General features: G+C 65.9%; 50 protein-coding genes and 1 pseudogene (1 of these 51 cut by a window edge). 24 read left to right on the forward strand and 27 right to left on the reverse strand.

Annotated elements, in window-relative coordinates; genetic code table 11:
- From ACIP1U_RS25690 to ACIP1U_RS25710, 5 genes and pseudogenes are all read left to right on the forward strand, one after another.
- Window positions 1–901: the 3' portion of a 2-hydroxymuconic semialdehyde dehydrogenase gene (locus ACIP1U_RS25690; RefSeq protein WP_400321117.1), read on the forward strand. 554 nt of this gene lie to the left of the window's left edge; the window shows 901 of its 1,455 coding nt (coding positions 555–1,455); its start codon lies off the left edge, out of view; the stop codon is at window positions 899–901.
- Between the two features lie 8 nt (window positions 902–909).
- A complete protein-coding gene (dmpE, locus tag ACIP1U_RS25695; RefSeq protein ID WP_400321119.1) occupies window positions 910–1,692 on the forward strand; it encodes a 2-oxopent-4-enoate hydratase in 783 nt (260 codons plus the stop codon).
- A 28-nt stretch (window positions 1,693–1,720) separates the two neighbouring features.
- Window positions 1,721–2,509: a 2-oxo-3-hexenedioate decarboxylase gene (dmpH, locus tag ACIP1U_RS25700; RefSeq protein WP_400321121.1), complete on the forward strand. Its 789-nt coding sequence runs from the start codon at window positions 1,721–1,723 to the stop codon at window positions 2,507–2,509.
- A gap of 17 nt (window positions 2,510–2,526) precedes the next feature.
- On the forward strand, window positions 2,527–2,736 hold the full coding sequence (locus tag ACIP1U_RS25705; RefSeq protein WP_400321241.1) for a 2-hydroxymuconate tautomerase: 210 nt from the start codon (window positions 2,527–2,529) through the stop codon (window positions 2,734–2,736).
- Window positions 2,737–2,803: 67 nt separating this feature from the next.
- A pseudogene (locus ACIP1U_RS25710) lies at window positions 2,804–2,920 on the forward strand (hypothetical protein); the annotation flags it as partial.
- Between the two features lie 37 nt (window positions 2,921–2,957).
- On the opposite strand, the gene ACIP1U_RS25715 reads toward ACIP1U_RS25710, so the two are convergent.
- Complete coding sequence (locus tag ACIP1U_RS25715; protein ID WP_400321124.1) at window positions 2,958–4,670, reverse strand: serine hydrolase; 1,713 nt, start codon at window positions 4,668–4,670, stop codon at window positions 2,958–2,960.
- Window positions 4,671–5,046: 376 nt separating this feature from the next.
- Between ACIP1U_RS25715 and ACIP1U_RS25720 the strand changes: the two genes are divergently transcribed.
- From ACIP1U_RS25720 to ACIP1U_RS25730, 3 genes are all read left to right on the forward strand, one after another.
- Window positions 5,047–6,678 carry a methyl-accepting chemotaxis protein gene (locus ACIP1U_RS25720; protein WP_400321127.1) on the forward strand — a complete coding sequence of 544 codons (1,632 nt, stop codon included), beginning with the start codon at window positions 5,047–5,049 and terminating at the stop codon, window positions 6,676–6,678.
- Window positions 6,679–6,881: 203 nt separating this feature from the next.
- A complete protein-coding gene (locus ACIP1U_RS25725) occupies window positions 6,882–7,847 on the forward strand; it encodes a threo-3-hydroxy-L-aspartate ammonia-lyase (RefSeq protein ID WP_400321129.1) in 966 nt (321 codons plus the stop codon).
- Between the two features lie 75 nt (window positions 7,848–7,922).
- Complete coding sequence (locus ACIP1U_RS25730; protein WP_400321132.1) at window positions 7,923–9,152, forward strand: RtcB family protein; 1,230 nt, start codon at window positions 7,923–7,925, stop codon at window positions 9,150–9,152.
- Between the two features lie 63 nt (window positions 9,153–9,215).
- Here the strand turns inward: ACIP1U_RS25730 and ACIP1U_RS25735 are convergent, their stop codons facing one another.
- The 11 genes from ACIP1U_RS25735 to ACIP1U_RS25785 all read right to left on the reverse strand — a co-directional run bounded on the left by ACIP1U_RS25735 (window position 9,216) and on the right by ACIP1U_RS25785 (window position 19,168).
- On the reverse strand, window positions 9,216–10,235 hold the full coding sequence (locus ACIP1U_RS25735) for an acyl-CoA dehydrogenase family protein (RefSeq protein WP_400321135.1): 1,020 nt from the start codon (window positions 10,233–10,235) through the stop codon (window positions 9,216–9,218).
- Complete coding sequence (locus ACIP1U_RS25740) at window positions 10,225–11,412, reverse strand: acyl-CoA dehydrogenase family protein (protein WP_400321138.1); 1,188 nt, start codon at window positions 11,410–11,412, stop codon at window positions 10,225–10,227. Before ACIP1U_RS25740 ends, ACIP1U_RS25735 begins: the two co-directional genes overlap by 11 nt.
- 118 nt (window positions 11,413–11,530) lie before the next feature.
- Complete coding sequence (locus tag ACIP1U_RS25745; protein ID WP_400321140.1) at window positions 11,531–11,728, reverse strand: CoA-transferase; 198 nt, start codon at window positions 11,726–11,728, stop codon at window positions 11,531–11,533.
- Window positions 11,718–12,614, reverse strand: coding sequence for a MaoC/PaaZ C-terminal domain-containing protein (locus ACIP1U_RS25750; protein WP_400321143.1), 897 nt, complete (start codon window positions 12,612–12,614; stop codon window positions 11,718–11,720). Before ACIP1U_RS25750 ends, ACIP1U_RS25745 begins: the two co-directional genes overlap by 11 nt.
- Before the next feature lie 9 nt (window positions 12,615–12,623).
- Entirely contained in the window at window positions 12,624–13,529 is a 906-nt protein-coding gene (locus tag ACIP1U_RS25755) for an SDR family NAD(P)-dependent oxidoreductase (RefSeq protein ID WP_400321146.1), read from the reverse strand.
- A gap of 4 nt (window positions 13,530–13,533) precedes the next feature.
- The gene (locus tag ACIP1U_RS25760; protein WP_400321148.1) at window positions 13,534–14,703 is read right to left on the reverse strand and encodes a thiolase; all 1,170 of its coding nucleotides are present in this window, start codon (window positions 14,701–14,703) and stop codon (window positions 13,534–13,536) included.
- Complete coding sequence (locus ACIP1U_RS25765) at window positions 14,700–15,098, reverse strand: Zn-ribbon domain-containing OB-fold protein (protein ID WP_400321151.1); 399 nt, start codon at window positions 15,096–15,098, stop codon at window positions 14,700–14,702. Before ACIP1U_RS25765 ends, ACIP1U_RS25760 begins: the two co-directional genes overlap by 4 nt.
- Window positions 15,091–16,041 (reverse strand): tripartite tricarboxylate transporter substrate binding protein, encoded by a 951-nt coding sequence (locus ACIP1U_RS25770; RefSeq protein WP_400321154.1) that lies wholly within the window; start codon window positions 16,039–16,041, stop codon window positions 15,091–15,093. Before ACIP1U_RS25770 ends, ACIP1U_RS25765 begins: the two co-directional genes overlap by 8 nt.
- A 116-nt stretch (window positions 16,042–16,157) precedes the next feature.
- Window positions 16,158–17,318 (reverse strand): CaiB/BaiF CoA transferase family protein, encoded by a 1,161-nt coding sequence (locus ACIP1U_RS25775; RefSeq protein ID WP_400321156.1) that lies wholly within the window; start codon window positions 17,316–17,318, stop codon window positions 16,158–16,160.
- Between the two features lie 11 nt (window positions 17,319–17,329).
- Window positions 17,330–18,301 carry a Bug family tripartite tricarboxylate transporter substrate binding protein gene (locus ACIP1U_RS25780; protein ID WP_400321158.1) on the reverse strand — a complete coding sequence of 324 codons (972 nt, stop codon included), beginning with the start codon at window positions 18,299–18,301 and terminating at the stop codon, window positions 17,330–17,332.
- Window positions 18,302–18,340: 39 nt separating this feature from the next.
- Window positions 18,341–19,168: an enoyl-CoA hydratase-related protein gene (locus tag ACIP1U_RS25785; RefSeq protein ID WP_400321160.1), complete on the reverse strand. Its 828-nt coding sequence runs from the start codon at window positions 19,166–19,168 to the stop codon at window positions 18,341–18,343.
- A gap of 41 nt (window positions 19,169–19,209) precedes the next feature.
- On the opposite strand from ACIP1U_RS25785, the gene ACIP1U_RS25790 reads away from it, so the two are divergent.
- From ACIP1U_RS25790 to ACIP1U_RS25810, 5 genes are all read left to right on the forward strand, one after another.
- Window positions 19,210–20,133 carry a LysR family transcriptional regulator gene (locus tag ACIP1U_RS25790; RefSeq protein WP_400321162.1) on the forward strand — a complete coding sequence of 308 codons (924 nt, stop codon included), beginning with the start codon at window positions 19,210–19,212 and terminating at the stop codon, window positions 20,131–20,133.
- Between the two features lie 105 nt (window positions 20,134–20,238).
- The gene (locus ACIP1U_RS25795; protein ID WP_400321164.1) at window positions 20,239–21,189 is read left to right on the forward strand and encodes a Bug family tripartite tricarboxylate transporter substrate binding protein; all 951 of its coding nucleotides are present in this window, start codon (window positions 20,239–20,241) and stop codon (window positions 21,187–21,189) included.
- Window positions 21,186–22,349, forward strand: a complete 1,164-nt coding sequence (locus ACIP1U_RS25800) for a CaiB/BaiF CoA transferase family protein (protein ID WP_400321167.1) — start codon at window positions 21,186–21,188, stop codon at window positions 22,347–22,349. The genes ACIP1U_RS25795 and ACIP1U_RS25800 overlap by 4 nt, the downstream gene beginning before the upstream one ends.
- Window position 22,350: 1 nt before the next feature.
- Window positions 22,351–23,124, forward strand: a complete 774-nt coding sequence (locus ACIP1U_RS25805) for an enoyl-CoA hydratase (RefSeq protein WP_400321169.1) — start codon at window positions 22,351–22,353, stop codon at window positions 23,122–23,124.
- A gap of 56 nt (window positions 23,125–23,180) precedes the next feature.
- Entirely contained in the window at window positions 23,181–24,080 is a 900-nt protein-coding gene (locus tag ACIP1U_RS25810) for a LysR family transcriptional regulator (RefSeq protein WP_400321171.1), read from the forward strand.
- A gap of 332 nt (window positions 24,081–24,412) precedes the next feature.
- On the opposite strand, the gene ACIP1U_RS25815 is transcribed toward ACIP1U_RS25810, so the two are convergent.
- The 3 genes from ACIP1U_RS25815 to phnN form a co-directional block, all read right to left on the reverse strand.
- Window positions 24,413–25,495: a porin gene (locus ACIP1U_RS25815; RefSeq protein WP_400321174.1), complete on the reverse strand. Its 1,083-nt coding sequence runs from the start codon at window positions 25,493–25,495 to the stop codon at window positions 24,413–24,415.
- 225 nt (window positions 25,496–25,720) lie between these two features.
- Window positions 25,721–26,713: a tripartite tricarboxylate transporter substrate binding protein gene (locus ACIP1U_RS25820; RefSeq protein ID WP_400321177.1), complete on the reverse strand. Its 993-nt coding sequence runs from the start codon at window positions 26,711–26,713 to the stop codon at window positions 25,721–25,723.
- A 43-nt stretch (window positions 26,714–26,756) separates the two neighbouring features.
- Window positions 26,757–28,562 (reverse strand): phosphonate metabolism protein/1,5-bisphosphokinase (PRPP-forming) PhnN, encoded by a 1,806-nt coding sequence (phnN, locus tag ACIP1U_RS25825; protein ID WP_400321179.1) that lies wholly within the window; start codon window positions 28,560–28,562, stop codon window positions 26,757–26,759.
- 352 nt (window positions 28,563–28,914) lie between these two features.
- On the opposite strand from phnN, the gene ACIP1U_RS25830 reads away from it, so the two are divergent.
- The gene (locus ACIP1U_RS25830; RefSeq protein ID WP_400321182.1) at window positions 28,915–29,460 is read left to right on the forward strand and encodes a MarR family winged helix-turn-helix transcriptional regulator; all 546 of its coding nucleotides are present in this window, start codon (window positions 28,915–28,917) and stop codon (window positions 29,458–29,460) included.
- 110 nt (window positions 29,461–29,570) lie between these two features.
- On the opposite strand, the gene nadC is transcribed toward ACIP1U_RS25830, so the two are convergent.
- The 5 genes from nadC to ACIP1U_RS25855 all read right to left on the reverse strand — a co-directional run bounded on the left by nadC (window position 29,571) and on the right by ACIP1U_RS25855 (window position 34,993).
- The gene (gene nadC, locus ACIP1U_RS25835; RefSeq protein ID WP_400321185.1) at window positions 29,571–30,404 is read right to left on the reverse strand and encodes a carboxylating nicotinate-nucleotide diphosphorylase; all 834 of its coding nucleotides are present in this window, start codon (window positions 30,402–30,404) and stop codon (window positions 29,571–29,573) included.
- A 205-nt stretch (window positions 30,405–30,609) separates the two neighbouring features.
- Entirely contained in the window at window positions 30,610–31,383 is a 774-nt protein-coding gene (locus tag ACIP1U_RS25840) for a crotonase/enoyl-CoA hydratase family protein (protein WP_400321187.1), read from the reverse strand.
- Window positions 31,384–31,399: 16 nt separating this feature from the next.
- Complete coding sequence (locus tag ACIP1U_RS25845; protein WP_400321190.1) at window positions 31,400–32,191, reverse strand: SDR family NAD(P)-dependent oxidoreductase; 792 nt, start codon at window positions 32,189–32,191, stop codon at window positions 31,400–31,402.
- Window positions 32,188–33,786 (reverse strand): class I adenylate-forming enzyme family protein, encoded by a 1,599-nt coding sequence (locus ACIP1U_RS25850; protein WP_400321193.1) that lies wholly within the window; start codon window positions 33,784–33,786, stop codon window positions 32,188–32,190. The genes ACIP1U_RS25845 and ACIP1U_RS25850 overlap by 4 nt, the downstream gene beginning before the upstream one ends.
- Before the next feature lie 79 nt (window positions 33,787–33,865).
- The gene (locus ACIP1U_RS25855) at window positions 33,866–34,993 is read right to left on the reverse strand and encodes an acyl-CoA dehydrogenase family protein (RefSeq protein ID WP_400321196.1); all 1,128 of its coding nucleotides are present in this window, start codon (window positions 34,991–34,993) and stop codon (window positions 33,866–33,868) included.
- Between the two features lie 249 nt (window positions 34,994–35,242).
- Between ACIP1U_RS25855 and ACIP1U_RS25860 the strand changes: the two genes are divergently transcribed.
- The 10 genes from ACIP1U_RS25860 (at window position 35,243) to ACIP1U_RS25905 (ending at window position 45,099) form a co-directional block, all read left to right on the forward strand.
- Window positions 35,243–35,644, forward strand: a complete 402-nt coding sequence (locus ACIP1U_RS25860; protein WP_400321199.1) for a Zn-ribbon domain-containing OB-fold protein — start codon at window positions 35,243–35,245, stop codon at window positions 35,642–35,644.
- A 23-nt stretch (window positions 35,645–35,667) separates the two neighbouring features.
- Window positions 35,668–36,822 (forward strand): thiolase family protein, encoded by a 1,155-nt coding sequence (locus tag ACIP1U_RS25865; RefSeq protein WP_400321202.1) that lies wholly within the window; start codon window positions 35,668–35,670, stop codon window positions 36,820–36,822.
- A gap of 74 nt (window positions 36,823–36,896) precedes the next feature.
- Complete coding sequence (locus ACIP1U_RS25870; RefSeq protein ID WP_400321205.1) at window positions 36,897–38,459, forward strand: ABC transporter substrate-binding protein; 1,563 nt, start codon at window positions 36,897–36,899, stop codon at window positions 38,457–38,459.
- A 4-nt stretch (window positions 38,460–38,463) separates the two neighbouring features.
- Entirely contained in the window at window positions 38,464–39,420 is a 957-nt protein-coding gene (locus ACIP1U_RS25875; protein WP_400321207.1) for an ABC transporter permease, read from the forward strand.
- 1 nt (window position 39,421) lies between these two features.
- Window positions 39,422–40,249 carry an ABC transporter permease gene (locus ACIP1U_RS25880; protein WP_400321210.1) on the forward strand — a complete coding sequence of 276 codons (828 nt, stop codon included), beginning with the start codon at window positions 39,422–39,424 and terminating at the stop codon, window positions 40,247–40,249.
- Window positions 40,246–41,232 (forward strand): ABC transporter ATP-binding protein, encoded by a 987-nt coding sequence (locus ACIP1U_RS25885; RefSeq protein WP_400321213.1) that lies wholly within the window; start codon window positions 40,246–40,248, stop codon window positions 41,230–41,232. Before ACIP1U_RS25880 ends, ACIP1U_RS25885 begins: the two co-directional genes overlap by 4 nt.
- The gene (locus tag ACIP1U_RS25890) at window positions 41,229–42,308 is read left to right on the forward strand and encodes an ABC transporter ATP-binding protein (protein WP_400321215.1); all 1,080 of its coding nucleotides are present in this window, start codon (window positions 41,229–41,231) and stop codon (window positions 42,306–42,308) included. The genes ACIP1U_RS25885 and ACIP1U_RS25890 overlap by 4 nt, the downstream gene beginning before the upstream one ends.
- Before the next feature lie 28 nt (window positions 42,309–42,336).
- Complete coding sequence (locus ACIP1U_RS25895) at window positions 42,337–43,020, forward strand: TetR/AcrR family transcriptional regulator (protein WP_400321218.1); 684 nt, start codon at window positions 42,337–42,339, stop codon at window positions 43,018–43,020.
- 52 nt (window positions 43,021–43,072) lie between these two features.
- Window positions 43,073–44,080 carry an NAD(P)H-dependent flavin oxidoreductase gene (locus tag ACIP1U_RS25900; RefSeq protein ID WP_400321221.1) on the forward strand — a complete coding sequence of 336 codons (1,008 nt, stop codon included), beginning with the start codon at window positions 43,073–43,075 and terminating at the stop codon, window positions 44,078–44,080.
- A gap of 8 nt (window positions 44,081–44,088) precedes the next feature.
- Entirely contained in the window at window positions 44,089–45,099 is a 1,011-nt protein-coding gene (locus ACIP1U_RS25905; RefSeq protein ID WP_400321224.1) for an NAD(P)H-dependent flavin oxidoreductase, read from the forward strand.
- Here the strand turns inward: ACIP1U_RS25905 and fliR are convergent.
- The 7 genes from fliR to fliL form a co-directional block, all read right to left on the reverse strand.
- Window positions 45,096–45,881 carry a flagellar biosynthetic protein FliR gene (gene fliR / locus ACIP1U_RS25910; RefSeq protein ID WP_400321227.1) on the reverse strand — a complete coding sequence of 262 codons (786 nt, stop codon included), beginning with the start codon at window positions 45,879–45,881 and terminating at the stop codon, window positions 45,096–45,098. The two genes, ACIP1U_RS25905 and fliR, sit on opposite strands and share 4 nt — an antisense overlap.
- A gap of 33 nt (window positions 45,882–45,914) precedes the next feature.
- Window positions 45,915–46,184: a flagellar biosynthesis protein FliQ gene (gene fliQ, locus ACIP1U_RS25915; protein ID WP_029047088.1), complete on the reverse strand. Its 270-nt coding sequence runs from the start codon at window positions 46,182–46,184 to the stop codon at window positions 45,915–45,917.
- Between the two features lie 64 nt (window positions 46,185–46,248).
- Window positions 46,249–46,983 carry a flagellar type III secretion system pore protein FliP gene (fliP, locus tag ACIP1U_RS25920; RefSeq protein WP_400321243.1) on the reverse strand — a complete coding sequence of 245 codons (735 nt, stop codon included), beginning with the start codon at window positions 46,981–46,983 and terminating at the stop codon, window positions 46,249–46,251.
- A 92-nt stretch (window positions 46,984–47,075) separates the two neighbouring features.
- Window positions 47,076–47,498, reverse strand: coding sequence for a flagellar biosynthetic protein FliO (gene fliO, locus ACIP1U_RS25925; RefSeq protein WP_400321245.1), 423 nt, complete (start codon window positions 47,496–47,498; stop codon window positions 47,076–47,078).
- A 68-nt stretch (window positions 47,499–47,566) separates the two neighbouring features.
- Entirely contained in the window at window positions 47,567–48,019 is a 453-nt protein-coding gene (gene fliN, locus ACIP1U_RS25930; RefSeq protein WP_400321230.1) for a flagellar motor switch protein FliN, read from the reverse strand.
- Complete coding sequence (fliM, locus tag ACIP1U_RS25935; RefSeq protein WP_400321233.1) at window positions 48,012–49,031, reverse strand: flagellar motor switch protein FliM; 1,020 nt, start codon at window positions 49,029–49,031, stop codon at window positions 48,012–48,014. The genes fliN and fliM overlap by 8 nt, the downstream gene beginning before the upstream one ends.
- Window positions 49,032–49,189: 158 nt before the next feature.
- Window positions 49,190–49,684, reverse strand: coding sequence for a flagellar basal body-associated protein FliL (gene fliL / locus ACIP1U_RS25940; RefSeq protein ID WP_400321236.1), 495 nt, complete (start codon window positions 49,682–49,684; stop codon window positions 49,190–49,192).
- Between the last annotated feature and the right edge of the window lie 703 nt (window positions 49,685–50,387).

A 50,387-nucleotide genomic window follows, 5' to 3' on the forward strand; every position in this document is an offset into this window, starting at 1 on the left:
CACCCTGCTGGGCGAAGTCATGAACGAGGCCGGCGTGCCGCCGGGTGTCTACAACGTCGTCCACGGCTTCGGCCCGGATTCCGCCGGCGCCTTCCTGACGGCGCATCCGCAAGTCAACGGCATTACCTTCACCGGCGAAACGCGCACCGGCGAGGCCATCATGAAATCCGCCGCCAACGGCGTGCGTCCGGTGTCGTTTGAATTGGGTGGCAAGAACGCAGGCATCGTCTTCGCCGATGCCGATTTCGACAAGGCCGTCGCCGGCATCACCCGCTCGGCGTTCGAGAACAGCGGCCAGGTTTGCCTGGGCACCGAACGCGTCTATGTGCAGCGCCCCATCTTCGAGCGCTTCGTTGCCGCACTCAAGGAAAAGGCCGAAGGGCTGAAGCTGGGCGCACCCACCGAACCCGGCGTCAACCTGGGCCCGCTGGTCTCGCACGAGCACCGCGACAAGGTGCTGTCCTACTACCGCAAGGCCGCCGAGGAAGGCGCCACGGTGGTCGCCGGCGGCGGCGTGCCGCAGATGCCGGGCAAGCTCGCCGAAGGCGCATGGGTGCAGCCGACCATCTGGACCGGCCTGCCCGAAAGCGCCGCGGTGATCCGCGAGGAAATCTTCGGGCCGTGCTGCCATATCGCGCCGTTCGACACCGAGGAAGAAGTCATCGCGCTGGCCAATGCCACGCCCTACGGCCTCGCCGCCACCGTGTGGACCGGTGACCTCGGCACCGCGCACCGCATGGGCAGCGCGCTGGAAGTCGGCATCTGCTGGATCAACGCGTGGTTCCTGCGCGACCTGCGCACCGCCTTCGGCGGCGCGAAGCAATCCGGCATCGGCCGCGAAGGCGGCGTCCATTCGCTCGAGTTCTACACCGAGCTGCGCAACGTCTGCGTCAAACTGTGAGCCCCCACATGCAAAGCGAACGAATCCGCGAAATCGGCGCCAGCCTGCACCAGGCGCTGGCGAGCCGCCGCCCGCTGGCACCGCTGACCGAGTCCTGGCCCGACCTGACCCTGGACGATGCCTACCGTATCCAGCTAGCCATGGTGCAGCACCGGCTCGACGCCGGCGAGCGCGTGGTCGGCAAGAAGATCGGCGTAACCAGCCGCGTGGTGATGGACATGCTGGACGTGCGCCAGCCTGACTTCGGCCATTTGCTGTCGGGCATGGTGTATGCCGACGGCGCTGCCATTGCCGCCGAATCCCTGATCGCGCCCAAGGCGGAAGGCGAAATTGCCTTCGTGCTCAAGGACGACCTGGAAGGCCCCGGCGTGACCAATGCCGATGTGCTGCGCGCCACCGCGTACGTGCTGCCGTGCTTCGAGATCGTCGACTCGCGCATCCGCGACTGGAAGATCCGCATCCAGGACAGCGTCGCCGACAACGCCTCCTCGGGCGTGTTCGTGCTGGGCGATGCCGCGGTCGATCCGCGCCGGCTCGACCTCGGCACGGTCGGCATGACGCTGGAGAAGAACGGCGAGATCGTCGCCACCGGCGCCGGCGCGGCCGCGCTCGGCCATCCCGCCAATGCGGTGGCATGGCTGGCCAACACGCTCGGCCGGCTGGGGCTCGGCCTGAAGCGCGGCGAGGTGATCCTGTCGGGCTCGCTGGCCGCAATGGTGCCGGTGGCCGCCGGCGACCAGCTGCGCATCAGCCTGGGCGGCATCGGCTCGGCCGGCGTGCGCTTCGTCTGACCCCTTTCAACCTTCAGCAGGACATAACATGAACCTCACCCAAGACGCCATCGCCCGGCTGGCCGAGCACCTGGAAAATGCCGAGCTGCACCGGGAAGCCGTGCCGAAGATCACCGACGCGCATCCGGAGATGGACTGGGACGACGCCTACGCCATCCAGGACGCGATTCGCGCGCGCAAGGAGGCACGCGGCACCCGCATCGCCGGGCTCAAGATGGGCCTCACCTCGTTCGCCAAGATGCGCCAGATGGGCGTGAGCGAACCGGTCTACGGCTTCCTTACCGACTACGGCGCCTGCATGGACGGCGCCGCCATCGATACCTCATCGCTGATCCACCCCAAGGTCGAGGCCGAGATCGCTTTCGTGCTCAAGGCCCCGCTGAAGGGCCCCGGCTGCCATATCGGCGACGTGCTGGCCGCGACCGACTTCGTGGTGCCGGCGGTGGAGGTAATCGACTCGCGCTACGAGAACTTCCGCTTCGACCTCAAGAGCGTGATTGCCGACAACACCTCGTCGGCGCGCTTCGTGGTGGGCGGCAGCCACCGCGGCGCAGACGGTCTCGACCTGAAAACCCTCGGCGTAGTGCTGGAGAAGAACGGCGAGGTGGTGGCCACTGCCGCCGGCGCAGCGGTGCTGGGCCATCCCGCCAACAGCGTTGCCATGCTGGCCAACATGCTGGGTGCGCGCGGCCGCGAACTGCCCGCGGGAACCTTCATCATGACCGGCGGCGTGACCGAGGCCATCGCGGTCGCTGCCGGCGACAGCATCACCGTGCGCTACCAGCATCTCGGCACGGTCTCGATGCGCTTCACCTGAACCCACGCCGCGAACGCATTGGAAGGAGACACACCATGCCGATCATGCAGGTCTTCCTGATCGAAGGCCGTACCGAAGAACAGAAGGCGCGCCTCATCCGCGCGCTGACCGATGCCGCGGTGGAAGCGGTGGGCGCGCCGGTGGACACCGTACGCGTGATGATCACCGAGGTGCCGAAGACGCAATTCGGCATCGGCGGCGCCACCGCCAAGGCGCTGGGGCGCTGAGCGCTGCGACCAGGACAACGGAAATCATGGAGAGGACCGCAATATGGATATGAAAGCAAACGCCCGGCTGAGCAAGCGCTGCATGGTGGGCGGGCAGGAGGACATGATTGTCGACGTGGCGCTGGATCTGCTGGCGCGGCGGGAGAGTCAGGGAGGCCGCCACCGGCGCCGGTCCGGAGCGTAGTGGCAGCGACAGCATGCGGCCATGGCGCTGTGGCCGGCTACTGCACCACCCGTGTTGCGACGAAGGTGCCGTTAGGCTGATGGAACACCAGCGTAGCGGCCTCGCCGTCTTCTGACACGCGGCACGCCACGCGGAACTGCGGCAGCCCCTCGACCTGGAATACGGTGTCATGGAGCGCGAGCAGGCGCCGGGTCGGCTGGCCGGTCATGTCGAGCACCAGCCCGCCCGCGGCATCGGCGCCGATGTCGATGCGTGTGCCGGCATGGCGGTATTCGCCGATCCAGCGGGCGTGTGTGCCGGCGTCGGCAGCGACAGCCGCGGCGCCGCCGGCGGTGCGCCGGAACACAATGTCTTCGACCAGCGGCTCGAACGGCGCGGCGATGCGGTCGATGTGGCCATCTCGGTCATAGAGGAACGTCAGCGCGAGATTGTCGGGATGAATCTCGGTGAGCTTCTCCGCCGTGGTGAAGACATCGTAGTGCCGATGCGTGAGCTTGCCGGTCATGCCGCGCCATTGCCAGGCAAGCCCGGCGCCGTCGCTTTCGATGATGATCTCGCCGTAGGCAGGATGTGCATAGATGCCGGCGTATTCGTGCAGCGCGTGGCTGGGCGTTGTATCGGGGCGCCGCTGGGCCAATTGCGCTGCCTTGTCGGTGCGCATCTGCGCCAGCATCTCCTGCCGCCTGGTTCGCAGCCGGCCGAACCAGTCGATCGGCGCATGGCCGCACAGGCGATCGAGCGCGGCATAGGTCAGCAGCGCGGTCACTGCGCTCGGCGCGCGGTTGGTCAGCACCGCGATGCCGATGCGCCGCGCCGGCAGCAGCGTCATCAGTCCTGCCCATCCGAGCCAGCTGCCGGAGTGCGAGACGGTGCGTTCGCCGCGGTAGTGTTCCACCGTCAGGCCGAGCCCGTAATGGATATCACCGACCTCATCGTATTCCGCACGGCAGACATGCACGCGCGGCGCCGTCATGTCGCGCACGATCGGCGGCGACAGCAGCGGCTGGCCATCGGCCTTGCCTTCGTCGAGCAGGCAGCGCATCCACCTGGCAAAGTCTTCGACCGACGCGTTGAGCCCGCCCGCCGCGGTCGCCCGGATAGGCGCCCAGGCGGCACGCAGGCATTCGCCGCGATCCATTACGTGCGGGTGGGCATGGTCGGGCTCTGCGGCCAGCGCTTGCGTCGAAAAGCTGAAGCGCGAGAACCCCAGCGGGCGCAGCAGGCGTTCAGCGGTAAAGTCCTCCCAGCGCTGCCCGGTGATGCGCTCTGCCACATGGCCGGCAATGACGTAGCCAAGGTTCTGGTACTGCCACACTTCACGGAAGCCGCGGCTGGGCGCGAGATGCGGCAGGCGGTCGAGCATCTGCCTGATGTCGAGGTCCCCAGGCGAGTGGATCCAGTCGTGGCGCGGCAGGCCGCTCTGGTGGCTGAGCAGGTCGCGCACCGTGAGGCTTGCCGTTGCGACCGGATCTTGCAGGCGGAAGCCCGGTACCACGTCGCGCACTGGCGTTGACCAGTCAAGTTCGCGTGCGTCGACCAACAGGCCAAGTCCGGCAGCGGTCAGGGACTTGGTCAGCGAACATAGCAGGAACTGCGTGGACGCCGTCACCGGTGCCGGCTCGGCCATGTCGCGTACACCGTAGCCCTTGACCAGCATCGGTTCGCCGTCGTGCAGGATCGCGAGCGCGAGGCCCGGGATCTTCCAGTCGTCCATCGCGGCCTGCACCAGCGCGTCAAAGCCTTCCAGCATCTGTGGTCTCCGAAGGGATTCGTTTGCCCTCGCAGTTTGCCACCGCCATGCGGCGTGGACGTCCCCCAGGGCTGCGGGCAAGCGCAAATTGTGGCCCCAGACTCACATGCTGGACAGAAGCGAGGCACTTTGCCTGGCGTCCCCACTCTCGTAGGGATCAGTTCGCCGTCCCGCTGCCGTTAGCCACGGCAACATAGAGCACGGAAACGCGCGATGACGCACGGGCAATGCACCCGGCGCGCGCTGCGCGGATGCCGAGCCGACCAGCAGGAACGGGTGCGCAGCGTTGCATGCGGCAATGGCATGCAGTGGCAACTTTTGCCATTTCAAAACAAGGCAAGCGCATCGTCTGACCGGACGGTAAGGGGGAGTGATCATGGATTTCAAGAGTCTGTCTATCCGCACGCGGCTGCTGGCCGGGTTCGGCACACTGGCGGGCGTGGTGCTCGTGGTTTCGGGCTATTCGCTGCATGCGCTGGGCGACGCCACCGAGGGCTTCAACGACTATCTCAACGGGCTGAACGCGCGTGCAGAGATGGCGGCGCAGGTGCGCAGCGCGGTGGACCGCCGCGCGATCGCGGCACGCAACCTGGTGCTGGTGACGGATCCGGCCGACGTGGAGCGCGAGAAGGCCGAGGCGCTGCGCGCGCACCAGGACGTGCAGGCGCGGCTGGCGCGGCTCAACGAGATGGTGCGCCAGCCCGACGTCAGCGACGAAGCGCGCAAGCTGGTCGAGGACGTGGCCAAGGTCGAAGCGCAGTACGGGCCGGTGGCCACCGCCATTGTCGGCATGGCGGTGGAGCGCAAGGTCGAGGAAGCGGTATCGCGCATCGACAAGCAATGCCGTCCGCTGCTGACGGCGCTGATCAAGGCGACCGACGCGTACGCGGAGTTCACCAAGGCGCGCCAGAAGGAGATGGAACGCAAGCTGGAGGCCGACTATGAGCACCAGCGCAACCTGCTGATCCTGATCTCGCTGGTGTCGGCGGCTATTGCGGCGGCGGGCGGGATCCTGATCACGCGCGCGATCACGCGGCCGATCGAACGCGCCGTCGACGTGGCCGGCACCGTTGCAGCGGGCGACCTGGGTGCGCGCATCGAGGTGGACCGCAACGACGAGACCGGCCGCCTGCTGGCAGCGCTGCGCGACATGAACGAGCGCCTGACCGCCACCGTCACGCAGGTGCGCGCCAGCAGCGCCAATATCGCGCTGTCGACCAGAGAGATCGCCACCGGCAATGCCGACCTGAGCAGCCGCACCGAAGAGCAGGCGGCGTCGCTGGAACAGACCGCGGCCAGCATGGAAGAGCTGACCGAGACCGTGCGCCAGAACACCGACAACGCGCGCCACGCCAGCGAGCTGGCGCGCAATGCCGCCGACGTTGCGCAGCGCGGCAGCACCACCGTGCAACGCGTGGTCGGCACCATGCAGGACATCAGCGCCAGCTCGGCCAAGATTGCAGAGATCACCGGCATCATCGAAGGCATTGCATTCCAGACCAATATCCTGGCGCTCAACGCCGCGGTCGAAGCGGCGCGCGCGGGCGAGCAGGGGCGCGGCTTCGCGGTGGTGGCCAGCGAGGTGCGCGGGCTGGCGCAGCGGTCCTCGAGCGCGGCCAAGGAGATCAAGGAACTGATCGAGGCTTCGGGCCGCCAGGTGCGGGACGGCTCGTCGCTCGCCAGCGAAGCCGGCCAGACCATGGCCGAGGTGACGCAGGCAGTGGCGCGCGTGACCGGCATCGTGGAAGACATTGCCACGGCGTCGGTCGAGCAGAGCCGCGGGATCGAGCAGGTCAACCAGGCCATCGTGCAGATCGACCAGGTGACGCAGCAGAACGCGTCGCTGGTGAACGAGGCCGCCACGGCATCGCGCGCGCTGGAAGAGCAGGGGCGCGAACTGAACGAGGTGGTGGCGTTCTTCCGGCTGCCGGGCGAGGGTGGCGGACGCGCGGTGTCGGGTGCGGCAAGTGCGGCGTGCCGTCAGGCAGGCGCGCTGGCGACGGCGTAGCGCTGCCGTGCCCCGGAACCGTTGTTAACCGGGGACGACGCCTCAGTTCGTGGGTGCAAGCCGGCAAGTGCAAGACGTGCGTTGAGCTCTCTCCCGCATGCGAGAGAGCGGCAAAACGTGGGCGGCGGATGCATTGGGGGACCGGGACGGGTAGACTTGCCTGTCCCACGTCACTTTCCAGCGCCATCGCCACCGCCATCGCCATGCCCGACCTGCCGATTTCCTTCGAAGACATCGTCGCCGCCCACGACCGCATCCGTGCTGCGGCTCACCGCACGCCGGTGCTGACTTCCGCGACTGCGGACGCGGCCACCGGCGCGCAGCTGTTCTTCAAGTGCGAGAATTTCCAGCGCATCGGCGCCTTCAAGTTCCGCGGCGCCTATAACGCCATCGCCCAGTTCACGCCGCAGCAGAAGGCCGGCGGGGTGCTGGCGTTCTCCTCCGGCAACCATGCGCAGGCGATCGCGCTGTCGGCTCGGCTGCTGGGCGTACAGGCGGTGATCGTGATGCCGCAGGACGCACCGGCGATCAAGATCGAGGCCACGCGCGGCTATGGCGCCGAGGTAGTGCTGTACGACCGCTACACCGAGGAACGCGAGGCGCTGGGCCGGCGCATCGCCGCCGAGCGCGGCATGACGCTGATCCCGCCGTACGACCATCCGCACGTGATGGCCGGGCAGGGCACGGCCGCCAAGGAGCTGTTCGAGGAAACCGGCCCGCTGGACATGCTGGTGGTGTGCCTGGGCGGCGGCGGGCTGCTGTCGGGCTGCGCGGTTGCCGCGCAGGCGATGTCGCCCGGCTGCGCCGTGTATGGCGTCGAGCCTGAGGCCGGCAATGACGGCCAGCGCAGCCTGCGCAGCGGCGAGATCGTCCGCATCGACACCCCGCGCACCATTGCCGACGGCGCACAGACGCCATTCCTGGGCAACCACACCTTTGCCGTGATCCGCGAGCTGGTGACGGACATCGTCACGGTGTCGGATGCCGAATTGATCGAAACAATGAAGTTCTTCGCCGGCCGCATGAAGATCGTGGCCGAGCCCACCGGCTGCCTGGCCGCCGCCGCGGTGCTGCACGGCAAGCTGGATGTGAAGGGCAAGCGCGTCGGGATCATCGTCTCGGGCGGCAATGTCGACCTGGGCGCCTTTGGCAGTTTCCTGCTGGGTTGAGTCGGTCGGCAGGGAATCCTGGACCGGCCCCGGCCGTCTAACTTGCAATCCGCGACGAGACAGCCTGGGGCGGCCATGACGGACAAGCGCCACTATGACGTGCTGGACACCGGCGCCGGCAAGCCGGTCAAGCTGTGGACGCGCGGCGTCCCGGTGGAAAGCGCTGCCCGCGAGCAACTGCTGAACACGGCGCGGATGCCGTTTATCTTCCGCCATCTCGCGGTGATGCCGGATGTACATCTGGGCAAGGGCTCGACCATCGGCTCGGTGATCCCGACCGTGGGCGCGGTGATTCCCGCCGCGGTGGGCGTGGACATCGGCTGCGGCATGATGGCCGTGAAGACCTCGCTCACCGCCGCTGACCTGCCCGACAACCTCGGACCGCTGCGCAGCGCGATCGAGCACGCCGTGCCGCACGGGCGCACCGCGCAGGGCGGGCGGCGCGACCAGGGTGCCTGGGGCTCGGCGCCGGCGCCGGTTGATGCGGCATGGGCCGAAATGGCGCCGGGCTTTCGCCGCATCACCGACAAATACCCACACCTGGCGCGCACCAACCATCGCAATCACCTGGGCACGCTCGGCACCGGCAACCACTTTATCGAGGTGTGCCTGGACGAGGCCCAGTCAGTCTGGTTCATGCTGCACAGCGGCTCGCGCGGCGTCGGCAATGCCATCGGCACGACCTTCATTTCGCTGGCGCAGGAAGACATGCGCAAGCACCTGGCCAACCTGCCGGACCGCGACCTGGCCTATCTGGTCGAAGGTTCCGTGCACTACGAGGACTATATCTTCGCGGTTTCGTGGGCCCAGGCCTACGCGCGCCGCAACCGCGACCTGATGATGGAGGCGGTGCTGGCCGCGGCGCAGCGCGTGCTGCGCAGGCCGTTCCAGGCACAGTTGGAGGCGGTCAACTGCCACCACAACTACGTGCAGAAGGAACACCACTTCGGCGCCGACGTGCTGGTCACGCGCAAGGGCGCGGTCAGCGCGCGCATGGGCGAGCTGGGCATCATCCCGGGATCGATGGGCGCGCGCTCGTTCATCGTGCGCGGCAAGGGTAACCCGGAGTCGTTCTGCTCATGCAGCCACGGCGCGGGGCGCACCATGAGCCGCAGCGAGGCCAAGCGCCGCTTCACAGTGGCCGACCAGATGCATGCGACCGAGGGCGTCGAATGCCGCAAGGACGCGGCTGTGATCGACGAGATCCCGATGGCCTACAAGGACATCGACGCGGTGATGCGTGCACAGGAGGATTTAGTGGAGGTGGTTCACACGCTCAAACAGATTGTTTGTGTGAAAGGCTGACCGCTTGCCCGACGGTCGTTAACAAAAAGGGGCTGCGACCGCCCAGCGGCAGCCCCCTCTGTCCTAATTGCCGACTGCCACGGCGCTGGAGACGCGGCCAAGCATCCCGGCCAGGCCGCGTGTCCTTGAGGCCTGACGGTAGACGCGTTTCAGGAACAGATGTGCATCGTGTTCCCATGCGAAGCCAATTCCGCTGTGAACCTGGATCGTCAGCTTGGTGGCTTGCGTGGCGGCGGATGTGACCAATCGGTTCGCGGTTTGCTCAATGCCGTTGCCGGACGGGGACCGGCTGGCCGCAGTCTTGCCCAACAACTTGCGTACGGCATAGCGGCCGTTGTCCAGGGCAATCCAGGCGTTGGCAAGCGGGTGCTTGATGGCCTGGTACTGGCCGATCAATCGTCCAAATTGCCTGCGCTCCTTCGCATAGGCAATTGCCATGTCGAGGGACGCCGAGGCGGCGCCGAGCATCTCCGCGAGATCAACGGCCAAGGCTACGCGCAGCAGGGCGGCCATTTGCTGGGGGGGCAGCGCAAACACGGACTCAGCAGCCGGAGGGGCTTCTGGTAGCTGGCCCAGGGCTATGCAGCCGTCAAGGCCTTCTATGACCCTAATGTTCTCACCCGCATAGCGGCGGAGGATCCAGGTATCCCATTTTGAGTTGTGCGGCGTGAGCCGGTAGTACTGGGCGCGCGATCCGTGGTAGTCGACCAATGGGCAGTCGCTGTTTCCCGTATCGATGCGACCAGCCGCGGGAAACGCATCGAGGGGAAGCATGGTGCCGGAGTCCAGCAGTTCGGGTACCGCTTCGCCGAGGGGGCGCAGCACGAAAGCGCAGAACCCGAGCGGGAGCGTCAGCAGCGTCTGTCCGAGGGTCTCGCCGATCCCTAAAACTTCGGCGCCGTCCCCTTCGCCCGATCCACCATTGCCGATTTCGAGCCATCCGCCTTCGGCGAGTTGCGTCCACATGGCCGCATGCGCCGGTTCATCCAGTGAGTGCCGTGCGCGCGCATAGCTGAGCGGGTGCTGCTTATGCAGCATGCGGCTGAACATCGATACCAGCATATTGTCGGTTTCAGTTTGCATGGATGCTCTTGTCCTTTGGCAGGCCCAGCAGGCGCTCTGCAATGATGTTTCTCTGGATTTCGGAGGTCCCTGCCACGATGGTTTCGGCGCGCGACCAGAGGAACTCGCGCACGATTGACGCTTGTTCCGCGTATTCGCCAGTGGCTTCTGGTCCGACTACTGCGCGCTCTCCGGCCAACTCAAGCTGAAGCTCGATCACCATCTGGCGGGTCTCGCTCCACAGTAGCTTCAGGATGGCACCATCAATGCCTGGCGTGTCGCCGGCGGCTACGCGGCCGATGACCTGCTCCACGCGCCAACGGGTCACCTGGCACCGGTCCTGCGCTTCCTGCAGCCGGTGTGCATAGACATCGCGCTCACCTGCAAGCAGCTCGGCGTGCTCAAAGAGCGCCTGGGCGCGTTGCAGCTCATGCTCGAGCTGAACGACGCGCGGCAAGAAGTACACGCCGCGCTCATACTCGGCGGCGGCCATGGCGATGCGCCAGCCTTCCCCCACGTCTCCGACGATGTTCTCGGCCGGCACCGCGACGTTTTCGAAAAAGACCTCGTTGTAGTCGGCTTCGCCGGTTAGCTGTCGAATCGGCGAGGCGCGCACGCCTGGCGCACGCATGTCGATCAGCATGAAACTGAGTCCACGGTGCCCTACGCTATCGGGGTCGGTGCGTACCAGGGCAAAGCACCAGCGCGCCAGATGCGCCTGTGTTGTCCAGATCTTGTGGCCGTTTACCAGCCAGCCGTCGGCGCTTGGAGTGCCGCGCGTGCGCACGGAAGCCAGGTCGGAGCCCGAACCTGGTTCGGAATAGCCCTGGCACCAGATTTCGGCGCCAAGGCGGATGCCGGGGAGGAAGCGCTCTTTCTGCGAGGCGGTGCCAAACTGCAGCAGCGTCGGGGCAAGAATGGAGTGTGCAATGCTGTTGATCGGCTGCGGTGCCCCATGCCGCGCACAGAGTTCATGGAATGCGATCAGATCCCTGGTTGGCAAGGCGCGCCCACTGTGCTCAGCTGGCCATGTCAGCGACACCAGGTTTGCGTCGCACAGCAGCGTGTTCCATCGTATCCGGCATGCCTGACTTGGATTTGTGTGAGCGGGGAATTCCTGGCGGAATGACGCAAGCGTCGGCAGCAGCCACGCGCTCGCCTCGCCAAGGAAGCCAGGCTCTTGAGTGCTCTGGGTCATGATGAGTACGTCCGATAGAGGTGTTCGTGGGTGCGCTCAGGTGTTGTTGACCTGTGGCTCTAGAATGACTGGCGGGGCGGTCCATGCAATGGGGCCTGCGATCCAATCCGCCAGTGCATCAGGCCGCGAAGCTTTCGTCGCCGCTGCCGGCGTTGTTGTTGACCAGTGTGAGATCCCGCGCGGCGGATCGCGCCAGCAGCGCCGCCAGCAGATGCGTGGGGATGCCGGCACCGCCAAAGCCTCCGACGAGAATGCTGGCACCGGAAGGAACATCGGCCACCGCGTCCGCCGCGCTTTTCATAAGCTTATCCTGCATGCTTTCGCTCCAATGTCTGCCATGCCGCCCGGCCAAAGGCGAGTTCGCGCAGCGTGTCGGGTTCGCGGCATCGGAAGGCCACATGGTCGGGTTCGAACCATCGCTCGACCGCAACCGGCATCCCGGGGTACGCCACGCCGGTGAAACGGATATCGAGCCGTGACAGAAAAGCGTCGGCAGGTTGCGGATGTGTCAGCAAGGTCCGCGATACCAACCCAGCAAGCGCCGCGCCATGCAGGATCGGCCCAGGTAGTCCGGCCAGCCGGGCGCTGTCCGGGTCGATATGCAGCGGATTGCGATCGCCGGTCAGGCGATAGATCGCCGCCTGGTTGCGGCTGGTCGGGACCGCCAGGCAGTCGTCGGGCTCACGTTCAGGTGGGCGGGGGATCGGCTGCAGTGGCGGATCAGAAGGCGCGCTGGTGCCGGCGGAGTAGCCTCCGTCGCCACGGCAGACATTGACTTGCTCAATCGAGGCAATCGGCTGCCGGGTAGCTTTGTCGATGATGGTCCTTTCGGTCACGACGACGGCGCCGCTGCTGGCCCCCTTGTCCGTGACGCGGGTGACGCGGCTGACGCTGTAGACGTTCCCTGTCGTGGCGAGTGGGCGGAGCAGGGTGATACGCTGCTCGCCGTGCACGACTTTGCGCCAGTCGATGCCATGCACCGGATCCCGCATCCAGAACCCGGGATAGGCGATCACGGACACCATCGAGGGCAGGGCACGCAGCTTCTCTTCGTAGAGATACTGGATCTCATCGCCCAGGACCGGGTCGTCGCTCAGGCCTGCTCCCACGCCAAGCGCGTAGAGAATGCAATCGTCCGCGCCATACCGGTGGGGCACGTCATCGAACTGGGTTGCCTTGAGCCGGTGAAATTCCAGAGTCATACGCGTTCCTTACACCGGGTCCCACGCAAAGACTTCGGCCGAGGTGTCGAGTGGCATGAACGACTGACGCAAGGCCGGGATGCCGTGCGTGGCGATGGCCTGCGGGGTCCATCCTTCCGACCGATGTACCGATTTTGCGGGCCGGGACTGGCTCATCAGGAAGATTTCATTGAGCCGGATGGCGAAGACTTGTCCGGACACACCGATGGACGCGTCCGAAGCCAGGTATGCGATCAGCGGGGCAATCGTCTCCGGGCCCATGCGTCGGATCTTTTCGATGTGCACAGCCTGTTCCGGCGTCTTGGCAGGAATCGTTTCGGTCATGCGGCTCCATGCCAGCGGCGCGATGCAGTTGGAGCGCACGTTGAAGCGCTCCATGTCCAGTGCGATCGCCTTTGAAAGACCGACAATGCCCAGCTTCGCTGCGCAATAGTTCGCCTGGCCACGATTGCCGATGACGGCTGAATTCGACGTCATATGAATGAGGCTGCCGCTTCCCTGCGCCCGGAAGTGGTCGGCCGCGGCCCGGCTGACATTGAAGGTGCCGTACAGGTGAACCTTGACCACCGCGTCGAAATCTTCCGGCGTCAGCTTGTAGAACATCTTGTCCCGCACGATGCCGGCATTGTTGACCACGGCGTCGATCCTGCCGAAGTTGTCCAGCGCGGCTTCGATGATGCGGTTGGCCCCGCTCGACTCGGCCACCGAATCGCCATTCGCCACCGCCTGGCCGCCAGCGCGGCGGATCTCTTCAACGACCTCGGCGGCGCCATTGGCACCTGCTTCCCGGCCATCCAGCGACACGCTCAGGTCGTTGACCACCACGCTGGCGCCTTGCCGAGCCAGCTCGATGGCTGCTGCACGGCCGATACCGTTGGCGGCACCTGTTACTACGACAACTTTTCCAGTCAACATCGCTTCACCTCTCTCTTGAAAGTACCGTCGTGGCCTGCGCACTCAGCACGCCACCATTTCCATGCACAAGGGCGGTCGAGGCGCCTGGCACCTGGCGGTCGCCACACTCGCCCCGCAACTGCAGCACGGCTTCCACCAGCGCGAAAATGCTGTACATCCCGGGGTGCACGCAGGACAGCCCTCCGCCATTGGTGTTCACCGGAAGCTCGCCGCCCGGCGCAATCCGCCCGTCCTGCACGAAGCGGCCGCCTTCTCCCTTCGGACAAAAGCCGAGATCCTCAAGGAACAGAATGGGATTGATCGTGAAGGCGTCATAGAGCTGGACCACGTCCATCTCCGAGGGCGCCGATTTCGCCCGCCGGAAGGCGAGTGCGCCCGATTCGCGCGCCGCGGTCGCGGTCAGGTCCGGCATGCATGAGATCTGTCGGTGATGGTGTGCGACAGCGGTCCCGAGCACGTAGACCGGTGGACGTCGCAGGTCGGCCGTGCGATCCGAGCTGGTCACGACAATGGCACCCGCGCCGTCGGTGACAAGGCAACAGTCCCGCACCGTGAATGGCGTCGAGATTATCTTCGCGCCCATCACCTCGTCGATCGTCAGAGGCTCGCGGCGGAAGGCCTCCGGATTTAACCGGGCCCAGCGGCGTGCGGACACTGCGACTTCGGCAAGTTGCGCTCGTGTCGTCCCGTACTCATGCATGTGACGCATGGCAGCCAGGGCGTAACTGGTTGGCGGGTTAAAGGGCTGGAACGGATCCTCGTAGGGAAACGGGTCCAGCTTCGCGCGGGCCGGCGACGTGGCGGAAACGCTGTTGCCGCCCCGTGGCGTCGCGCCATATGCAATGACGATGTTGCGGCAAAGTCCTGCGCGGATGGCCGCTGCGGCGGTGAGCAGGTGCCCGACGAACGATGCGCCACCGATCTGCGTACTGTCGGAAAAGGCTGGCCGGATGTTCAGATACTCGGCCAGCTTCACGACCCACATGGATGAGGACAGGCTGGCGGTCATCAGCCCGTCGATTTCCGACATCTCCAGCCCGGCGCCTGCTACAGCCGCATGGATGGCCCTGGAGGAGATCTCAAGGTCGGTCTGGCCGCCCGCATCGCCGATTCCCGCCGTCGCACTGCCGACGATGGCAATGCTGCCGCGCATTGAGTTGTCCCAATCGATCATTTCTTGGCATCCTCGAAAACGATTCGCGGCGGCTCGGTTGAGTCGTCCACGCGGGCACGCAGCTGCATGCCGATTTCCAGTTCGCCGGGTCCGCAAGCCGGACACGTGGACATCATCCGGAAGCCGTCGTCCAGGTCGACCAGGATCACATTGCGTGCTGCTTGGTCGCGATTCGCCGGAATTTCCGAGTACGAATAGAGCGTGCCTGTGCAGCCCATTGGCACCCAGGTGTAGTCGGCGCAGCGGCAGTGCGGACAATGTGTGCGCGGAAAGTAGAAGCGGTTGCCACAATGATCGCAACACTGGATCAAGGGGCTGCCCTGCCTCAGCGCGGCAAGGAAGCTGTGTTCCGGCGAATTCGACTGGATGGTCTCCAGGCCATTTTCGTTACTCATCCTTTACTCCGGCCTGCTGGACCACGCCCTTCCATTTGTCCATCTCGGACAGGACAAAGGCGCGATAGGTGGGGAGATCCATGTCGCCAGGTTCCGAGCCGGTGGAGCGGATGTAATCCGTCGTGGCCTTTTTGCCAGTGGCTTTGCGGATGCCTCTATTGAGCACATCGAGCACCGGCGCTGGCGTCCCGGCCGGCGCATAAACGCCCACCCAGGTGGTCAGGTCGAATCCCTTGTAGCCCAGTTCGTTGAGCGTGGGCACGGCTGGAAACAGCGCGCTGCGCTGCGCGGAAGCGATTGCCAGCGGTATGATCTTTCCGGACTTCAGATACGCATTCGCGGTAACGGATTCGGCGATGCCGAACGGCACTTGCCCCGAGACCAGGTCGCCCATCGCCGGCCCGGCGCCCTTGTACGCCACGTGCACAAGCGGCAGGCCACTTTGCGCGCGCAGCAGTTCGCCTACGATATGCGGAGCGCCGCCGATGCCGGCCGTGCCGAACGGGATGCTCGAATGGGTCTTCCCATATGCCTTCAGGTCGGCGAAGGTCTTGATGTTCAAGCCGGCATTGACCAGCACGAAGTTGGGGCTGATCGCCAGCAATGCCACGGGATCGAAGGCCTTGCGGGCGTCGTACGGCAGCGACTTCTTCAGCGCGGGGTTGATCACGTGGCTGGTGGCGCCGATCAGGATCGTATAGCCGTCGGCGGGACGGCGCGCCACGTACTCGGTAGCAATCTGCCCGGTGGCGCCGGGCTTGTTGTCCACAATGAATGCTTGACCGGTTTCTGCCTGCAGGTCTGCCGCAAGCTTGCGGGTCAGGATATCCGTCATGCCGCCCGCGGCGTAAGCCACCACGAGCGTGACCGGCTTGGACGGGTAGGCGTCTGCCGCATGTGCCGCGGTTGCGGATAGTGCCGCAAGGGGGATTGCGATCGCCATGAGTTTCATACTGTCTCCTGTCTTCGAGTTGGTGGACACGTCACTGAGAGCGTGTGCGGGCATGCAACGCCCGACGCATGGCGATGCGGTTGGGGCGTCAGGGCGAACCGCTGGCCTTAGCCGTGCAGGCCGAGTTCTTGAAGGATTTCGTCTGAGTGCTCGCCAAGCCGAGGGGCGATGCGTCCCGCCTGGGGTGGCGATGCCGACCATCGGACGGTCGGACGCAGGCCTCGGTACCAGTTGCCGTCGGCATCCTGGTAACGGTGCATGACAGCGCGTTCGGGGCGCTCCATCTCGCGTACCAGCTCGTCGATTCCCATTGCCCTGGCGGCCGGAATGTCAGCCGCGTTCAGGGCTTTGATCCAGGCATCGGTGGTGCGAGTGGCCATGTGGCGATCCACGAAGGCATAGACTTCGTCGATGCTCTGCGTGCGGCTCGTCATCGTCCGGAAGCGCGCATCGTTCTCCCAGAGGTCGCCCTCGCCGACCAGTCGCAGGAAGGCCTCCCAGTGGCGATCCGTATAGACGATGCTGCTCAGCCAGCCATCCAGCGTCCGGTAGGGGCGACGATAAGGGGAGAGCAGGCGCGGATTGCCGGGCGGACCGAGAGGGGGCTCGAAGGTCGACGCGCCAAGGTGGTCGCTCAGCACAAACGAGGCCATGGTCTCAAGCATGGGTACCTCTATGTACTGGCCCGAGCCTCCTTGGGTACGCTGCTGCATCAGTGCCGCAAGTACGGTCTGCGTGGCGAAGAGTCCCATGGTCTTGTCCGCCAGGTTGAGCGGCAGGTACTGCGGCGTGCCGCCATTCGCGCGGGACACAAGGTCTGGCAGGCCGACCATGCCCTGGATCAGATCGTCATAGGCTGGCCTGCCCGCGTCGGGGCCTTGCTCGCCGAATCCGGACAGGAATACGTAGATCAGCTTGCTGTTGTGGGAACGCAGGGTGTCCCAGTCGAGCGAGAGCTTTTCCAGCGCCTTGCGGCGCATGTTGGTGATGAATACGTCGGACGAGGCCACCGCCTTCTGGATGACGCCGGCGGCCTGTGGTGACTTCAGGTCCAGGCAAAGACTGCGCTTGCCACGGTTCAGGTTAAGGAAGACCGGGCCCATGCCGGTCTCGCGATGGGGACCCATGCCGCGCATGATGTCGCCTTCCGGCGGCTCCAGCTTGATCACGTCGGCGCCGTATTCGGCAAGCATCTGCGTGGCATAGGGCCCCATGATCACGCTCGTCAGGTCCAGGATCCGGACGCCCTTGAGTGGAGGATTGCTCATGACTGATTGCGTTACTGCGCTTCAATATGGGCGTCCTTCACAATGCCGGCCCATTTGCGGATCTCGGCGCTGACGAAGCTGCGGAATTCTGGCACGGCCATGTGGCCCGGAGTGGTCCCTTGCTGCAGCAGCGTGTCTTTGAAGCCGGACTCGTTCATCGAGTTCACAGCAAGCTTGTTCAGCCGTGCGACGAGGTCGGGCGGTGTGCCGGCCGGTGCGTAGAACCCGATCCAGATTTCGGTCTCGTAGCCCGCCACGCCTTGCTCTGCGATCGTCGGGACATTGGGCAGCATCGCGTTCCGGTTCTTGGTCGTGACGGCGATGGCATTCAGTTTCCCAGCCTGGATGTACTTCACGGCGGTCAGTGCGTCGACAAACGACGCCTGTATCTGGCCGCCAAGAAGATCATTGACTGCAGCCGCGGTGCCTTTGTACGGAACATGGAGCAGCGGGGCGCCGGTTCGACGCGCAAGCAACGCGCCGGAAAGGTGAGTGGTGCCGCCGGTGCCCGCGGATCCATAGCTGACACTTCCGGTGCGCCTGGCATATGCCAGGAGGTCCTGCAGGTTTTTGGCGGGAACCGCCGGGTTGACGACCAGCACGTTGGGTGTGCTGGCCAGCATCGCGATCGGTGCGAAGTCGCGCTCGGTGTTGTACGGCAACTGCTTGGTGATGGCCGGGTTCACCACGTGCGCAGTGGTGGTCACCATCAGCGTGTAGCCGTCAGGCCTGGACCGGGCGACCTTCTCCGCGCCGATGATGCCGCCGGCGCCCGGGCGGTTCTCCACCACGACCGGTTGTCCGAGCGACTTCTGCATCGTCTTGGCCAGTTGCCTTGCCAGGACATCGGTCATGCCGCCCGCGACGAACGGGACAACCAGCGCGATCGGCTGCGTGGGGTAGTCGGCGGCCTGGACCGTGCCGGCCAGGAGCATCAGACCCGCGCCAAGAAGGCGATGGCGGAGCTGGAACGGGCTTTTCATTTTGTCTCCTCCAGTTTTGGTCTCGTTATTTGTTGTCTGTTACCTGGCGCGCTTGCGGTTCTGGAGAAATGTCTCCATGTACTGCTTGGGCTCGTCCGTCTCATATGCGGAAACCAAGGCATCGATGCCGATGGAGATGGCTTCTTGCAGCGGCATCCGCTCCCAGTTGCGGATCAGTTGCTTCTGGATACGCATTGCGCGGGGCGCGCCTTCCAGCAATTCGTGGCGCCATTGCGCCGTGCGCTGTTGCAGTTCGCCGTCCGGGGCCACGTCGGTGATCAGGCCCCACTCGCAAGCCAGGTGAGCGGGGATCATGCGCCCGCTCAGCAGGAGGTCGCGCGTCCGGGTCATGCCGATCATGCCCGGCAGCATCGCGCCGTGGATGACAGATGGGACACCAAGCTTGACCTCGGGCATGCCGAACTTCGCGCCGGCTTCGGCCACCTTGATGTCGCACACCGCCGCCACTTCCATGCCGGCACCCAGGCAGTAGCCGGAAATGACCGACATGGTCGGAAAGGGCAAGTCGCGCAATTGTTCGCAAAGACCGTGAACGCCTCGGATATAGGCATCGATTTCCGCTTTGCCTGCGTCCTTGAGAAATTTGATATCCGCGCCGCCCAAGAACGCTGACGTACCGCCCTGGACGATGAGCAGGCGGGTGGACTCGCAACGCGATAGCTCCCTCAGTGCCTGCGTGTAGACCGCGCAAGCTTCTTCGGTCAGCAGGTTAAGACGGCCGTTCTCGAAAGTGATGACAACTACACCGTCGGCTTGTCGCTCGATGTTGCAGCGGGGCGCTGTCTGTTCCATGGGGATTTGGAAGAAAGGTTGGAAGTGAAGCCATGTTGGGCTGGATTTATTCATGACACAATCGACTCTTGTTCATGAATCCAGTCCATAACGGAATGAATATCACCTACCGTCAGCTCCGCGTGTTCCTTGAGGTGTTCGAGACGCGCAGCATTACTGCCGCGGCGAACCGGCAGCACATGACTCAGTCAGCAGCCAGCAAGGTGATTGCCGAACTGGAGGCGCAACTCGGGTTCGAGCTGTTCGACCGGACTACTCGGCGTGTCGAGCCGAACGATGCCGCCAGGGAGTTCCACGCTTTTGCGGTCGATGTGGTCGCAACCATGCAGGCCGCAACACGCAGCGTTGAAGAGCTGGTCGCGCTGAAGCGGGGAAAGGTGAGTATTGCCGCCTCGCCGCTGATGATCTATGGATTGCTGTCTGGTCCGATCGCAGAGTACCGCGCTCGATTTCCTGGCGTCCGGTTCGAACTGCATGAGCTGTCTACTGACGAAACGGTGGAAAGCGTGCGGGCTGGAACGGTGGACTTCGGCCTGGCCGCGATCGATGCTGAGTTGCCTGGCGTGTCAACAACAGTTGTCTACCGGGACAGCATGCACGTCGTCGTGAACGCGGGAGACGCGCTGGCTACCCGTGAAACGCTGACACTGGCGGACTTGGCCGAATGCGATCACATCAGCCTGCGCCGCTTCTACAGTGTGCGCCGCACACTGGATCAACTGGTCGCGGGAAAGGGTGTCAGCCTGCCGAGCGGAATCGAGGTGGGAACACTGACCTCCGCGCTCGGGCTGGTTCGCCAAGGCGCCGGCGTGCTGGTCGCGCCAGGATACGTGGCAACCATCGCGGAGGAATGGGGTATGCGCGCCATAGGTATCGACGACCTTCCGAGTGGCGTACACCAGATCTCCTTGATTCAACGCAGGCTCGCGCGGCCGACCCTGGCAGCACGGCAGTTCCTGCTCGAATTGATGCCGCGGCTCACGCAGCAGACCACCAGGAATGGCGGTAATGCAGTCTGAATGACATATTCCATATCATGATAAATCTATGAAAACAATTCGCTTGATGGAATTAGTGCGCAACGCCAACATCCGCTCAACGGAACTGAAACATGGAGACACGTCATGAAACGTCTGATTGCGGCACTGATTTCAACCGCCGCGCTCGTCCAGCCTGCATGGTCACAGGGTGAGACTTACCCCAGCCGGCCCGTCAAGCTCGTCGTCCCGTTCACGGCAGGCAGCGCATCCGATACCGCGGCACGCATCATCGCGGAGGAAGTGCGCACGGCCGTCGGTACGGTCGTCGATAACCGCCCCGGCGCCAATGGCATCATTGGCTCAAGCTATGTGGCTAAGGCCCCGGCCGACGGGTACACACTGCTACTGACCAGTAGTGCGACGCATTCCGGTATCGAAGCCCTGTTCAAACGCCCCGGCTACGATCCCATCAAGGATTTTGTCCACGTTACGCGTATCGCCACCATTCCGATGGTGCTGGTGGCCAGGCCGGATGCGCCTTACAAGACGGCCAAGGAGCTGTCCTCGTATGCGCGCAAGAACCGCCTGCGCTATGGCTACGGGAGCGGTTCGGCCCAGATTGCCGCGGCGACGTTTGCGCAAATGGCGGACGCGCCCTCCGATGCCATCCCCTACAAGAGCCAGCCGCCCGCGGTCACCGATCTCATGGGTAGCCAGATCGACTACATGGTCGCCGATTCCTCGGTTTTCATGAGCTTCCTGCATGGCGGAAAGCTGAACGGGCTCGCTATTTCCAGTCCGAAGCGTCTGCCGGAACTGCCCAACGTGCCAACCATGGCGGAGGCCGGCTACAAGAACTTTGATCTCGTGGTCTGGGTAGGCCTGGCAGCCCCCGCCGGTACGCCCGCTGCCATCGTGGAGCGCTGGAACAAGGCGGTGAATGAAGCGGTCGTGCGTCCGGCGGTCGTCGAGAAGCTCGCCAGGCTTGGCATGGTCCCCAGCCCCTCCAGCACGCGCGAGCACGCAGCATTTGCATTGGCCCAACGCGGCATCTGGACCTCGCGAGCAGCAAAGGCGGGTGTGGAGCAGCAATGACCGGAAACATAGAATCGGCCGGGATGTCCGCTGGCCCCTTGGCTGGCGTGCGCGTGCTGGATCTGACGTCTGTCATCATGGGCCCCGTCTGCACGCAGATTCTTGCGGATTACGGCGCGACTGTGCTCAAGGTCGAGCCGCCGGATGGTGATGTGATGCGCCACGCAGGCAACAAGCGTGTTCCCGGGATGGGTTCCATGTTCCTGCACGCGAACCAGGGCAAGCAATCCGTCATCCTGGACCTCAAGCGCGATGCAGATATCGAAACCCTCAGGGAGATGCTGCCGACGTTCGACGTGCTGGTGCACAACGTTCGTCCGCAAGCGATGCGTCGCCTTGGCCTCGATGACAAGACGGTGCGTAAATTGAGCCCGAGTATCGTCTACGTCGAACTGGCCGGTTATGCCGAAGGCGGCCCGCTGCATGGGCGCGCTGCCTATGATGACGTCATCCAGGCGCAAACGGGCCTCGCTGAGTTGTTTGCGCGGCAGACCGGCGGCGCTCCGCAGTATGTGCCAACGCTCATCGCAGACCGGGTGACAGGCCTGACCGCCGCGCACGGAATCGTTGCGGCACTGTTTGCCCGTCAGCAGACCGGCCGTGGAGACACCATCCGGGTGTCAATGTTCGAAACGATTGCCGCGTTCGTGCTGGCTGATCATCTGGGCGGTGCCTCGTTCGAACCGTCGGCTGGAGCGATGGGCTACAGCCGTCTGCTGACGCCTCACCGGAAGCCATATCGGACGCAGGATGGCTATATCGCCGCCGTTGTCTACAACGACAAGCATTGGCGTTCGTTCTTCGAGGCAGTGGGTGACCTCGCTACCTTCGAAGCGGATACGCGCTTCCAGTCCGCCGCAGCGCGCTCAGAGAACTACGACGCCATCTATGGATACCTGGCTGATGTAATGACGACGCGTACAACGGACGCTTGGGTCGACCTGCTGGAGGCTGCGGACATTCCCTGCGCCCGCATCAACCGCGTCGAAGACCTCCTGGCCGATGACCAGCTTCGCGCCGTCGGATTTTTTGATGAGCGTGATTTCGGTGATGCCGGCCAGCGTCGCATCGCTCCGCGATTCCGCTCGCCGGCAGCAGCCTCTGCTACGGCCCCGCCTGCTCCGACGCTGGGGAAAACTGAAACAACCACCGGGAAATGACATGCAAGACCATCAGTACCTGAAGCTCGATATTTCAGAGCTGGGTGTGGCGACACTGCAGATTGCCAACAACACCAGCCTCAACATTCTGGACTCTGACACCATCGTTGAGTTCACACGCACGTTGCGTGCGCTCGCGCGCAATCCCGACGTGCGTGTCCTGGTGTTGCGGGGCACGGGCGACAAGGCGTTCATTGGCGGCGCCAATATCAAGGAGCTTGCCAGGCTGGATCCCGACACGGCGGTTGCCTTCATTACCCGGCTGCATGATTTGTGCGAGGCGGTCCGTGACTTTCCCGTGCCCACCATCGCACGCCTGTCGGGCTGGTGCATGGGCGGCGGTATGGAGTTTGCCGCCGCATGCGACATTCGGATTGCGGACGAGCATGCGAATTTCGCGATGCCAGAAGTCCGGATCGGCATCCCGTCGGTGATCCACGCCAACATCCTTGCGCGACTTATTGGCGAAGGCAATACGCGCTGGTTGCTTCTGACGGGCAGCTCGATCAACGCGAAAAAGGCTCACGATTGGGGCTTCGTCCATGAAGTTGTTTCGAACGACGCGCTGGATGGCGCAATCGCCCATACGGTATCCGAGATTCTGGAATGCGGACCCGCAGCGGTGCGCGCACAGAAATCGCTGTTGCGTGCATGGGAGGACCCCGCCATTGAGCGTGGGCTGAAGCACAGCATTGCGGTATTTGGCGATGTCTACAGCGGGCCGGAGCCGGATGCATATATGACGCGATTCCTGGAGCGGAAAAAGAAGGGCTGATGTCGCGACGGGGCCGTCAGGTAAGATGGCTGGCTCCGTCGAACCATCACACCGCCATGAATCTCACGCTTCGGGAGTTTCGCGTCTTCCGCGTTGTCTATGAACTGCGGAGCTTCAGCGGTGCGTCCGAGGCGGTACACATGACGCAGTCCGCGGTAAGCAAGGTGTGCCAGGAGATGGAGGCAAAGGTCGGACAGCGTCTGTTTGAGCGTTCGACTCGCAAGGTCATACCCACGCAACTGGCACATCAGCTGTATGGCTATGTCTGCGAAGTACTGGGCACGATGGATGCCGCGGAGCGAAGTCTGCGAAGCCTCCTTGATATGGAAGCGGGGGAGGTAAGTGTCGCCTCGTCTCCCATGATGAGCGTTGGGCTTCTCAGGGGGCCGGTCGCCGAGTTTCACGACACCTACCCGGCTATCCGGATCGCTATGCACGAATTGTCGACTGACGAGACGATCGAGTATGTGGTTAGCGGCAAGGCTGATTTCGGCCTCGTTTCCATAGAGGCAACCCATCCCAAGCTGTCAATCGACCATCTTTACGACGAGACCATGTACGTCGTGTGCGCACCGGATCATGAGTTCGCGCGCAAACGCCATGTTACCTGGGAGTTGCTGGCGACCGTTCCACAGATTTCGCTTCACTCTACCTTCAGCACAAGAAGAACCATCGACCGCGTCTTTTCCGCCAGGCATCTGCCCTATACCAGCAACATCGAAGTCGGGACTGTCTTATCGGCAATCGGCTTCGCAAAGGCCAGGCTGGGCGTGGCCGTGCTTCCCGGCTACGTGAGGGGATTCGTCTCGGATCTGGGCCTTGTTTCCCGTCCGCTGCCTGAAGCCGGTGTGAAGCACCCGATATCCCTGATAAAGCGCTGGAACGCGCGGCTTTCCAATCCTGCAGAGAGCTTGCTTAGCGCGGTCAAGGACGCTTTGTCGAACCCTCGCGAATAGCATGCAGCCATGGCGGCCGCTGTGCAGCAGCGCAACCCGGAGTCGTTCTGCTCAGGGTAGGTTGGGGTGAGCGCTGCCGGTGGGAAGATCCGTGATCGGCGCCCCGTCGCTGCAGGTGAACCTTGGCGCCGAATGGGATGCCGCCTGGCTGCCCGGCCTGACACTGAGCGGCGCGCTTGCCTACAGACCGCCGCTATTGGGCAGCGGTGGACAGCTACGGCGGCCTGGCCATTGCCGAGCCGCGTACGTTGATGATGTCGGCGACGGTCAGCTTCTGATCCGGCCTGATGGCCATTTTGCATGCGCGCCGGGGTGCAAGCCGCGATGCACCTTCAGAACTTGTGGCGTATGCCCGCCACCGCGCCAAACTGGCTGGTGCCAGCCGCGCCAATTGCCGCGGATGCGCCGTTCAGGCCGATTCGCGAGCCATCGTCATTGTGGATGTACGCCACCTGGGCGTAGACGTCAGTGCGCTTCGAGAAGGCGTAATCGAGCAGCACTGCCGTGCTCCACGCATCGCCGTTGCCGCGCCGGTCGTTCAGCAAATAGCCGGCGCCGCTTATCGTCAGTGCCGGCGTGAGCTGGTAGCCGGCGCCGATCCAGGAGAGATCGGTACGCCGGGCGGGGAGGGCGGCCGTGGCGCCGATGTCGCCATTGAGCCAGCGGTATCCGGCATACACCTTGGCGTTTGCGAACCTGTAGGCGCCGGCAATGGCGAGCCGCCGGTCCTTCTGCGATGAATTCTGTGCCGTGATGCCGGCGGTGCCTTGCTGCTCGTCGTAGATCACGGTGACGCCGGCGTTGCCTGCGCGGTACTCGATTCCGCCGCTCAGCGCGCGGTCGCTCTTCACGTCACCCGGCACCTCGCCCGCCACCGCGCCGCCGCTCAGCGACGTGCCGCGCGCGAACGAGTACAGGCCCGTGACAGTCAGCGCGCCAAACTTGCCGACGTACTTGGCCGTGTTGTCGTAGCGGCCGGCGGTCATCGCATCCATCATGAAGACCGAGTAGCGCGGAGACACCGCCATGGCATCGTAGTTGATCAGGATGTCGTACAGGATGTTGTTCTGGCGACCCAGCGTCGCGCGGCCATACTCCGACGACATCCCGACGAATGCCTGGCGCCCGAACAGCCGCCCGCCCTGTGCGGCGGTGCCGGCGTCGATGTCGAAGCCATTCTCGAGCACGAACAGCGCCTGCAGGCCGCCCCCGAGATCTTCGCTGCCGCGGATGCCCCAGCGAGAGCCGGACAGGTTGCCCGACGTCATGCGCGTCAGGCTGTGGTTGCCGGCATCGGCGTGCGTCAGGAATTCAATGCCGGCATCGGCGACGCCGTAAAGCGTGACCGAGGATTGCGCTTGCGCGGCACCGGCGCTGAGGACGCCTGCCGCGGTCAGGATGATTTGTCGGAGCATGGAAGGGTGTGGGCTCATGTTGTCGATATTCTTGTACTGGATGGGCCGGCCGCGTTCGCGGCATCGCCCCCGGGAACAGCGCGCACGCGGCCCGCGCCTGACGCACGACGACAGGAGGCAGGGACGAGCGCGCTCTCACGGGTACTGGCTTGCGCCCGAGCGGCAGTGATGTAATGCGGGAAGTCGGGGATCCGCCTGCTGTGGCCTGGCCGGTGCCCCAGGTGCTCAGTCGACGAGGAGGTTGATCTTCGTCGCGAATTTCTGCCAGCGATCGATATCGGAGTTCACCAGCTTCTGGAATTCGGCGGGGGTGCTCGTCATCGTGGCAAAGCCGAGTTGGGTCAGCGATGCCTTGACCTCAGGCTTGGCGATGGCCCTGTTGATTTCAGCGTTCAGCTTTTGCACGATCTCGGGCGGGGTATTGGCCGGGGCGAGGATGCCGAACCACTGGTCGACGTCATAGCCGGGCACGCCAAGCTCGCTCACCGTGGGCACGTCGGGCAGGAACGGCGAGCGCGCCTTCGACGTGACGGCCAGCGCGCGCAGCTTGTTGCTTTTCAGGTAGGGGATGGTGTTGGTCAGCGTGTTGACGCTGACATCGGCCTGGTTGCCCAGCACGTCCGCGATGGCGGGGGCGCAGCCCTTGTACGGCACATGGAGCATGTCGATCTTTGCCGAGACCTTCAGCAGTTCGCCGGCCAGGTGTTGCGGCGTGCCGTTGCCGCATGACGCGTAGCTGGGGGGCGCGCCGCTCTTGCCCGCCGCCAGCAGGTCGTTGAACGTGCGCAGCTTCGAGTGCGCAGGCACGGCAATCACCGACGGCACCGAAGCGAACGTGATGACCGCGCTGAAATCGGACTTCGGGTTGAACTGCAGCTTCTTGAAGACGCTCGGGTTGATGGCGAAGCTGCTGTTGACGATCAGCAGCGTGTAGCCGTCGGCCGGGCTCTTGGCGACGAACTCGGCGCCGATATTGCCGCTGGCGCCGGGCCGGTTGTCGATCACCACCGGCTGGCCCAGCGATTTGCTGATGTCGGCCCCAATCAGCCGCGCCAGCGAATCGGTCCCTCCTCCGGCCGGGAACGTCACCACCATGCGGATGGGTTTCTGCGGGAAGGTACTTGCAATGTTCGCCTCGGCTCGTCCTGGCACGGTTGCCAGGCTGCCTGCGATAAAAAGCAGCGATGCCAGACTGCGGACGACGGATAGGGGTCTCATTGATATGCCTCGTCGGTTAGGGTGAAGGAAGGGGAAAAGCCGGTCAATCGGGATCTATACGCACCGCCTCGCAGCACTCGGCGCCGACGCGCGTCAGTGCCGCGGCCGTCTCAAGTGCGGCATCGCTGCCCGCATGGATGCGGTACAGGGGTTGCCCTTGCGCCACCTTTGCACCGATCGTGCACAGCAGGTCGATGCCTGCACCGGCATCGCGCGGTGCTCCGGCGGCGCGCGCGATACCGGAGATCCGCAGGCCGTCGATGGCCGTCACGCGGCCCTGCGTCGCGGCGCTCACTACGCGCGTATGTGTACCGGGCGCCACGGGGTCGGGACGAACGCCCTGCGCGGCCGCAATGCGCTCGAATGCCGCTTTTGCCTTGCCTTCGTTCAGCAGGGCGGCTGCAATTCGCATGCCTTGGTCGGGCGAACCTACGGATGGATCGAATGCGATGATTTCGCCGGCGAAGCGCAGCGCCTTCTCTCGCAAATCCGCGGGCGCACCGGGGTCGTTGCCAAGCACCAGGCGGACGTCGCGCACTTCCAGTGCGGGCCCGATGCCGCGGCCGATCGGGCGGCTGCCGTCCGTGACCAGCGCGCGCACGTGCAGGCCGAGTCCCTTGCCGACGTGCTCGAACATGGCGCCCAGCACCTCGGCGTCGGTGCGCGTGGCCAGCTTGGTTTGCGGGCCGTAGGGCAGGTCGACGATGACGTGGGTGGCGCCGGCGGTGTATTTCTTCGACAGGATCGACGCCACGGACCAGCGGCGCGAATCCAGGCGCAGCGGCCGCGTGATCGCGTTCATCACGTCGTCGACCACGGAGTGGTTCAGGCGGCCGTTCCATGCGATGCAGGCCCGCGCCTGGGCCACGCAGCGGCGCACGTCCTCGTGTGCCAGATCGACGCGCGCCACGGTCTCCATGGCGTCGGCCGTACCGGCGGCGGAGGTGATGGCGCGTGACGATGTCTTGGGCATGGCCAGCCCATACGCCGCGACAATCGGCACCACGATCAGCGTGATGCGGCTGCCGGGTACGCCACCGATGGAATGCTTGTCGACGACGACTGGCTCGTCCCACGCGATACGCGGTGTGAACGCCGTACGCGCACGTGCCAGTGCCACGACTTCATCGTCGGTCAGCGTGCGGGTGGCGGCAACCAGGAACTCGGTCAACTCCACCTCGGTGTACCGTCGCGCAATGGCATCTTGCAGCACGGCAACGTAGGCGGCTTCGTCAAGTGGCTCGCCGCGCAGCTTCGCCATCAGGTTGGTGCGGCTGGCCGGCGCTCCGTTGCCGGATGCCCGGGTGCCATGCCGCAGCGCTTCTACAAAGCGCGCCATGCCCACCTCGAGCGTGCTGTCATTTGACACCGTGATGCATGGGACATCCGACGGCACCGCTGCGCCGGTCCGCGCCACGCGCCGGGCAACCTGGTCGCCCGATTCACGTCCGCGCGCGGCAATGCGCTGGGCCAGCACCTCATGCGGTGCCGTCACCAGGACCACCACGAAGCGCGGCAGTCTTCCGGCGAGTTCCGCGATGACGGCACGCGAGCCGTTTGCGACGACGTTACGCCCGCGTTCCAGCTCCGACATCAGGGACTGGGGCAATCCATAGCGCAGATCGTGCGCATCCCAGGTGACCAGGAACTCGCCGCTGCGCTGGCGCCGAGCGAACTCGGTCTCCGAGACACCCTCATGCGCTTCGCCGACCGAGCCATCGGGTCGGGTGATGACACGTCGCGCAAACACATAGTTGTCATCGAGCGCGGCGCGCGCGCCTTCCATCAGCGAATCCTTGCCCGCGCCACTGGGTCCCACAACAAAGAAGAATGTGCCGGTCGTGTCCATGACAAATACCTTAGATGTCGAAGTTATGTGGCAATGCTAGCACCGGCCAAGGGGGTGTCAAGATAAGTTCGATGTCTAAGGTAATGCAAGCAACGGGCCAGTGGCCGCAAATCCAGTGTGTACGCGGGATTAGCGCTCTCGTAGGGGAAAACACGGGTAAGCGGCGTGCGCGCCGGTGGTGCGCCCTGCATCGGTCGGGCGCACCGTGCACTGATGGAGTGAACGCTACATTTTCAGGGTGAGGCCGCGGTGCGGCGTGGCCGCGTGCGCGGCAGAGGCGCTATCATGTGCGCTGTTGCAGGCACCGCTTCGTCCGGTGCCGCATGGATGCGTTTCACTTCCTGTCACCACTATGGCCACAAGAAAGCCGGATGCCCCGGTCACCATTACCCCACCGGATGAAGCCGATGAAGAGCGGCTTGCCCACCTGGTGAAGGACGCCGCGCGCGCCTATATCCGGGCGCTGCAACTGCGTCTGGCTGAACATTCGGTGTCGTACGGCCACTGGACCATCCTGCGCATCCTGTGGCGGCATGACGGCCTGTCGCAGCGCGAACTGAGCGAGCGCGCCGGCGTGACCGAGCCGACCACCTTCGCGGCCGTGAAGGCGCTGGAAGCGCTGGGCTACGTGGAACGCACGCACCTTCCCGGCAACAAGAAGAAGGTGCATGTGTTCCTCAGCAAGACCGGGCGCGCGCTGCGCCGCAAGCTCGAACCGCTGGCCACAGAGGTCAACGAACTCAGCGTGGAGGGGGTGAGCGAAGCGGATGTGCTGACCACGCGCCGCGTGTTGATCACCATCGCCAAGCGCCTTGTCGCCGATGAGATCGCGTCGGCCGAGCATGGCCGGCGGGTGCCGTCCACGCAAGAGGTGGGGCGGCTGTTGTCGGATCTGTAGCCGCAGTCGGCTCGCGCCAATGAAAAGGCCCCCGTCGGCCAGGCCGGCGAGGGTGAATGCCTTGGGTAGAAGGCGTGAAACCGATATAGGCGCGCTTAAGCCGGCAGGCGTCAGGCGTCGTCCAGCCCGATATCCACGGCCGGCGCCGACTGCGTGATCTTGCTCGTCGAGATGTAGTCAACGCCGGTTTCCGCCACGGCCCGGATCGTTTCCAGGCGAATGCCCCCCGAGGCCTCGACCTTGGTGCGGCCATTGACGATCTGCACGGCTTCCTTCATGTCGGGCACCGACATGTTGTCCAGCATGATCACGTCGACACCGGCAGCCAGTGCCTCGTGCACCTGCTCCAGCCGGTCGCATTCCACTTCCAGCTTGGTCAGTACCGGCAGCTTGCGGCGCACGCGTTCCACCGCGGCGGCAATGCTGCCGCACACGGCGATGTGGTTGTCCTTGATCATCACGCCGTTGTCCAGGCTCAGCCGGTGGTTCAGGCCACCACCGCAGGTTACCGCATGCTTTTCCAGCGCGCGCAGGCCCGGCGTGGTCTTGCGGCTGTCGATCAGGCGCGCCTTGGTATGCGCAATGGCCTGGGCATAGGTGGCCGTGAGGTTGGCGATGCCGCACAGCCGCTGCATGATGTTCAGCGCGGTGCGCTCGGCCGTCAGCACGCTGCGCGCATTGCCGCTCACGTTCAGCAGCACCGCGCCCTTGGCGACCTTGTCGCCGTCCGCGACGCGCACGTCAATCAACAGCGTGGGATCGTAGCGGGCGAAGATGCGTGCCGCCACATCGATGCCCGCGATGATCATCGGCTCGCGGGCGTTCATGCAGAAGGTGCCGGTTTCACCCGGCTCGATCATGGTCTGGACGGTCAAGTCGCAGATGCCGATGTCTTCGGTCAGCCAGAGGTCGATCAGCTTGTCCGTGGCGTAGAGGTCGTACATGTAAGGGCTCCTGAGCGGTGGTTGCGGTACTTCAATAATCTTAGAGATCGAAGTACATGGCGTAATACTAGCGCCTTGCCGTCCTGTGTCAAGGAATATTCGACATCTAAGATTATGTTGCGCAACGTGCCGGCAGAGCCAAGGCCGATGCCGCCAGCGGTGCTGGCAAGTCGGCCTGGCTTTGCACTCCGCGATGCCGAGTCTCCTATACGCCTTTCCAGACCGGTTTGCGTTTCTCCACAAATGCCTTCAGCCCTTCCTGCCGGTCCTGCGATTCGATCGCTACCCTGGCGATCGGCATCTGCTTTTCCCAGGCGTCGTCGTCGGTCCAGTTCACCCCCTGGAAGATAATCTCCTTGGCCGCCGCCAGCCCGGTCGGGCCGTTCTGCAGCAGCCGCTCGGCCAGCGCGATGGCTTCGGCGAGTGCCTCGCCCGGCGCCACCACGCGGTTGACCATCCCCAGCGCGGCAAAGAACTCCGCGCTCTTCAGCTCGCCGGACAGTGCCAGCTCCATGGCAATGTGGTACGGGATGCGGCGCGGCAGCCGGAACAGTCCGCCGCCGATGGCGGCAAGGTTGTGGCGTACCTCGGGCAGGCCCATGCGCGCGTCGCGCGCGGCCACCACCAGGTCGCAGGCCAGGCACAGCTCCAGTCCGCCGCCGACGGCAACGCCTTCCACGGCGGCGATCAGCGGCTTGCGGGGCGGCCGCCGGAATACGCCGAAGCCGCCGCGCGGCGGTCGCTCGCGCAGTTCGCCGCGCGCGGCGGCCTTCAGGTCGGCGCCGGCGGAAAAGTCGCCTCCGGCACCGGTGACGATGCCGAGAAACAGCGACGGGTCATTGTCGAGCATATCCATGGCCGCGTTCATCTCCTGCGCGGTCTGGCCGTCGCAGGCGTTCTTCACTTCGGGGCGGTTCAAGGTGACGATCAGGATATGGCCGCGCCGTTCGGTCAGGACGCGGGGAGTCTGGTCAGGCATGCGGGCTCCTTGTGGGTTACAGCGCGAGTGAGAACCCGCCGTTGACGGGATAGGTCTGGCCGGTGATCCAGCTGCTGGCGTCTGACGCCAGGAACAGCACCATGTTGGCGACGTCGTCCGGGCGGCCTGGCCGGCGGATCACGTAGCGTTCCAGCACGCGCTTGGTACGCTCGGGATCGGCCTTCAGGCGTGCTTCGATCGCGGGGGTGGCGGTGGCGGAAATCGCCACGCAGTTGGCGGTGACGTGGTAGCGGCCCATGGCGCGCGCCACGCCTCGCATGAAGCCGGCGGCGCCGGCCTTGGCGCCGGAGTAGATCTCCAGGTTGGGCTCGCCCACGCGGCCCGCGTCGGAAATGATGGTGATGATGCGGCCGGCCTGGCGCGCGATCATGTCCGGGATGGCGGCGGCGGTGCAGTGGATCACGCCGTAGAAGTTCACGCCGATAAAGCTGTTCCACGCATCAGGCCCGGTTTCCCAGAAGGGTTTGCGCGCATCGGCACTTGGCGTGGCGCCGGCGTTGCCGGCGTTGTTGACCAGCACGTCGACACGCCCGTACGTTTCGCGGGCCCTGGCGAACATGGCCTGCACGCTCTCGTTGCTGGTCACATCGGCCTGCACCGCGATGGCGTTGCCGCCGGCAGCGCGCACTTCCTCCACCACCGCCTGGGCACGGTCCAGGAAGAAATCGTTGACGACGATGCCCTCTGCATCGTGCGCGGCGGCGTGCAGCGCGATCTGGCGTCCCACGCCTTGCCCGGCGCCGGTCACCAGCACCACGCGTTCCTTGAGGGTCAGCATGTCTTTCATACGTTTTTCTCCTTGTCTTTCCAGAAGGGGGCGCGCAGGTCGCGCTTGAGCAGCTTGCCGACGGTGTTGCGCGGCAGTTCGTCGACAATGCGGATGGTGCGGGGGCGCTTGTACGACGCCAGCTCACCCTCGCAATGGGCCAGCAGCGCGGCTTCGTCGACGACGATGTCGGGCTTGAGTTCGCAGAAGGCCATCACGCTTTCGCCGAAATCGTCATCGGGGATGCCGATCACGGCGGCGTCGGCCACCGCAGGGTGGCGCTGCAGGGAGGCCTCGATTTCGGCGGGGTAGATGTTGACCCCGCCGGAAATGATCATGTCCTTGGCACGGTCGCTGATGTACAGATAGCCGTCGGCATCGAGCCGGCCCACGTCGCCGGTGCGGAAGTAGCCGCGTTCGTCGCGCGTGTCGGTGCCCAGCGGCGGGGCGTTCAGGTAGTTGCCGATCACCACAGGCGTGTGCGCCCAGATCTCGCCGGTCTCGCCGGCGGGCAGCGCCGTGCCGTCCGGAGCGCGAATTTCCAGGCGCACATGGCGGTAGGGCAATCCGCTGCTTCCCGGACGGGCGCGCTGCGCGTCCGGCGTCATGCGCGTGAGCATGCCGGTCTCGGTCGAGCCGTAGCCTTCGTGCAGGCAATCGCCGAGATGCTCGATGATCCATTGCTTGAGCTGGTCCGAGACCGGCGCCGCGCCCACCGTCAGCGCCTTGAGCGATGACAGGTCGTACTGCCGCGTGGTGCCAGGCGGCAGGGCGGCCATGCGCTTGAACATGGTCGGCACACCGGTCCAGTGCGCCACGCGATGCTGCTGGATCAGCGCCAGCGCGCGCAGCGGATCGAAGCGCCGCATCAGCACCACGGTGGCGCCGGCCTTCTGCGCGGCCCACACCTGGCCGGGGCCGGAGCCGTGGTGCAGTGGCATGGTGAGCAGGAAGCGCTCATCCGGCGCGGCCGGACGGCGTGCGCGTACGTCGGCGAGGTATTCGGCGAGCACGGTGGCGTCGGTGCCGGCCAGCGCGCGGTTCAGTACCACGCCCTTGGGCAGGCCGGTGGTGCCTGACGTGTAGATGATCAGCGGCGGGTCGCCCGCGGACTGGCGCCGCGTGCGCGCGGGCCGGTCGAGCATTGCGGCGTAGTTGTGGAAGCCGGGCGCCCGCGCGTCCAGCGACACCGCGGCCTTCAGCGGCTGGCCGTCGAAGGCGGGCAGCAGCGCAGCGGGATCGGCATCGTCGCAGAAGATCGCATTGGCCCGGCTGTTGTTCATCACGTGGCGCACCTCGGCCGGCGTCAGGCGCCAGTTCATGCCCAGCAGCGAACAGCCGAGCTTGCCCAGCGCGCTGGCGATCACCAGCCATTCCAGCCGGATCTGGGTGCGTACCACGACGATGTCGCCGGCGGCCAGGCCGCGCTCGGCAAGCGCATCGGCAAGCTGGTTGCCGGCTTGGTCAAGGGCGGCCCAGCTCAGCGTGCGCTGGTCTTCAATGGCGGCGATGCCGCCGGGTTTGTGCGCGGCCCAGTATTCGATCGTGCCGGGCACGGGTGGCCCGGTGTCGGGCGGCGCGGCGGCGCGGTCTGCTTTGCCGGTGTCAGCATGCATGGGTGGCTCTCCCTGGCGCGTTGGCCGGATGGTGGTGGGGTGGTCGGGTAGTCGGGTAGTCGGGTGAGAAGGGGGGCGCTCAGGCGAGCAGGTAGCGCGCCAGCACGCGGTACTTGTGCAGCTCGGTGGGGCCTTCGTAGATACGTGCCAGGCGCTGGTGGCTGTACCAGTGGGCCAGCGGGTTGTCGAGCGCGCAGCCGGCGGCACCGTACAACTGGATGGCGCGGTCGATGACGCGGTCGACCATTTCGGTGCAGGTCATCTTGACCATGCCCGCCTCGACGCGGGTGTCATCGCCGCGGTCGTGCTTTTCGGCGCTGCGGTACAGCAGCAGCTGGTTCTGCTGCACCTCGACCCATGAGTCGACGATTGCGGCCTGTGTCGCCTGCAGCTTGCTGAGCGGCTCGCCGAACAGCACGCGGTCCTTGGCATAGCCGATCATCATGTCCAGGCAGCGCTGCGCAATGCCCAGCGCGCGCGCCGCCACATCGAAGCGCGCCGCGGACAGCGCCTGCTGCGCGCTGCGGAAGCCGCCGCCTTCGCTGCTGACCAGCGCGTGGCTAGGCACTTCGCACGCATCGAAGATCAGTTCGTGGGTGCGGAAGCCGCCGAGCATCGGGATCTCGCGCTTGATCATGCCGGGGTTGCCGGCCTCCACCGCGAACATCGAGATGCCGCTGGCGCGCTTGTCCTTGTCGGTGCGCGCGACGACGAAGACGACGTCGGCATCGGCCACGCCGCTGATGAATACCTTGGTGCCGTCGATGACCCAGCCGTCGCCCTTGCGCCGCGCCTGGGTCTGGATCGCCCCTGCCGGGTCGGAACCGCCGCCTGGCTCGGTCTGCGCGAAGGCCAGGAACCTGGTGCCGGCAAGGAACGGATCGAGGTAGCGCTGGCGCTGCTCGCCCTGCAGTCCGAGCAGGTTCGGCAGCGCCCGGCCGCCAAAGCGCAGCGGCGTCAGGCAGCGGAAGTTTTCCTCGGTGATGGCAAGGCGGTCCACCAGCGGCAGCGGTGTGCCGCCCACTGCCTCGGGAAGGCCCAGGCCCCACAGGCCGGCTCGGCGCGCCGCCTCGCGGCCGGGCTCGTAATCGGCGCGGGTCAGTGCCTCGCCGCGCAGCACGCGGGCCTCGAGCGGCATCTGGAAATCGTTGACCAGGCGGCGCACGAGGTCCTTCATGGCGCGCGTGTCTTCACGGAATTCGTACATGCGGAACAACTCCGGTTTGGCGTCGCGGCGCACGCTGAGCGGCCACGGCTGGATTGTGGAAGATCGATGCGTCGAAATCTTATTGGATAGTAGTCAAGGATCTTGTTGGTGTTACGGTAAAAAATTTCCGTGATTACCCTAGGTTGTTCTCTCTTGCCCGGATTTACCCGGATCCACTCACTTGATCCTTGATTAATTGCTAATAAATTTCCAGACTGAAAAGCACCTGATGTCAACGACTCCTGCGCCATGCCCGATGCCCTGAAGCCCTCGCTGTACACCGTCCCGGAATTCGGGACCCCGCAGTTGCGCGGCGGCCGCTGCGCCTGTGGCCATATCTTTTTCCCGATGCAGGCCTACGGCTGCGAACGCTGCGGCCAGGCCGGAGATGCGCTGACGCCGATGCTGCTGGCCGGACGCGGACGGCTGGTGGCATCGGCACGCGTGCAGATGCATGCGCGCAAGGATCGCGAGGTCCCGTTCACGGTGCTGTCGGTCGCGCTGGATGACGGCCCGGTGGTGCGTACGCTGCTTGGAGCCGGCAGCGAAGCGCCGCTGGTGGCGGGACAGCCCATGTTCGCCACGCTTGAAGAAGTCCCCCAGGCCGATGGCGGTGCTCAGCTGGACCTGCGCTTCAGCGCCCACCCGTGACCCTGTCCGACCAAGGAACCTTCATGCACCGCACCCTCAAGGACATGCGTCCCGTATATGTCATCGGCGCCGGCTGGCACCGCTACCAGCCGCTGAGCGAAGAGACCTACGCCACGCTGGGGCTGGCCGCAGTGCGCGGCGCGCTGGCCGATGCCGGCATCGAATGGCCGGCCGTCGAGTCGGCCTACTTCGCCAAGGCCCTGCTGCCGATGGCGCCGGGCCGGCCGATGCTGCGCCACCTGGGCGCCACCGGCATCCCGATCATGCATGTGGAAAACGCCTCGGCCTCCGGTTCGGCCGCATTCCGCCAGGCGTGCATGGAGGTGGCCAGCGGCATCAGCGACGTGGTGCTGGCGGTCGGCGTGGACAAGCCCGGCAACGGTCCGGTGGCGCGCGGCGAGGCGGCCTGCGGCATCGGTCACCTTGCCGACGATGCGATCGTGCCCTTTACCCATTTCGCGCTGCTGGCCGACCAGTATGCGCAGCGCCACGGCGCCGCGCATGAAGACATCGCCCGCGTCGCGGTGAAGAACCACGGCAACGGCGCGAAGAATCCCCATGCGCACCGCCAGCAGCCGCGCACGCTGGACGAGGTGCTGGCCGGGCGGCCGGTGTCGGGCAGCCTGACCACGCTGCAGTGCTGTCCGGTGGGCGAGGGCGCCGCGGCGGTGATCGTGGCGTCCGAGGACGCGATCCGCCGGCTCGGCGTGGCCGGCAGCAAGCCCGTGCGCGTGACCGCGTCGGCCGCGCGCAGCCAGCGGCTGTACGACGACGCCACCCGCTTCGACGCCAACCTGACTGAGGAAACCACCGCCATGGCGTTGCGCGATGCCGGCCTGCGGCCCAACCAGGTCGACGTGCTGGAATTGCACGATGCTTTTTCCATCGAGGAAGTCGAGTACGTCGAGGCGATGGGCCTGTGCGCGCCCGGCAGGGCAGTGCCGCTGCTCAAGGAGGGCGCCTGGGATATTGGCGGACAGTGCGCGGTGAACCCGTCCGGCGGGCTGATCGCGATGGGGCATCCGATCGGACCTACCGGCATCGGGCAGATTGGCGAGATCGCATTGCAATTGCGCGGCGAGGCCGGCCTTCGTCAGCACGTCGGGGCCCGCATCGGGCTGGCGCACATGGTGGGCGTGGGAGCGGTGTGCTACGTGCATATGTTGCAGCGCGACTAGGGGCCGGCCGGGCACATCCGCCCGAAACTGACCGTGGCGCGACAGACGCCCGGCATCACTCACACGGAGACAGCATGATGCAAGGACAGACTCGCGGCCGCCGCCGTGCGGCCGTGCGCGCCGCATGGCTGGCAGCGGCGGCCGTGCTCGCGGCAGCGGCAGGCAGCGCCATCGCGGCCGAACCACGGCGCGGTGGTACGCTGACCGTCGGCATCGCCCAGGATCCCGCGGTGGTCGATCCCATCCGCACCGGCACCTTCACTGAACGCCAGCTGTCCACGCCGGTGTATGAATCGCTGTTCGACATCGACGCTGAGGGCAACGCCGTGCCGTGGCTCGCGCAAGGCATTACCGTGTCGGAAGACGGCAAGCGCTACCGCATACAACTGCGCCAGGGCGTGCGCTTCCACGACGGCACGCCGTTCGACGCGCAGGCCGTCGTGGCCAACCTGCAGCGCACGCGCAATCCGGCTAATCGTTGCCGCTGCCTGCAGTCGATGCGCGAGGTGCGCGATGCGCGCGCGCTGGATGCGCATACCGTTGAGATCGTGCTGAGCGAACCCAATGCCGCGCTGCCCACGCTGCTGGCCGATGCGCCCGGCGTGATGGTGTCGCCCACGGCGTTCGGGCGCGATCCCGTTGGCGTCGGCACGCGCCCGGTTGGCACTGGCCCGTTCCGCTTTGTCGAGTGGGTTCGCAACAGCCGCTTCGTGGTCGAGCGCAACCCTGACTACTGGCAGCCAGGCAAACCATACCTGGACCGCGTGGTGTTCCGCGGCATGCAAAACACCGAGACCCGTGAGACCGCTTTCCTGTCGGGCCAGACCGACATCATCCTGCAACCGTCGATGCGCTTTATCTACCGCATGCGCAGCGACAAGCGCGTGCAGTTGTTTTATCCCGCGGGCTTCGGCACCGAAGGGGTCTACTTCAACCTCAAGTCCGCGCCGCTCGATGACCTGCGCGTGCGCAAGGCGGTGGCGCATGCGATGGACCGGGAGCTGCTGGCGCGTACGCTCGGCTTTGGGGTGCCGACGCTGGCCTACAGCCCCTTCGGCAAGGGGATCGCGATGGTGACGCAACCCGTGGCCGATTACCCGAAATACGACCTGGCCCGCGCCCGCGCGCTGGTGGCCGAATACGGCAAGCCGGTGGCGTTCACGCTGCAGTTCAACAACTCGCCCGACAACCGCAACCTGGCGCAGTCGCTGCAGCAGATGTGGGCCGAGGCCGGCATCCGCGTGTCGCTGGTGCCGTACGACCAGAACCGGCTGGTGCAGAACATGTCCTCCAGGCAGTTCGAGGCCAGCTTGTACCGCTTCACCGGCCGCGCCGATCCGCACATGAATGCGTTCTACTTCTATCACTCGCGCTACGGCTCGGTGAATCCCTCCAGCAACTACGGCGGCTACGGCATCCCGGCCACCGACCGCTTGCTGGAGCGCGGCATGAGGGTTACCGACCCGCAGGTCCGCCGCGAGGCCTATACCGACTTTGCACGCATGCTGGCGCAGGAGGTGATGCCCATTGCCTACCTGTACAACGTGACCGACACCATCGTGGCGAAAAAACAGGTGCAGGGCGTCACGGTGGTGCCGGACGGACTCGTCCGCCTCGCGGACCTCTGGCGGGAGTAGATCCATGACCTGGCGACGCATCCTGACCGGCCTGGCCGGCATCGCTGCCACGCTGCTGGCGGTTTCCGCGGTAAGTTTCCTGCTGGTGGCGCTGCTGCCCGGCGACCTGGCGCAGACCATCCTGGCCGACTCCGCCACGCCGGAGCGCGTGGCGGCGCTGCGTGCCGAGCTGGGACTGGACCAGCCGCTGCCCGTGCGCTATCTGGGCTGGCTGGGCGACGTGCTGCGCGGCGACCTGGGCCATGCCATCCACTCTGGCGAGCCTACCCTCGACGTGATCCTGTCACGCCTGCCGGTAACGATCGAGCTGGTGCTGCTGACACAGGTGGTGGCACTGGGGCTGTCGGTACCACTCGGCATCCTGAGCGCGTATCGCCGCGGCTCGCCTCTGGACCACGGGGTGCTGGCCGGATGCCTGGCGCTGCTGTCGACGCCGGCGTTTGTGCTCGGCCTGGCGCTGGTCTACCTGCTGGCGATGAAGTTGCAATGGCTGCCCGCCACCGGCTACACACCGCTTTCCGAAGGCGTGCTGGCCAACCTGGAAGGCATGGTGCTGCCGGTGCTGTCGCTGGCGCTGATCGAGGTGCCGGTCTACCTGCGGCTGCTGCGCAGCGAGATGGTGACCACGCTGCAGCAGAACTTCATCGCACTGGCGCGCGGCATGGGGCTGCCGACCTGGCGCATCCTGTTCGAGAACGCGCTGCGGCCGTCGTCGCTGAACCTGATCACGGTGGTCGGCGTCAACATGGGCCGGCTGATGGGCGGCGCCATCGTGATAGAAACCATGTTCGCGCTGCCCGGCGTGGGCCAGTTGCTGGTGGAATCGATCTACCAGCAGGAATACCTGATGACGCAGGGCATCGTGCTCTTCGTTGCCATCATGTTCATCCTGATCAACTTGCTGACGGACCTCGCCTATGCGCTGGTCGATCCCCGTCTGCTGCGCGACGCGGAGGCCTGACATGCGGCGCCCATCCCGTAAATACGCAAAGACCTACGTGATCTCGGTGGTCTGGCTGGCACTGGTGGTGCTGGCCACCGCCTGCGCCGACTGGCTGCCGCTGCGCGATCCCATGCGCATGAGCCTGGTCGACATGCTGGCGCCGCCCGACGCCACGCGCTGGTTCGGCGCCGACTCGCTCGGCCGCGACGTGCTCTCGCGCACAATCCACGGCTTTCGCATCACGCTGGCCGTGAGCCTGGGCTCGGTCACGCTGGCGCTGGTGCTGGGCGGCGTGCTGGGCGTGTGCGCCGGCTACTTCCGCGGCTGGGTCGAGCGCGCGGTGCTGATGCTGGCCAACGTGATGCTCGCGTTTCCGCCGCTGGTGCTGGTGATCGCCATGGTGGCGTACCCGGGCCAGGCGCTGGTCAAGGTGGTGGTGGCGCTCGGCATCGTGTTTGTGCCGGCGGTGATGCGCATTGCCCGCGCCAACACGCTGCGCTTCAGCGAGCAGGAGTTCGTCACCGCGGCGCGCGCCGCCGGCATGAGCGATGCGCGCCTGATCGTGCGCGAGTTGCTGCCCAACCTGGTGCCGCCGCTGCTCGCCTACGGCCTGCTGATGATCGCCATCGGCGCGCTCGCCGAAGCGGCGCTCAGCTTCCTCGGCCTGGGCGTGCCGCCGCCGGCGCCGACGCTGGGGTCGATGATGGCCAGCGAGCAATCGCGCGTGCTGGAAGGCCCGCATGCGGTGTTCTTTCCGGCGGCGATGCTGTTCCTGACCATCTTTGCGCTGAACCAGGTCGGCGAGGAAATCCAGCGCCGCATCGATGGCCGGGGGAGGGCCGCATGACACAACCACTGCTGCAAGTCACCGACCTGCACACGCATCTCGCGCTGCCGCATGGCACGCTGCGGGCGGTTGACGGGGTTTCGTTCACGCTGGAGGCGGGCCGCACGCTGGGCGTGGTCGGCGAATCCGGCTCGGGCAAGTCCGTGCTGGCGCGCAGCCTGATCGGACTGCTGCCGGCCGGTGTGGCGCGCGCAGCCGGCGGCCGCATCGTCTTTGCCGGGCGCGACCTGCGCCAGCTTTCCGAGCATGAGATGCAGGCGGTGCGCGGCCGCGAGATCGCGATGATCTTCCAGGATCCGCTGACCTCGCTGAACCCGGTGCTGACCATCGGCCGCCAGCTGGAACAGGTGCTGCGCCAGCATACCGACCTGGGCGTGCGCGCCGCGCGGGAACGGGCCGTGGAGATGCTCGCCGAAGTCGGCATCTCCGATCCGCGCCAGCGCGCCGCCGAATATGCGCACCGGTTGTCGGGGGGCATGCGCCAGCGCGTGGTGATTGCCATCGCGCTCGCCTGCAACCCGCGCTTGCTGATCGCCGACGAGCCGACCACGGCGCTGGACGTGACCGTGCAGGCGCAGATCCTGGAGTTGCTGCGCCGGCTGCAGGACCGCCATGCGATGGCGATGCTCCTGATCACGCATAACTTTGGCGTGGTGGCCGAGATGTGCGACGACGTGGCGGTAATGTACGCCGGCCGGCTGGTCGAGCGCGGCAGCGTGGCCGATGTGCTGCGGCATCCGCGCATGCGCTATACCCACGCACTGCTGCAGTCGGTGCCGCGCACCGAAGGGCCGTCGCATGTGCGGCTGCCGACCATTGCCGGGCAGCCGCCCGACCTGGTGGCGCCGCCGCCGGGCTGCCGTTTCGCGCCACGCTGCAACCAGCGCGCGGCACTGTGCGAGGGTGCTGCGCCGGCGCAGGCCGATGCCGGCGGCGGTCATCTCTATTCATGCTGGCATCCGCTGCAGGAGGCTTCCACGTGAGCGCAATCGAATCGGTTCTCGGCCCTCGGCTGGCGGCTGCCGCCTCCATGGCATCGCCGCGCGAGGCGGAAGGGGTGTTGCTGAGCGCGCGCAACCTGGTCAAGACTTACCGCGCGCGCGGCCACCGCCGTGTGCAGGCGCTGTCGGATGTGTCGTTCGACATGATCCCGGGCGAGACGCTCGGCGTGGTCGGTGAATCCGGCTCGGGCAAGTCGACGCTGGCGCGCGCCGTGATGGCGCTTCCCGCGCCGGATGCGGGCACCGTCCATTTCGACGGCGCGCCGGTGTTCGCGGCCCGCGGCGCGCCGCTGCGGGCGCTGCGCCAGCGCATGCAGATGGTGTTCCAGGACCCGATGTCCTCGCTCAATCCCGCGCATCGCATCCTGGATATCGTGCAGATGCCGCTGGAGGTCGCTGGCCGCGGCGACGCACGCACGTGGCGCGAGCAAGCCATGCAGGCGCTGGCCAGCGTCGGACTGGACGGCAACATGGTCGGCCGGCGGCGGCCGTACGAGCTGTCGGGCGGGCAGTGCCAGCGCGTCAGCATTGCGCGGGCACTGGTGCTGCGCCCCGAACTGCTGGTGTGCGACGAGCCGGTCTCGGCGCTGGACGTATCGGTGCAGGCGCAGGTGCTGAACCTGCTGGAAGACGCCAAGGCGGCGCACAACCTGACTATGCTGTTTATCTCGCATGACCTGGGCGTGGTGCGCGGCATCAGCGACCGCGTCATGGTGATGTACCTGGGCAAGGTATGTGAACTGGCGCCGACCGACGCGCTTTACCGGTCACCGCGGCACCCGTACACTGCGACGCTGCTGGCCTCGGTGCCGTCGCTGGAACCGAGCCGGCGTGCGCGCCATCCCGATGCACCAGCCTCCGCGCGCGGCGAAACGCCTTCGCCGCTGGCGGTACCATCGGGCTGTCGCTTCCGTACCCGCTGCCCGCGCGCCAGCGAGCGCTGCGCGCAGGAGGTGCCGCAGCTGCTGGCGGTGGCCGGCACGCATGGGCCGGGGGAGCCGCAGGGGCCGCTGGGCCATGCCGTGGCGTGCCACCACCCCTTGCCGGCGCCGGACTGACGGTACCGATCCATTATCGAGATGAGTCATGAGCTTACCCGCGGACCCTGTCGAATCTGAAGCCAAGACCAACGCCGAGCTGCGCGAAGCGGCCATGTGCCGGATGATCGATACCGCTATCCGGCTGATCGCCAAGCACGGCGCGGCCAAGCTGTCGCTGGTCGATGTTGGGCGCGAGTCCGGCTACAGCCATTCGCTGCCCAATTACTACTTCAAGAGCAAGAAGCGCCTGCTGGCCGAGGTCTTCGACCATATCCTCACCGGCTTCCGCGCGCGCGCGCAGGAATGGGCCAAGACCCACAACCCGGTGCGGGTGCGGCCAGGCCTGAGCAATATCGAGGCGACTATCCGCGCCTATGTCGGGCTGGCCTCGGAGGATGCGGTGCGCTCGCGCGCGATGCACGTGCTGTGGGCCGAGTCGTTCTCGTCGATGCCCGAATTGCAGCCGCTGGCGCGCCCGTTCAACGAGCGCAGCGTGCAGTTCTTCTCGGAGCAGATCCGCTTCGGCATCGAACGCGGCGAAATCCGCGCCGACGTCGATCCGCAGGCGCTCGGCGTGCTCCTGCTGGCGCTGCTGCGCGGGCTGGTGTCGCAGGCGCTGATCGATCCCGACGCTTTCGACCTGGAGCAGACCGGGGAGATGGCGATCCGCGTGCTGTCGCAGGGCATTGGGCTGCATGTGCCGGCGGAGACCGGCAAGCCGCCGGGCTGACCCGGCAATACCCGCGCCCGCACCGGTGCGCAAGGACAACGGAGAATATTGCATGACGCTGCCGGTTTTCCTGTCTTCGCGGCTCAAGCTGCCGCTGATCGCCGCACCGATGCTGCGAGTCTCCGGGCCCGACTTGGTCGCCGCCGCCTGCCGCAGCGGCGTCATCGGCGCCTTTCCCACGGTCAATGCCCGCTCGGCCGAAGAACTCGACGTCTGGCTCGCGCAGGTCGCGCAACGCTGCCAGGATGCCGAAGGGCCCGTCGCACCGGTCTGTCCCAACCTCATCATGCGCCGCGATCCGCAGATGCTGGCGGGCGACGTGGCGGTGCTGGTGCGGCACCGGGTCGAACTGGTGATCGCCAGCGTAGGCTCGCCTGCCGCGGTAGTGGGCCCGCTGCATGATGCGGGCTGCATGGTGCTGGCCGACGTGGCCACGCTGCGGCATGCCGAGAAGGCGCTGCAGGCCGGCGCAGATGGCCTGGTGCTGCTGACCGCTGGCGCCGGCGGGCAGACCGGGTGGCTCAATACGCTGTCATTTGTGCGTGCGGTACGGCGCATGTTCGACGGGCCGCTGGTGCTGTCAGGCGGCATTTCCGACGGCGCCGCGCTGTGGGCGGCGCGGGTGCTCGGCTGCGATCTCGGCTGCATGGGTACGAAGTTCATCGCCACGCCGGAGAGCATGGCCAGCGACGGCTACCGCCGGATGCTGGTCGACAGCACGCTGGACGACGTCATGCTGACGCAGGCCTTCACCGGCCTGGACACCAACATGCTGCGGCCATCCGTAGAGGCGGCCGGGCTGGACCCGAAGTCGCTCAGCGGCCCGGTCACGCCCGAGCGCGCGCGCGAACTGTTCAGCGAAAAGGGCAAGGCGGCACGCGGCGGGCAACGGCGCTGGGTCGATATCTGGAGTGCCGGACACTCGGTGTCGGGCGTCGATGCCGTCACCGACGTGGCCACGTTGGTGGGCGAACTGGCGCAGCAGTATGCGCAAGCGCAGCGCGACACGGCGGCCATGCTCGGCAGCGCCGAGGTTGCCGGCGGGCGTCTTGCCGCCTGAGACTTGCCATGGACACGCCAGCCTTCCGCACGCGCATCACAGAGCTGCTCGGCATCCGCTATCCGATCCTGCTCGGCGGCATGCATCACCTGGGCACCTCGGGCGTGGTCGCTGCTGTGGTCAACGCCGGCGCGATGGGTTACATCACCGCGCGCTCGTTCGCCTCGCTTGATGCCTATCGCGCCGACTTGCGCCGCTGCCGCGCGCTGAGCGGCGGCAAGCCCTTCGGCGTCAACCTGACCATCTCGCGCCGCCCGGAACTGAATGCCGACGTGCCGGCGTGGATCGATATTGCCTGCGAAGAAGGCGTGCGGCTGTTCGAGAGCGCCGGCAGCGCGCCTGGCGCGCTGGTGGAACCAATCCACCGCGCCGGCGGCATCCTGCTGCACAAATGCCCGAGCGTACGACACGCCGTCAGCGCGCAGCGGCTGGGTGTGGATGCTGTGGCGCTGGTGGGGCTGGAAGAGGGCGGCCATCCTGGTGCCAACCAGCTGTCGGCATTCGTCAGCGGTGCGTTTGCGCTGGAGCGCCTGCAGATTCCGCTGGTGATCGGCGGCGGCATCGGCAACGGCCGGCAGGTGGCCGCGGCGCTGGCACTCGGCGCCGATGGCGTGATAATGGGCAGCCGCTTCATGGTGGCCTCGGAGATCGATGCCCATGCGGCGATGAAACAGCGCATCGTCGATGCCGACGAACACTGCTCGACCACCATCCTCGGCAGCCTGAACGACACCTGGCGCGTGCTGCACAACGCCGCCGCGCGCGAGGTGCAGCGGCTGGAAGCGGAGGGAGCGCGCAGCCATCGCGAGTTCGGCGACCTGATCCTGTCGTCGCGCACGAAGGCGCGGGTCTATCTTGGCGGGGAAGTCGAAGAAGGCATCGTGTCGCTCGGGCCCGCGGGCGGTTTTGCCGACGCGATCGAGCCGGCGGGCCATATCGTTCAGCGGTTGGTGGCAGACGCGTGGCAGGCCTGCTCAGCGCTACGGCGCACCGTTACCACTACCGCGGCGGGGCGCTAGCGCCCGAACTGCCCCAGCACCGTCCTGATCGACTCGAGCCCGGCCTCGATCATGTGCTGCATGTAGGTGCCCATCTGCGGCATCACCAGCATCAGCACCAGGAAGCCGCCGGACAGCGTCACCGGGAAGCCCACTGCAAAGATCGACAGCTGCGGCGAGGCGCGGTTCAGGATGCCCATGGCCAGATTCAGCGTCAGCAGCGCGGCGATCATCGGCAGCGCCAGCAGCAGCCCCGACGCAAACACCATGCCGCCGGCACGCGCCACCGCCATGGCACCGCCCGCCGAAAGCGGTGTGCCGCCGATGGGCAGTCCGTTGAAGCTGTCGACCAGCGCACCCAGCATCATCAGGTGGCCGTCCAGCGCCAGGAACAACAGTACCGCGATGACATTGAGGAAGCGCGACAGCACCATGGTCTGGCCGCCGGCTGCACGGTCGAAGAAAGAGGCGAACGACAGGCCCATCTGCAGGCCAATGATTTCGCCGGCCTGCTGCACGGTGGCGAAGACCAGCCGCATGACAAAGCCGGTGGCCAGGCCGATGCCGACCTCATTGAGGATGATCAGCAGGCCGTCGAAGGAATACACCGGCGCCGCCGGCAGCTGCGCGATGGTGGGCGACACCACCATCGCGATCATCGCCGACAGCGCGATCTTGGCGCGCCGCGGGATGGTCGATTCTCCGAACAGCGGCGCGGTGCCGATCAGCGCCAGGATGCGGAAGAAGGGCCACAGGAATGCCGCGAGCCAGCCGTAGAGCTGGGCTGAAGTGAATTCGACCACGGCAGTCTGCCGGAAAGCGGAAAGGAGAGTGCGTCAGTGCGCCAGCGCGGGAATGCTCTGGAACACCTCGCGCATGTAGTCAACCATGGTGTTGATCATCCACGGACCGGCCAGCACCATGGTGGCAAACAGCGCGATCAGCTTGGGGATGAAAGTCAGCGTCATCTCGTTGATCTGCGTCGCGGCCTGGAACAGGCTCACCACCAGGCCGGCCGCGAGCGCCACCAGCAGCAGCGGCGCGGCCAGCAGCAGGGTCATCTTCATCGCCTGTGTGGCGATGGTCATTACGGTTTCCGGTGTCATGGCTCGGTCCTGGGAAATGCGACGGGGCGAAGGGGCGAAGGGGCGAAGGGCGAGGCAACTGGCCTCAGTTCATGAAGCTCTGCGCCAGCGATCCCAGCAGCAGCTGCCAGCCGTCCACCAGCACGAACAGCATCAGCTTGAACGGCAGCGAGATGGTGGCCGGCGGCACCATCATCATGCCCATCGCCATCAGTACGCTGGCGACCACCAGGTCGATGATCAGGAACGGGATAAAGATGGTGAAGCCGATCTGGAACGCGGTCTTGAGCTCGCTGGTGACGAAGGCGGGTACCAGGATGCTCAGCGGCACTTCTTCCGGGCCCTGCATTTCCGGCGCCTTGGCCATCTGCGCGAACATCGCCAGATCCTTTTCGCGGGTCTGGCGCAGCATGAAGGCCTTGAGCGGCTCGGCGGCCTTGGCGGCTGCCGTTTCCAGGCTGATCTTGTTTTCCGACAGCGGCTTGTAGGCGTCGTTGTAGACGCGGTCGAATACCGGTGCCATCACGAAGAAGGTCAGGAACAGCGACAGGCCCACCAGCACCTGGTTGGGCGGCGAGGTGGCCGTGCCCAGCGCGTTGCGCAGCAGGCCCAGCACGATGATGATGCGGGTGAAGCCGGTCATCATCAGCATCGCCGCCGGCAGGAACGACAGCGAGGTCAGCAGCACCAGCGTCTGGATCGGCAGCGACCAGATCTGGCCGCCACCCGGGGCGGGCTTGCTGATCACGCCGGGGAGCTGCTGTGCCCAGGCGGACGATGGCGCCAATGCCAGCGCCAGCGCCGCGGCGGCGGCAAGCATCAAGGCCAGGACAAACGACAACGGGCTGTAGCGCGCGGCCACGGCGAGGCACGCGGGCCGGAAGCGGCGCCGCAATGCGGCACACAGGGAATTCATGACTTGAACTGGGATTGCAGCGAACGCAGCAGCTTCTCGGCGAAGGTGCCGCCGGTCGGCGGTTGCGGCATGCCGGTGGCGTGTGCCGGGGTCAGCGGGTTGGCGGAGGTACTGCCAGTCGTGTTCGCCGGCATGCTGTGCAGCGGACGGATTTCGCCGGGGCTGACGCCCAGCACCAGCCAGGTGTCGCCGACTTCCACCAGCACCAGCCGCTGGCGTGCGCCCAGCATGGTGCTGCCGACCACCTTCATCACCCCGCCGGTGGCATGGCGCACCAGCCCGGCACGCCGGGCCAGCCAGGCCATGCCGAGGATCAGCGCGATCACGGCAAACAGCCCCAGCCCGGCCTGGGCCAGGCTGCCCGCGCCGCTGATGGCCGGTGCCGGCTTGTCCTCGGCGGCCAGCGCCAGCGCCGGCATCAGCGTGGCGAGGCTGGCGCCGACGGCCCGGAGGCAGCCGCCACCGCGAGCGGGGTACTTCCGGATGGTCATTTGTTCAGCTTGCGGATGCGTTCGGACGGCGTGATGATGTCCGTCAGGCGGATGCCGAACTTGTCGTTCACCACCACCACCTCGCCCTGCGCGATCAGGTAGCCGTTGACCAGCACGTCCATCGGCTCGCCGGCCAGCCCGTCCAGTTCGACCACCGAGCCCTGTGCCAGCTGCAGCAGGTTCTTGATGGGCACCTTGGTGCGGCCCAGTTCCACCGTCAGCTGCACCGGGATATCGAGGATCATCTCGATATCGTTGTGGAAGCCGCTGGCCGCTTCCTTCGCCAGCGGCTGGAAGACAGTGGCGGCAGCCGGGGTGGCCGCGGGCGCGGAGGAGGCCGCAGGAACCGCGGCGGGCACTTCGGCAGCTGTGGCGCTGGTCTGCTCCGCCAGCGCGCTGGCCCAGTCGTCCATCGGATCGACCGGCTTGTCCTCGAAGCCGTCACTCATAATCGGTGTCCTCGGTGTCCAGGTGGGAATCGCCGTCCTGGTGATTGATCATTCGTTCTACCCGCAGCGCGTACTGGCCATTCATGGTGCCGAAGCCGCACTGCATCACGGGCACGCCGTCCACCTTGCCGAAGATCTTCTCCGGCAGCTCGATCGGCAGCACGTCGCCGGCGCGCAGCGCCAGCACTTCGGCCACCGTGCTCTGCAGGTGCGCGAACTCGGCGACCAGTTCCACTTCGGCCGCGCGCAGCTGCCTTGACAGCTGGTTGACCCAGCCCTTGTCGACTTCCTTCTCGTCCTGCAGCGGATTCATCAGCAGGTCCTTGAGCGGCTCGATCATCGCGTATGGCAGGCACACGTGGAGCTGCCCGCCGACGGCGCCCAGTTCGATATGGAAGGCGGTGGTCACCACGGCTTCGTTCTGCGTGGCGACATTGGCAAACTTGGTGTGCATCTCCGAGCGGATGTACTCGGTCTCGATCGGATGCACGGTGCGCCAGGCGCTGCCATAGCTGGCCAGCGTCAGCTCCAGCATGCGCTGGATGATGCGCTGCTCGGTCTGGGTGAAGTCGCGCCCTTCCACGCGGGTGTGGAAGCGGCCGTCGCCGCCGAACAGGTTGTCCACCACCAGGAACACCAGGTTCGGGTCGTAGACGAACAGCGCCGTGCCGCGCAGCGGCTTCAGGTGGACCAGGTTCAGGTTGGTCGGCATCGGCAGGTTGCGGGCGAAATCGCCGAACTTCTCGATCCTGACGCCGCCGACCGAAATATCCGCGCCGCGGCGGATGAAATTGAACAGTGCCGAGCGCAGCGAACGAGCGAAACGCTCGTTGATGATTTCCAGCGTATGCAGGCGGCCGCGGATGACGCGTTCCTGCGTTGCCAGGTTGTACGGGCGCACCCCGCTGTCATCCGGCGCCGGCTCGCTGGCCTTGGGCGTATCGGCCTCGCCGGATACGCCCTTGAGCAGCTCGTCGACCTCGTCTTGCGAGAGGAACTTGTCGTAGGCCATCTAGTGTCCTGCCCCTTGTGCGGCGTTATGGATGAAACCGTTGCGGTTTGGCCAGGCGCGCATCACCGTGCCCGGCGGCATGCGGGGGCGGGGCGTGGCTTTGTGGCGGCGGACAGTTTCATATCGGTTGGCGGGCGGGGCAGGGCGCAAGCGGGCGCTTACTGCACCACGAAAGAGGTGAACAACACATCCAGCACGCGCTGGCCGGGCAGGCCGGTGGCAAAGGGCTGGGCGATGGTGGTGCGGATGTCGTCGGCCAGCTTGCGCTTGCCTTCGACCGTGGCCAGATCGGCGGGCTGGCGTGCCGACAGCAGCAGCAGGATGCGGCTGCGTGCCTCAGGCAGGTACTGCGCCAGGCGCGCCTGGGTCTCGGCATCCGCCACCTTCAGCGACAGGCCGGTATGCAGGAAGCGGTCTCCGTCCTCGCTCTTCAGGTTGACGGTGAACGCATCCAGCGGTACGAAAATCGGCGGCGGAATGACCGGGGCTGCCGGCGCGGCGGCAGCCGCCGGCTGGCGGTTGCTCAGCACGCTGCCCAGCACGAAGCCTCCGGCACCCAGAGCCAGGACAAGCACGCCGCCGCCGATCAGCAGCAGCCGACCGCGCTTGCCTGTGTTGCTGCCAGTCCGGGAAGGGGAAGCCGTGTTCGCCATGAGAAGCCTGTGTCGGAATGCCTGCCATTCTTCCGGAATTGCAGGCCAGCAAAGGGCCGAAAAAAAGGGGGAAACCCTTTCAGCTTGGCCGTTTGAGCGGAAAGGGGGCAGGCATGGCTACGCTAGCGGGCGCTTTGTGGTGCGCGCCTGCAGGGGGGTTAACGAGTGGTGGGGCGGGAACTTGAGGTTTTGGGGTTGGGTGGGGCTGGGGCTTTGCCTGCGGCTGGCATCTGGTGGTGCTTGATATGCCCTGTTCCGCCCTAAAGGGCGGGTAACTTTTTGTCCGAGCGACAAAAAGTCACCAAAAAGCGCGTTTACTGCCCTGGGCGGGCGGCCACTCTTATCGTAGTGTGCTGGGGCTTTCGTACGGGTCTTTGCTTCGTCGCAGAATAGGACTGCCTGCCGCCCTGGTGCGCCACGGTGGCTCTGGATTGACGCGATTTTTGAACGAGCCCAGAGCTGTGGGTGGCCCCTGCTGCGTGGGTCAACTCGGGAACGCCTACGGCTGCGCTGCGCGCCGGCAGTATCTCAGGTCAGGGGCGCTGGCACAGAACGCGTCGCTGCGCTCGCTTGGCGCTATCGCGGGTGAACCCGCAAGCCTTTCCCTGCCCGCTTGTTCGCTCCCCTTGTATGTTCTCGGAACGTTGTTCAGAAGACAATGCAGAGGGATAGCGACCGGCAGAGTCGTCAATGTAGGATTGCT

The sequence above is a fragment of the Cupriavidus sp. NPDC089707 genome (assembly GCF_044748965.1).
GTDB lineage: Bacteria > Pseudomonadota > Gammaproteobacteria > Burkholderiales > Burkholderiaceae > Cupriavidus.

Bases quoted from the DNA above. Each gene is read 5' to 3' on its own strand.
- dmpE (WP_400321119.1), top strand. From the start codon at position 910: ATGCAAAGCGAACGAATCCGCGAAATCGGCGCCAGCCTGCACCAGGCG.
- dmpH (WP_400321121.1), top strand. From the start codon at position 1,721: ATGAACCTCACCCAAGACGCCATCGCCCGGCTGGCCGAGCACCTGGAA.
- ACIP1U_RS25715 (WP_400321124.1), bottom strand. From the start codon at position 4,670: ATGCTGGAAGGCTTTGACGCGCTGGTGCAGGCCGCGATGGACGACTGG.
- ACIP1U_RS25720 (WP_400321127.1), top strand. From the start codon at position 5,047: ATGGATTTCAAGAGTCTGTCTATCCGCACGCGGCTGCTGGCCGGGTTC.
- ACIP1U_RS25725 (WP_400321129.1), top strand. From the start codon at position 6,882: ATGCCCGACCTGCCGATTTCCTTCGAAGACATCGTCGCCGCCCACGAC.
- ACIP1U_RS25730 (WP_400321132.1), top strand. From the start codon at position 7,923: ATGACGGACAAGCGCCACTATGACGTGCTGGACACCGGCGCCGGCAAG.
- ACIP1U_RS25735 (WP_400321135.1), bottom strand. From the start codon at position 10,235: ATGCAAACTGAAACCGACAATATGCTGGTATCGATGTTCAGCCGCATG.
- ACIP1U_RS25740 (WP_400321138.1), bottom strand. From the start codon at position 11,412: ATGACCCAGAGCACTCAAGAGCCTGGCTTCCTTGGCGAGGCGAGCGCG.
- ACIP1U_RS25745 (WP_400321140.1), bottom strand. From the start codon at position 11,728: ATGCAGGATAAGCTTATGAAAAGCGCGGCGGACGCGGTGGCCGATGTT.
- ACIP1U_RS25750 (WP_400321143.1), bottom strand. From the start codon at position 12,614: ATGACTCTGGAATTTCACCGGCTCAAGGCAACCCAGTTCGATGACGTG.
- ACIP1U_RS25755 (WP_400321146.1), bottom strand. From the start codon at position 13,529: ATGTTGACTGGAAAAGTTGTCGTAGTAACAGGTGCCGCCAACGGTATC.
- ACIP1U_RS25760 (WP_400321148.1), bottom strand. From the start codon at position 14,703: ATGATCGATTGGGACAACTCAATGCGCGGCAGCATTGCCATCGTCGGC.
- ACIP1U_RS25765 (WP_400321151.1), bottom strand. From the start codon at position 15,098: ATGAGTAACGAAAATGGCCTGGAGACCATCCAGTCGAATTCGCCGGAA.
- ACIP1U_RS25770 (WP_400321154.1), bottom strand. From the start codon at position 16,041: ATGGCGATCGCAATCCCCCTTGCGGCACTATCCGCAACCGCGGCACAT.
- ACIP1U_RS25775 (WP_400321156.1), bottom strand. From the start codon at position 17,318: ATGAGCAATCCTCCACTCAAGGGCGTCCGGATCCTGGACCTGACGAGC.
- ACIP1U_RS25780 (WP_400321158.1), bottom strand. From the start codon at position 18,301: ATGAAAAGCCCGTTCCAGCTCCGCCATCGCCTTCTTGGCGCGGGTCTG.
- ACIP1U_RS25785 (WP_400321160.1), bottom strand. From the start codon at position 19,168: ATGAATAAATCCAGCCCAACATGGCTTCACTTCCAACCTTTCTTCCAA.
- ACIP1U_RS25790 (WP_400321162.1), top strand. From the start codon at position 19,210: ATGAATATCACCTACCGTCAGCTCCGCGTGTTCCTTGAGGTGTTCGAG.
- ACIP1U_RS25795 (WP_400321164.1), top strand. From the start codon at position 20,239: ATGAAACGTCTGATTGCGGCACTGATTTCAACCGCCGCGCTCGTCCAG.
- ACIP1U_RS25800 (WP_400321167.1), top strand. From the start codon at position 21,186: ATGACCGGAAACATAGAATCGGCCGGGATGTCCGCTGGCCCCTTGGCT.
- ACIP1U_RS25805 (WP_400321169.1), top strand. From the start codon at position 22,351: ATGCAAGACCATCAGTACCTGAAGCTCGATATTTCAGAGCTGGGTGTG.
- ACIP1U_RS25810 (WP_400321171.1), top strand. From the start codon at position 23,181: ATGAATCTCACGCTTCGGGAGTTTCGCGTCTTCCGCGTTGTCTATGAA.
- ACIP1U_RS25815 (WP_400321174.1), bottom strand. From the start codon at position 25,495: ATGCTCCGACAAATCATCCTGACCGCGGCAGGCGTCCTCAGCGCCGGT.
- ACIP1U_RS25820 (WP_400321177.1), bottom strand. From the start codon at position 26,713: ATGAGACCCCTATCCGTCGTCCGCAGTCTGGCATCGCTGCTTTTTATC.
- phnN (WP_400321179.1), bottom strand. From the start codon at position 28,562: ATGGACACGACCGGCACATTCTTCTTTGTTGTGGGACCCAGTGGCGCG.
- ACIP1U_RS25830 (WP_400321182.1), top strand. From the start codon at position 28,915: ATGGCCACAAGAAAGCCGGATGCCCCGGTCACCATTACCCCACCGGAT.
- nadC (WP_400321185.1), bottom strand. From the start codon at position 30,404: ATGTACGACCTCTACGCCACGGACAAGCTGATCGACCTCTGGCTGACC.
- ACIP1U_RS25840 (WP_400321187.1), bottom strand. From the start codon at position 31,383: ATGCCTGACCAGACTCCCCGCGTCCTGACCGAACGGCGCGGCCATATC.
- ACIP1U_RS25845 (WP_400321190.1), bottom strand. From the start codon at position 32,191: ATGAAAGACATGCTGACCCTCAAGGAACGCGTGGTGCTGGTGACCGGC.
- ACIP1U_RS25850 (WP_400321193.1), bottom strand. From the start codon at position 33,786: ATGCATGCTGACACCGGCAAAGCAGACCGCGCCGCCGCGCCGCCCGAC.
- ACIP1U_RS25855 (WP_400321196.1), bottom strand. From the start codon at position 34,993: ATGTACGAATTCCGTGAAGACACGCGCGCCATGAAGGACCTCGTGCGC.
- ACIP1U_RS25860 (WP_400321199.1), top strand. From the start codon at position 35,243: ATGCCCGATGCCCTGAAGCCCTCGCTGTACACCGTCCCGGAATTCGGG.
- ACIP1U_RS25865 (WP_400321202.1), top strand. From the start codon at position 35,668: ATGCACCGCACCCTCAAGGACATGCGTCCCGTATATGTCATCGGCGCC.
- ACIP1U_RS25870 (WP_400321205.1), top strand. From the start codon at position 36,897: ATGATGCAAGGACAGACTCGCGGCCGCCGCCGTGCGGCCGTGCGCGCC.
- ACIP1U_RS25875 (WP_400321207.1), top strand. From the start codon at position 38,464: ATGACCTGGCGACGCATCCTGACCGGCCTGGCCGGCATCGCTGCCACG.
- ACIP1U_RS25880 (WP_400321210.1), top strand. From the start codon at position 39,422: ATGCGGCGCCCATCCCGTAAATACGCAAAGACCTACGTGATCTCGGTG.
- ACIP1U_RS25885 (WP_400321213.1), top strand. From the start codon at position 40,246: ATGACACAACCACTGCTGCAAGTCACCGACCTGCACACGCATCTCGCG.
- ACIP1U_RS25895 (WP_400321218.1), top strand. From the start codon at position 42,337: ATGAGCTTACCCGCGGACCCTGTCGAATCTGAAGCCAAGACCAACGCC.
- ACIP1U_RS25900 (WP_400321221.1), top strand. From the start codon at position 43,073: ATGACGCTGCCGGTTTTCCTGTCTTCGCGGCTCAAGCTGCCGCTGATC.
- ACIP1U_RS25905 (WP_400321224.1), top strand. From the start codon at position 44,089: ATGGACACGCCAGCCTTCCGCACGCGCATCACAGAGCTGCTCGGCATC.
- fliQ (WP_029047088.1), bottom strand. From the start codon at position 46,184: ATGACACCGGAAACCGTAATGACCATCGCCACACAGGCGATGAAGATG.
- fliP (WP_400321243.1), bottom strand. From the start codon at position 46,983: ATGCTTGCCGCCGCCGCGGCGCTGGCGCTGGCATTGGCGCCATCGTCC.
- fliO (WP_400321245.1), bottom strand. From the start codon at position 47,498: ATGCCGGCGCTGGCGCTGGCCGCCGAGGACAAGCCGGCACCGGCCATC.
- fliN (WP_400321230.1), bottom strand. From the start codon at position 48,019: ATGAGTGACGGCTTCGAGGACAAGCCGGTCGATCCGATGGACGACTGG.
- fliM (WP_400321233.1), bottom strand. From the start codon at position 49,031: ATGGCCTACGACAAGTTCCTCTCGCAAGACGAGGTCGACGAGCTGCTC.
- fliL (WP_400321236.1), bottom strand. From the start codon at position 49,684: ATGGCGAACACGGCTTCCCCTTCCCGGACTGGCAGCAACACAGGCAAG.